Origin of the sequence: Flavobacterium plurextorum (genome assembly GCF_002217395.1) — a bacterium.
GTDB classification, from domain to species: Bacteria; Bacteroidota; Bacteroidia; order Flavobacteriales; family Flavobacteriaceae; genus Flavobacterium; species Flavobacterium plurextorum.
The window spans coordinates 1-56473 of the sequence record NZ_MUHD01000002.1; the positions used below are offsets into that span (position 1 = coordinate 1).

The window sequence follows — 56473 nt, forward strand, 5'->3', positions numbered from 1 at the left end:
TAAAAAATTATAATTTTTTATTCGATTTTGACAATAATACCAGTCGAAAATTTCACAATTTCTCATGAATTAATTAGTGTGAATTTGTGAAATTCACGGCAAAAAAAAGATACAATGCAACATTCATTAAAAAATACATTTCCTAATTTCTCCAGTGAACTTATTGCTACTATTGAAGAAAACGGAAGTCTTCAAGATTTTGAAGCTGGAACAATTTTGATGCGAACCGGGCAGTACATTAAAAACACGGTTTTGATTACTAAAGGAAAAATCAAAATTTATCGCGAAGGCGAAGACGGCGGTGAGTTTTTAATGTATTATCTTCAGCCTGGACAAGCCTGTGCTATTTCGATGATTTGTACAGCGAAAAGCGAAAAAAGTCAGATCATGGCAAAAGTAGTCGAAGATGTTTCTGTCATGATGATTCCGTTGCAAATGATGGATAAATGGATGATGGAACACAGATCTTGGTACGAATTTGTAATCGAAACTTACAGAAGCCGCTTTGAAGAAGTATTGGAAGTTGTTGATAATATCGCTTTTCGTTCTATGGATGAACGTTTAGAATTTTACTTAAAAAGACACTCTGATACCTGTGGCTGTTCTGAAGTCAATCTTTCACATCAAGAAATCGCAACAGAATTAAATACATCGAGAGAAGTTGTTTCGAGATTACTAAAAAAAATGGAACAGCGAGGTTTAGTCAAACTCAACCGAAATCAGATTGAACTTTTGAAATAAGTTTACCTCGAATTTCACGAATTTGATTTAATAAAACAATTGTCAGTTCGAGCGTCTCGAGGCTTCAAGAGAAAACTCGTAAAGCATTTCGACTTCGCTCAATGTGACAAACCTAACTTCAATCTTAAACACATAGAGACATAGTTACTTTGTCTTAATAATAGATTGAAATGAATAACACATTATTTACACATATCTATGTCTCGATCTGTTTAAATTTATATGCCCAGAAAAATCCTTTTAATCATAATAATCTGTGGTAAAAAATCACTTCTGTGATAAATGTTACTGTAGATCTCTAATTTCCGAGGCAACTTTGCATAAAAACAAATATAATGGAATACTTAGGCTATTTTGCTTCAATCATTATCGGAATTTCTCTGGGCTTAATTGGCGGCGGCGGTTCTATCTTGACTATTCCTATTTTAGTGTATTTGTTTAAAGTAAATCCAGAACAAGCAACTTCGTACTCTTTATTTATTGTTGGCTTAACCGCTTTATTTGGCAGTTACAGTCATTATAAAATGGGAAATCTAAAACTCAAATCGGCATTGTATTTTGCAATACCTTCTGTAATTTCAATACTGATTATTCGTGAAGTTATTTTTCCTAAAATTGCTTCTACCCTATTTTCTATTGCCTCTTATTCTGTTTCAAAAGATTTTCTGATTATGATTGTCTTTTCGGTTTTGATGATAACAGCGGCGATTTCGATGATTCGAAAACCTCAGCCTGAAATAAAAACTGCCGAAACCAATTATCTCCAATTAAGTTTAATTGGCTTCTTGGTCGGAATCGTCACAGGATTTCTTGGAGCCGGCGGTGGATTTTTAATCATTCCTGCACTTTTATTCTTTGCCAATTTACCAATGAAACAAGCCGTAGGGACTTCATTATTGATTATTACCATTAATTCCTCAATAGGTTTTGGAGGTGATTTATATATAGGAACTCCTATCGATTATACTTTTTTACTAGGTGTTTCGGGAATGGCACTTTTAGGAATGTTTATAGGAAGTCAGTTTTCTAAAAAAATAGATGGAACAAAATTAAAACCGCTTTTTGGCTGGTTTGTTCTCATAATGGGATTTTACATTATTACAAAAGAAGTTTTATTTTAATATGAATTTCTTACCTGCAGATACAACAGATTTGTAAAGATCTTTAAATATTTCCAATTTAGTTTACTTGTAGAGATCTTTGTCAAAGTCTTGAATTTTGACAAAGATCAAATTAAAAAATCCGTTTATTTTTCAAAATAAACGGATTTCTTTTTAGGGTACTATATTCTTGATCGTATTTATCTTTAATTTAATACGGCTGTCAAAATTAACAGATTAAATCCTGCTGTTTATTTATCTGTTCGCCACCAATGGTAATAATTATGTAATCCGTCATATTCAAATCCACAACGCGGATACAACTGATTGCCTATATCGTTTGTTTTTTCTGTTTCCAACATCAAACCACAGGCATTTGTTTCCTCACACCATTGTTTGCTTCGATCAATTAATGCGACAGACAAACCTTTACCACGAAAATCAGGATGTACAAAAAGATCACTAAGCAGCCATTGCTTTTGCAATTTTGTATAATGAAATAGTTTATAAAGCTGTACAAAGCCAACAGCTTTTCCGTTTGTGATCGCTAAAAAAATGTCAGATTCATTATTTAACAATCGTTCTTTTAAAAATGCTTTTCCTTTTTCTACATCAGATTCCTGACGGTAAAAAACACGATAAAGATTAAAAAGTTCTGCTGCTTCATTGAGATCTTCAAGACTTGCTTTTTTGATTTTGTAATCCATTATTATAAAATGTTTTAATTAAAAAAGCGAAAATATCTTAAAGATCAAACAACTTTATAGTCCAGTTTATTTAAAACATGGTCATCCAGCATTTCTGCAAAAGTATTCCTCTATAAAAATAAAAAATCCGTTTATCTCTAAGGATAAACGGATTTGTATCTTTTAATTAAAATTTAAAGTTCTCACTTTTCTTTTTTCAATAATTTTTCTAAATATTCGACTTTTTCTTTTTCAGCCTGAACTAATTCTTTTTCAGCCAAAACCAGACGCTCGTAAAGTTCAACCATCTTATCCAAAGGATTGAATGTACAAGAGTTATTCGTTATAAAACTACCTGAAACAGTTTCATTAAAAGTGTTAAAATAATTAATCACATTTTCTTCAGAAAAATTTTCAATTGCTTCTATTGTAACGCCAAGCACTTTTGCTATATCTAAAAGTCTTTCACGATCTACAGTTTCACTCGATTCAATATTCGAAATAGTCTGCTGGGTAATCCCCATTTCAAATGCTAATGCATCCTGCTTCATTCCTTTAAGCTCTCTAATTCGGCTTATGTTTCTCCCTATATGTTTTGATCTTTCTGCTACACTCATAATTCAAAGATATTTAAAATTCTTTAAAATTTTCTGTTGTGGTAAAATACAAATCCATCTTTGTAAAATACAATTTCAGAAAATTCAAAAACAAAAGTACAATTTTTCTGATAGTTAAGAATAAAAAACCTCCAGTTAAAACTGGAGGCTATTCCTATAATTAATTCGTAAAAATTAGCGCAATTACTTCGCCAGTTCGCTGTCGCTCGGGTCGCGGCTATAAAAACATCTTAATGCTCGCCATACCCAATATCATCCATTTTTCCGCTAAAAACTTTATACTGAATAATAAAGTAAATAACAACTAAAAACAGTGCTATAAAAAACCAGCTCAAACCAACATTCAATCCATATTCGTGAGCTGCAGTATTGTAAATTGTCAGCGAAGGATTTACATTATTTGTTGAAGGTAAAACATTTGGGAAAATTGAAACCGCTGTTGAAGCAAATCCGCCTAATAAAAACAAGGTTGAAAACAGAAATCCGTGACCGTCTTTTTTAAATGAGCGCACTTTAAACAATCCTAAAATTCCAACAAAAGTCAAAAGCGGAAAAAACCAAAGAATAGGATTTTCTATAAAATTATGAAACGGTTTAGGTTCTATAAAATGCCAAATTTGCAAAGAGATACAAACTAAAACCAAGAGTACAATATTCAGTTTAAAAACCACATTTTTAAGCTGCGGATTCAAAGCGGAATTTGTTTTGTAAATAATCCAGTTCGCACCATGAATTGTTAGCGCCACAACACTCACAATACCAAGAAAAAGTGTAAACCAATCTATAATTCCCAATTCACTTGCCTGCGGACTAAAAGTTGGATTCCATAAAGGCAGAAAGAAAAAATGCGCTTCTTGTGTAGAAACACCGTTTTGCACCATTCCGAGATTTACACCGCGAACAATATTTCCTAAAGCAATCCCGAAGAAAAGCGCCAAAAGTAAACTTGCAACCCCAAAAGCTTTATCCCAAATTGTTTCCCACATTGGATGATGAATCTGCCCGCGCATTTCAAGTCCGATTGCGCGAAAAATCAAAAGCCACAAAATCATGATCAAAGGCAGATAAAACCCGCTGAAAGAAGAAGCATATAAAGTAGGAAAAGCAAAAAACAAAACACCTCCCGCCGCAATCAGCCAAACTTCATTAGCATCCCAAAACGGACCAATAGCGCTTGTAATTGCTTTTTTATCCTTTTCTGTTTTAGCAAAAAATAAATGAATAATTCCTGCTCCAAAATCATAACCGTCTAAAACCAGATAAACAGCCAGAATTCCCATTAAAACTACGTACCAAAAAAATTCCATACTTATATATTTTCAGTTATGCCATCTTGATGAGGGCCTTTATTGATAATTTTTCCAATCAAAAGCAAAAACAACATGCCTAGTAAAAGGTATAAACCAATAAAACCAAGCAATGTAAACAAGGTATTTCCAGATGAAACTGTTGGCGAAGCACCAGCTGCAGTGCGCATTAAATTGTAAACAAGCCAAGGTTGTCTTCCTAATTCGGCAGTGTACCAACCCGTTGTATTAGCAATGTACGGAAATGGCATCATGAACATTAACGACCATAAAATCCATTTGGTTTCAAACAATTTTCCTCTGATTAATTGAAAAAGTGAAATCATCATTAAGCCAATAAACACTGTTCCAAGTCCTACCATAATATGATAAGCATAATATAATCCCGAAATGTTAGTTGGATGCAGATCTTCTTCAAATTGATCTAAACCTTTTATTTCCTGCTCCCAGTTTCCATAAGTCAGGAAACTTAGAATATTAGGAACAGCGATTTTGTTATCCAATTTTTTATCTTTTACATCTGGCTGTCCTATTAAAACAATTTCGGAACCTTTCTTTTCTGTGTGAAAAATTCCTTCCATTGCAGCAAAGGTTACCGGTTGGTATTTTACGACATTTTTTGCCAGTAAATCTCCTGTTGGCATTGCAACGATTATACTCGAAATCAATCCGAAGATAACTCCCGTTTTCAAGAACAATTTCCCAAAAGAAACATTCTTTTTACTTAAAATATAGAAAGCTCCAATTCCTGCAACAACAAAAGAACTTGTTACCATAGAAGCTGCCTGATTATGAAGATAGGAAGGCCAAAGCCACGGATTTAAAAACAGAGCTTGAAAATTATTAAGTACAAATTTTCCGTTTTCGAGAATTTCATAACCTACAGGATTCTGCATCCACGAATGTGTTGCAATAATTAGAAATCCGCTCGCCCATGAACCAATGCAAATTAATAATCCTGTTACAAAATGCCATTTATGTCCTAGGAGTTTTTCTCCAAATAAAAATATACCTAGAAAAGAAGATTCCAGAAAGAATGAAAACATTCCTTCCATGGCAAGCGTCTGACCAATAATTCCTCCAGTTAATTCGGAGAATTTTGCCCAGTTGGTTCCAAACTGAAACTCCATTGGAATTCCCGTTACAACACCCATTGCAAAATTGAGGGCAAAGATTTTCATCCAAAAATGGGTGGCGTGATTGTATTGTTCGTTTTTAGTTTTTAAATATTTCCATTTGAAGTACACAATGATCAAGGAAAGACCCATTGTAAGCTGCGGAAAAAGATAATGAAAAGTAATGGTGAAGGCAAATTGCATTCGGTCATAAAAGAGCATTTCTTCCATAAGTAGTAATTTGTTTATGAAGTTCCACAAATTTAACCATTACAACCCGAACAAAGCCCCTTAAAAAAAAGTTTATCTCCCGATATTCGTTAAACTTTTCAACAATTTTAAAAGTATGAATTACACTTATGCTTTGTGATGAGTGTGTCTCTATTTGTCATTTCGACAAAGAAGAAATCACACTAGAATTTCTACAACAAATAGAAATATACGTTGCGGAATCTCGCGTGTGATTTCTCCCTTCGGTCGAAATGACAATATTGCGTATAATTTTATGTGTTTAAACATAACTCAGTGGTTTCAACCACGGAACGCAACGTAAGAAATACATAATCATGACCTGTTTCCCACGGTTGAAACCGCAGGCTATATTTTATTCTTTCTTCAAAATTCCTTTTTCAACACTTTCATTGATTAAACCTTCTGCATAGTTCCATAGAGAAGTTGAACCATTTTTAATTACACTTTTTTTCTCGTAAACCTTATCATAATTCACGTCAAACTCTTTCCATGTTCCGCCGTTATTTGATGTATTCTGCAGCAAAGGTTCCAATCTGTCCATTGATCTTGCAAACTTGGCTTCATTGGTTTCTCCGGCTTCAAACTCTTCCCAAATAGAAATTAATTCTTCTGCTTGACTTTTTGGAAGCAAACCAAAAATGCGATTCGCAGCCAATCGTTCCTCATCAGTATTATCATGACTTTTTACCGTATCATAAATAAAAACATCACCAGCATCTATTTCTACAATATCATGTATCAAAACCATTTTTACCACTTTTAAAACGTCAATTGGTTCATTTGAATGTTCTGCCAAAACAATCGCCATTAAGGCTAAATGCCAGCTGTGTTCTGCATCATTTTCACATCGGTCGCTGTTGAATAGTTTTGTTTTGCGCTGAATGTATTTTACTTTATCAATTTCTTTTATAAAAGCAATTTGATCTAATAAGCCTGCTGTGTTCATATCAATAATTTTCGTCAGTTGTAAAATTACATAGATTTTTTTCCACCATATAAGTTATATCAGTTCATTTTAGCAAAACGCAGATTACGTATGCCTTAAATTTACTTATATCACTTATATGATAAAAATTCCTTTTTTAGACAAAATCAAATTTCTGTAACATTAGTCACCCATTTTAAGAAAAAACTAGGTTACCTTTGTCTTCCCTATATTTTTAGAATTTATATCATGAAAATAGAACAAATTTACACCGGATGCCTTGCTCAAGGTGCTTATTATATTACATCAAACGGCGAAGCTGCGATTATTGATCCGTTGCGAGAAATCCAGCCTTATTTGGATCGTCTTGAACGCGATCAGGTAAAATTGAAATACATTTTTGAAACGCATTTTCACGCTGATTTTGTTTCTGGACATATTGATTTAAGCAAAGAAACGAAAGCTCCTATTGTTTACGGACCAAACGCTGCCTGCGAATTTGACTGCATTTCTGCAAAAGACGGTCAGGAATTTAAAGTTGGAAAAGTAACCATAAAAGTACTACATACTCCGGGACATACTATGGAAAGTGCTACTTTTTTACTGATTGATGAAAACGGAAAAGATCACGCTATTTTTTCTGGCGACACTTTGTTTATTGGTGATGTTGGTCGTCCTGATTTAGCTCAAAAAGCAGCAGGAATGACTCAAGATCAGCTAGCGGGAATTTTATATCATTCGTTGAGAGATAAAATCATGACTCTGGCTGACGATGTAATTGTTTATCCAGCGCATGGCGCAGGAAGTGCCTGTGGAAAAAACATGAGCAAAGAAACAGTTTCGACTATTGGAAATCAAAAAGCAACCAATTATGCTTTGCGCGCCAATATGACCGAAGAAGAATTTATTAAAGAAGTTACCGATGGTTTATTGCCTCCTCCTGCTTATTTCAGCATGAATGTAGCGATGAACAAAGGCGGTTACGAAAGCTTTGAAACGGTTTTGCATAACGGAATGAAAACAATTAAGGTCGAAGAATTTGAGGCTGTTGCCGAAGAAACTGGAGCTTTGATTTTAGATACTCGCAAAAGCGGTGATTTTGCAAAAGGATTTATTCCGCAGTCTATTAATATTGGAATCAATGGTGATTTTGCACCGTGGGTTGGAACTTTAATTGGTGATGTAAAACAACCTATTATATTGATAACCGAAGTAGGTCTTGAAGAAGAAACAGTTACACGCTTGAGCCGCGTAGGTTTCGATTCGATTATCGGACATCTAGAAGGTGGTTTTGAAGCTTGGCAGAAAGCTGGTTTTGAAATTGATACCGTAAACCGAATCTCAGCAGAACAATTTTCAAAAGAATTTAACAGCAAAGAAGATAAAGTTATTGATGTTCGAAAAGAAACGGAATATCAAGCTGAACATATCGAAGATGCTTACAGCAAACCTCTCGCTTATATTAATGACTGGGTAAAAGACATTAATCCAAATGAGCATTTTTACCTGCATTGTGCGGGCGGTTACCGCAGTATGATTGCGGCTTCTATATTACAAGCACGTGGATTTAGAAATTTTTCTGAAATTGACGGCGGTTTTGGAGCAATCTCAAAAACAGAAGTTCCAAAATCAGATTTTGTTTGTCAGAGCAAGGTTTTGAAAGCATAAACATTGAACATAAAGTTTAACCATATAAGTTATATAAGCACATTTTAGTTTGGAGCGTTTTTATGTACGCTTCTTATATTTGCTTAATTTTTCTAAGTCATATAAGAAACTCCAACTTATAATTTCTTATATAACTTATAAGGTAAAAAACACTTAATATTTTAATTATATATGAGTTTACTAGAAATTTTAAAAGAACCTTGGCCTTGGTACGTTTCAGGCCCGTTGATTGGTTTAACAGTTCCTATTTTATTGATTATCGGAAATAAATCTTTCGGGATTAGTTCTTCGCTTCGTCATATTTGTGCGGCTTGTATTCCTGCAAATATTTCATTCTTTAAATACGATTGGAAAAAAGAAAGTTGGAATTTATTCTTCGTTTTCGGAATTTTTCTTGGCGGAGTTATCGCTGCTTATTTCCTTTCAAATCCAAATCCTGTTCAAATTACTCCTGAACTTTCAGAGCAGTTAGCGACTTACGGAATTACTGATCATTCTGGTTTAGTTCCAGCACAATTATTCTCTTGGGAAAGTTTATTAACGCTTCGCGGATTTATAATGATTGTTGTAGGCGGATTTTTAGTTGGCTTTGGAACACGTTACGCCGGCGGATGTACAAGCGGACACGCGATTATGGGAATTTCAAATTTACAATGGCCTTCATTAGTAGCAACAATCTGTTTTATGATTGGCGGTTTTGTAATGTCACTTTTGATTTTACCTTATATTCTTTCACTTTAAAATTTCAAAAATGAGTAATTTAGAAAATAAAAATACAGACACGGAAGGAATCAACGGAAGTCAAATAAAAGATTCAGGATTCGCAAATCTTAAATATCTTATTGTTGGAATTCTTTTTGGAATTGTATTCGTAAAAGCAGAAATTATCAGCTGGTTTCGTATTCAGGAAATGTTTCACTTGCAATCTTTCTTTATGTATGGCGTAATCGGAAGTGCAGTTGTTGTTGGTGTAATATCTGTTTTTATCATTAAAAAATTCAATATTAAAACCCTTCAAGGAGAGAAAATCGAAATTCAGCCAAAGACTTTCAGTAAAGGGCAAATCTACGGCGGTTTATTATTTGGTTTTGGATGGGCAATTACTGGAGCTTGTCCTGGGCCGCTTTTCGCTCAAATTGGTACTGGTGCAACTGTAATTTCAGTAACCTTATTAAGTGCCATTGCAGGAACTTGGTTTTATGGTTTGATTAAAGACAAACTTCCTCATTAAATAAAATTCTTTTCACATATTATAACCCGACAGATTTCTAAAACCTGTCGGGTTTATTTTTTTTCAGAACTTTGGTTCACAGCTTCTTTATAGACAAATTTTCTTATTAAGAGTATTTCTTCGTTTTTGTTTCATTAAGTTTTATTAAGTTTACTATACCAGATTTTATCTTACAAAAAACACCAATAAATCGATACTATATGAAACGTTCAGAACAATTGTCGAAACTAAAAAATACCGAACAGTGGGATGTAATTATAATTGGTGGTGGAGCAAGCGGTCTTGGAACTGCTCTTGATGCGGCAAGCAGAGGTTATAAAACAATCTTACTTGAGGCGGTCGATTTTGCCAAAGGAACTTCAAGCAGAAGCACCAAATTAGTTCACGGTGGAGTTCGCTATCTAGAACAGGGAAATATACACTTGGTTATAGAAGCTCTAAAAGAAAGAGGATTACTCGCTAAAAATGCTGGTCACTTAGTTAAAAATCAATCTTTTGTAATTCCCAATTACAATTGGTGGGGCGGACTGTTTTATACTACTGGATTAACTATTTATGATTTACTCGCTGGGCGTTTAAGCTTAGGCCGATCAAAATATATTTCGAAGAAAAAAACAATCGAAATGCTGCCAACCGTAGAAGAAAAAGGTTTAGTAAATGGTGTTATTTACCATGACGGACAATTTGATGATTCTCGTTTGGCTATAAACCTTGCTCAAACTGCAGTAGAAAAAGGAGCTTGTCTTTTAAATTATTCTAAAGTTGTAAACTTATTAAAAGATGATAAAAACCAAATTATCGGTGTTGAAGCAATAGATCATGAAACTGGTGATCATTATAAAATAAAAGGTGCAGCAATTATTAATGCAACCGGTGTTTTTACAAATGCCATTATGAAACTGAACGATACAGTTTACAAAAAGTATATTGTTCCAAGCCAAGGAATTCATCTTGTATTTGACAAATCATTTTTACCAAGCGATCACGCTTTGATGATTCCTAAAACAAGTGACGGACGAGTTTTATTTGCGGTACCTTGGCACAACAGAATTGTAGTTGGAACAACTGATACCTTAATTAGAAAACACAGTTTGGAACCTATTGCGCTTGAAAGCGAAATTGAATTTGTGTTGGAAAATGCACAGCGTTTTCTAGCTAAAAAACCAACAAGAGCCGACGTTTTATCCGTTTTTGCAGGTTTACGTCCTTTAGCTGCTCCTGAAGAAGAAGGAAAAAGTACCAAAGAAGTTTCGAGAAGCCATAAAATCATTGTTTCTGAAACGGGTTTAATAACAATTACCGGCGGCAAATGGACAACATACAGAAAAATCGCTGAAGACATTATAAATAAGGCAATCAAAAAGGGCAAATTACCTAATAAACCTTGCGTTACAGAACATCTTTCTATTCATGGAAATAAACCCACTACGACTTTAGAAAGAATGAATCATTTGTACATCTATGGTTCTGATGTTCCTGAAATACTAGAATTACAAAAAAACGAACCAGAATTAAAAGAAAAACTTCATCCAGATCATGAATTTACAATGGCAGAAGTCGTTTGGGCAATTCGCTATGAAATGGCAAGAACCGTTGATGATATTTTGGCAAGACGTGTACGCTTATTGTTCTTAGATGCCAGAGCTGCTATTGAGTCTTCAGAAAAAGTGGCAAGAGTACTGGCAAAAGAACTCGGACATGATGAAGCTTGGATACACAAAGAAATTTTAAACTTTAAAGGAATTTCGAAAGGTTTTCTTTTAAAAGAATTTCAATAGACTTTTACTAACTTAAACCCGTTGGATGGAATTACTTTTAACACATAGAAACATAGCTTTTGCAGTCAAAAATTAGGCGTTTCACTTTTTTTAAATATACATAGCCGTGCTATGCAAAAGAAACGTGTTTCTTTTTGTCTCCTTTTTTTAAACATAAAATCTATGTTTCTATGTGTTAGATTTTTTTTCAATTATAGCCAACTGGTTAACTTAAAAACATATAAACCATGCAGGAAAAATTAATTTTAGCACTGGATCAAGGAACTACTTCCTCAAGAGCTATAGTCTTTAATCATGGCGGAGAAATTGTAAGTATTTCGCAAAAAACTTTTAAGCAAATTTTTCCAAAACCAGGATGGGTAGAACATAACCCAAACGAAATTTGGTCTTCTCAAATTAGTGTAGCCGCAGAAGTAATTGCTAAAGTAGGAATCTCTGGTAGAGAAATAGCTGCAATTGGCATCACCAATCAACGAGAAACTACAATTGTTTGGGATCGTGAAACAAGTGAACCTGTTTACAATGCAATTGTTTGGCAAGATCGCAGAACTGCAAAATATTGTGACAAACTAAAAGCACAAGGACATGCCGAAATGATTCAGACAAAAACTGGATTACTTCTGGATGCCTATTTTTCTGGAACTAAAGTAAAATGGATTTTAGACAACGTTCCCGGAGCACGAAAAAAAGCGGAAGAAGGAAAACTTTGTTTTGGAACTGTAGACACTTGGCTTATATGGAAATTAACCCGAAGTAAATTATTTATGACGGATGTTTCTAATGCCAGTAGAACTTTACTATTCAATATACATACTTTAGAATGGGACGATGAGTTATTAGAACTTTTTGATATTCCAAGAGCCATGCTGCCTGAAGTAAAAGAAAGCAGTACCATTTATGGAGAGACTTCTACTACCCTATTTTCAACAAAAATTCCTATTGCCGGCGTTGCAGGAGATCAGCAAGCAGCACTTTTTGGTCAGTTGTGTACAACTTCAGGAATGATAAAGAATACTTATGGAACAGGTTGTTTTGTGTTAATGAATACGGGGATAAAGCCTATTCGTTCCACAAACCATTTATTGACTACTGTAGCCTGGAAAATTAACGGCAAGACAACCTATGCTTTAGAAGGAAGCGTTTTTGTTGGAGGTGCAGCTGTGCAATGGTTAAGAGATGGTGCAAAAATGATTAATACATCAGAAGAAATAGAAACGCTGGCAGCCAGTGTTCCTGATAACGGAGGTGTTTATTTTGTCCCAGCACTAACTGGTTTAGGAGCTCCGCATTGGGATCAATATGCTAGAGGTGCAATTTTTGGAATAACAAGAGGAACCACCAGTGCACATATTGCCCGAGCTACTTTAGAAGGAATTGCTTATCAGGTTAATGATTTGCTAAAAGCTATGGAAGCAGATTATGGAGGAAAAGGAAAAGAATTAAGAGTCGATGGCGGTGCAGCAACCAATAATTTACTAATGCAATTTCAGTCAGACATTTATGGAAAAACCGTTACAAGACCCAAAACACTCGAAACTACAGCTTTGGGTGCCGCATATTTAGCTGGACTTGCTGTAGGATACTGGTCAAGCTTAGAGGATCTAAAAGAACAATGGTCAATCGATCGCGTATTTTCTCCACAAATGCCAAAACCAGAAGTAAATAAATTGGTAAAAAACTGGAATAAGGCCATTGGACGTGCATCAGACTGGATTGAAGAATAAAATTAAAAAACAAAAATATGACTCCTTTTACAGCAGAAATTTTAGGCACGATGTTAATGATTTTATTAGGAAACGGCGTTGTTGCAAACGTTGTACTTAAAGACACTAAAGGAAATAATTCGGGCTGGATTGTTATCACCACCGCTTGGGCATTTGCTGTTTTTGTAGGCGTAACTGTTGCGGGACCAATAAGCGGCGCACATTTAAATCCGATTGTTACACTCGGTTTGGCTCTTATTGGCAAATTTGCTTGGAATTTAGTTCCTGCTTACATTCTCGCTCAAATGATTGGCGCAATGTCAGGAGCCTTTTTAGTCTGGTTATCTCATAAAGATCATTTTGCAATAACAGAAGATGAAGGAACAAAACTTGCCTGTTTCTCTACATCACCAGCAATCAAAAATAATGTATCAAACTTAATCAGTGAGATAATTGCCACTTTCGTTTTAATTTTTACAATCTTTTATATTGCAGGACCAAGTTTAAAAATTACAGCCGATTCTAATGCTGCAATTGGTTTAGGAACCATTGGAGCTCTTCCGGTAGCAATATTGGTATGGGTAATCGGTCTGTCTTTAGGAGGAACCACAGGTTATGCCATAAACCCTGCAAGAGATTTAGGTCCAAGAATTGTACACGCGCTTTTACCTATAAAAGGAAGCAGCAATTGGAGATACGCCTGGATTCCAATTGTAGGACCAATAATTGGATCTTGTTTAGCGGCTGCTTTATATTTGGCACTTAATTAAAATGTCATATAACCTATAAATCTCTCCTATCGCGGACTCGCGTGAGGGATAGGAGAAATCCTGCCGAAGCAGTGCGGATAGCCCGACAGCATTGCGATAAGAGGGCGTATATGCGTTCAGTACTTTTGCCCGCTTATCGCAATGGTGGCACGTCCTGCTAGTAAAATATGCACCTTTAATTTTAATGTATTTCGGAAAATTTTGTCAAGTTTTGAAACTTTGACAAAGCTAAGTTCACTTTAAACTATCGTTAAATATAGAAGAGACCTATTTTTAAACTAAAAATTTATTCTATTTTTATACTAATTATATAGAGTTTATAAGCTTTCTATTTTGTTTTGATTCAATTAACAAAAATTTAACATGACACTTGTATATACAACTATTAAAAGTTATACATTTGTATATACAAATTATACACTTACGACTATGACAATTGAAGAGGTTATTAAGAGTACAGTTAAGATGGATAATGCGAAAAAAGTTATTCTGAATATCATGTACACACAGAATGTGATTCAGGATCATTTCAACGATTTAATAAAACCGTATGATTTATCTGGAGAGCAATATAATGTGTTACGTATACTAAGAGGACAAAAAGGAAATCCTGCTAATATGTGTGTAATACAAGAACGCATGCTGGCAAAAACAAGTAACACAACACGATTAGTTGACAAATTACTGCTAAAGGAATTTGTTACTAGAAATGTATGTCCGAACAATAGACGAAAAATTGAAGTGTTAATTACGCAAAAAGGATTAGACGTTTTAAAAGAATTAGATCCGAAAGTAGATGAGCACGAACGCGCATTTGCCGAGAATATAAATCCTGAAGAATTAGAATTATTAAATCAATTATTAGAAAAATACAGAACCCAACAAAATTAATATTATGAGCACATTATTAGAAAATTTGAACTGGAGATATGCAACAAAAAAGTTTGATGCGACCAAAAAAATATCTGCAGCAGATTTAAATACATTAAAGGAAGCTGTTAGATTAGCTGCTTCTTCATACGGACTACAACCTTTTAAAGTTGTTCTTGTAGAAAACCCAGAAATTAGAGAAAAATTAAAAGCTGCGGCTTGGGGACAAACTCAAATCACAGATGCTTCTAATTTATTTGTTTTTGCAAATGATTTAAATGCAGGACCAGAATCTGTGGCTGCTTACATTAAAAACATCAGCGAAACAAGAGGTCTTCCAACTGAAGCTTTAGGCGGATTTGCAGATATGATGAACGGAGTTATCTCAAACTTATCACAAGAAGCTAAAAACATCTGGACTTCAAAACAAACTTATATTGCTTTAGGAACTTTATTGGCTGCTGCTGCCGAATTAAAAATCGATGCAACACCAATGGAAGGTTTTAATCCTGCACAATTCAATGAAATTTTAGGTTTCGATAAACTAGGCTTAAATGCAGCAGTTATCGCAACTGTAGGTTACAGACATGATGAGGACGAAGCTCAACATTACAAAAAAGTTAGAAAATCTCAAGAGGAATTATTTATCACTATATAATTATTATTATTAATCCAAAATCAATTTTAACAACATGAAAAATTTAAAAACAATTGCATTAGCATTATTCGTAGCAGCGGCTAGTATTTCAGTAAATGCTCAAACTAAAAAAATCGATGTGAAAGCATCTACTATCAAATGGGTAGGTAAAAAAGTAACTGGAGAGCACTCTGGAACAGTAAACTTTAAAGAAGGAGCTGTAGTTTTCAAAGGAAAAAAATTAACTGGAGGAAACTTTACAGTTGATATGACTTCATTAACTGCAACTGACTTAACTGGAGAATACCAAGGAAAATTAAACGGTCACTTGAAAGCTGATGATTTCTTTGGAACTGATAAATTTCCAACTGCAAAATTAGTTTTCAAAACTATCGGAGCTAAAGCAACTGACGTTTATACTGTAACTGCAGACTTAACTATTAAAGGAATCACTAAACCAGTAACTTTTGATATTACTGTAAAAGGAAACACTGCAACAACTGCATTTAAAGTTGACAGAACTAAATACGATATCAAATATAACTCTGGTAACTTCTTCCAAAACTTAGGAGACAAAACTATCAATGACGATTTCGAATTAGCTGTAGCTTTAAAGTTCTAATTTAAGACTTACTAATTCATATATAAGAAAAACCCTAACAGATTGATTCTGTTAGGGTTTTTTCTTTTAAACTTTTCAAAAACATAACGTTCTTAATACTACAATAACGCTTTCATAATAACTACAGCCATTTTGATTAACATTCGGCTTCTACTTTTGAGCATCTTAAAAAATCAAAAACTAGAAATCAAAATCGTAGTTATGAAAACAAAAATACATATTGTACTTTTTACGCTTCTAAACGCTTTTCTTCTTCAAGCGCAGCAGCAGCCAAAAGGAATTTTTGGCAGCACAAACTGGATGAACAATTGGACTAACTTTAAACCTGCAAATACCGAATATAATGAAGCTACCAATATTATCGCAGGAAATATTGACAAAGACACCAAGTTAGTAAAACGCAATACTTATCAATTAGTTGGCGTTGTTTATGTAACAAATAATGCAACTTTAACAATTGAACCCGGCACCGTTATTCGAGGAGATGACAAAACCTGCGGTACTCTTGTAGTAACAAATGGAGCCAAAATTATCGCCGAAGGTCTTGAAACTGATCCTATCGTTTTTACTTCAAACAAAGAAATTTCGGAAAGACGTCCAGGCGACTGGGGTGGAATTATTATTCTAGGTAAAGCACCAATAAATTCTCTTGGCGGTGTTCATATTCTTCCTTTCAATTTAGAACCTATGTTAAATCACTACGGAGGTTCTGATGCTGAGGATAACTCTGGAATTTTAAAATATGTGCGAATTGAATATTCTGGTCGTAAATTAAGTGCTTTAAAAGAGTTAAACGGACTTTCACTCGCTGGTGTTGGGCGAAAAACTACCTTAAGTAATATACAAATAAGCTTCTCAAACGATGATTCTTTTGAATGTTACGGAGGTGATTTGAACCTAAACAACCTTATTTCTTATCGAACTACTGATGATGATTTTGATTTTACGCAAGGTGCACAAATCAACATTAATAACAGTATTGCAATTCGTCATCCGTTTTCATCAGACATTTCAGGATCTAGATGTTTTGAAGTTGATTCATATGATAAAATTGAAAATACGGATATGACAAAAAAGATGACAAAGATAAACGCAAACAATATTACGTTAGTCAATCTCGAAGAAAACAACCAAGGTTTAGTAAGAGAATCTGTTTATGTGAGAGAAAATACCTTTTTCAATTTAAACAACAGTATTGTTTCAGGCTTCTCTCCTTTTGTTTTATTAGAAGGAAATATTGGAAACGGCGAAGTAAATTTGTCTAAATTAACTTTTAAAAACTTAATTATAAACAATTGCACAGGTGGTATTACAAGCGAATCTTCGGCTAGTAATTCGACAATTCAAAACTACTATACTACCGCTCAATCGAACATAGAATACACAAAATCTAAAAATACGGAGCTTTTTATGCTTCCAAATATTAAAAGTAATCCAGATTTTAGAGCAAACGTAAACAACACGCTGGCTATTGGAAATTAAGGTCTTAAACAGGATTTGCATTTTAAAATTTAACAAATTTCTAAATTTAGAAAAGTTTTTTTTGAATTTTTATGTATTCTATTCCAATTTACATTTATATCTTTGTGACATCAAAATAAGAAAATGAAAACAATAATGAACAATACTTGGTGGTGGAAGAATTTACGTCAAACGTCGTGAACGAAGCTTCCTATGGTACTGTAAAACTATAAATATAAAAGGCTTGTCATCACGACAAGCCTTTTTTTTTTGATAAAAACTTAAGCAAAAACGAAATTAAAAACTATAAAACAACATACTTTGAAACCTTTTATACTCAATACACATTATAAACAAATTCTGGCTGACACGATTACGCCGGTTAGTATTTATTTTAAAATAAGAGACAAATTCCCAAACAGTTTGTTACTAGAAAGTAGTGATTATCATGGAAATGATAACAGTTTCTCTTACATCTGCTGCAACCCAATTGCAACAATTAAAATTGAAAACGAAATCATTTCAAAAACTTTTCCTGACGGAACAACGGAACAAATTTCGATTGATGCAACAACAAATATTCCAGAAGTAATACAGGAATTTTCAAGTCAATTTAAATCAGAAAAAAATGATTTTAAATTCATCAATAACGGTCTTTTCGGATACATTTCTTATGATGCTGTTCGTTATTTTGAAAAAGTTTCAATTGCAAAAAAAGACGATGCAACTGTAATTCCAGATGTATTTTATGCTGTTTATCAAAACATAATCGCGATCAATCACTTTAAAAATGAAGCTTATATATTCTGCCACAGTGTTGATGGAAGAAATAACATTTCAGAAATTGAGCAATTGCTTCAGTCTAGAAATATTGCTTCTTACAAATTCACTAAAGAAGGCGAAGGTTTCTCAAACTTAACCGATGAAGAGTTTAAACATAATGTCGCTTTAGCTAAAAAACACTGCTTCCGCGGAGACGTTTTTCAATTGGTTTTATCGCGTCGTTTTACACAAGGTTTCAAAGGCGATGAATTCAATGTTTATAGAGCTTTAAGAAGTATTAATCCATCTCCTTATTTATTCTTTTTTGATTATGGAGATTTCAAAATATTTGGTTCTTCACCAGAAGCACAAATTATCGTAAAAAACAGAAAAGCTGAAATTCATCCAATTGCAGGAACTTTTAAAAGAACTGGAAATGACGAGCGTGATGCGCTTTTAGCCAAAGAACTTTCTGAAGATAAAAAAGAAAACAGCGAACACGTAATGTTAGTTGATTTGGCAAGAAACGATTTAAGCCGTAACGGTCATGATGTAAATGTTGAGAAGTACAGAGAAGTTCAGTTTTTCTCGCACGTAATTCACTTAGTTTCAAAAGTAACTGGACATTTGCACGACAAAGCAACTACAATGCAAGTTGTTGCAGATACTTTTCCGGCAGGAACTTTAAGCGGAGCACCAAAACACAGAGCGATGCAATTAATCGAAGATTACGAAAAAACCAACCGTAATTTTTATGGAGGTGCAATTGGCTTTATGGATTTTGAAGGTAACTTTAATCATGCCATTATGATTAGAACTTTCCTTAGCAAAAACCATCAATTGCATTGTCAGGCTGGCGCTGGAATTGTCGCTAGTTCTGACGAAGAAAGTGAAATGCAGGAAGTTTACAACAAATTAAGAGCATTAAACACAGCTTTGGAGATGGCAGAGAAAATTTAGTTTCAAATACTTTAAACTTTAAAAACAAACCTAAAAACCATAAACAAAAAACTATGAAAAAATTAATTCCATTTGCTGCTGCAGTTTTATTATTTACATCTTGTGAAACGAAAAAAGAATCAAATGCGATTCCGATAGCAGGAACCTGGCGTCTTATATCAGCTGAAACGACTGAAAAAGATTCTACGTTTTCTACTTTCAATTCAAAAACAAAAATGATTAAAATTATAAATGATACCCATTTTGCTTTTTTCAATCATGATTTAAATAATGGAAAAGACAGTACTGCTTTATTTTTTGGCGGCGGCGGAAAGTACACTTTAAAAGATAGTACTTACACTGAGAACTTGGAATTTTTTAATAATAGAGAATGGGAAAACAACAAATTTGAGTTTACTATAAAAATCAAAAATGATACACTGATTCAAAAAGGAATCGAAAAAGTAGAAAAGTTAGGAGTTGATCGAATTATAGTCGAAAAATACGTTCGAGAAAAATAAGAAAATTTAGTTTCAGGTTTTCTTTGTTTCAAGTTTCAAGTTGTTGGAACGTGAAACTTGAAACTTGAAACCTAAAACAAAAATACACAATGAAAAAAATATTAGTTATAGACAATTACGATAGTTTCACTTATAATTTAGTGCACTATTTGGAAGATTTAAACTGCGAAGTAACCGTTTACAGAAATGATGAATTCGAAATTGATGAAATCGCATCTTTTGATAAAATTTTACTTTCGCCGGGACCTGGAATTCCAGATGAAGCTGGTCTATTAAAAGCAGTAATTGAAAAATACGCACCAACAAAAAGCATTCTTGGCGTTTGCTTAGGACAACAGGCAATTGGAGAAGTTTTTGGCGGAACACTTTCAAATCTTGACAAAGTATATCATGGTGTTGCTACAAATGTAAAAACAGTAGTTTCAGATGAAATTTTATTTGAAGGCTTAGGAAATGAGTTTGAAGTTGGAAGATACCATTCATGGGTTGTTGACAGCAATCTGCCAGAAGTTCTTGAAGCTACTTCTATTGACGAAAATGGGCAAATTATGTCGTTACGTCACAAAAAATTTGACGTAAGAGGCGTTCAGTTTCACCCAGAAAGCGTGCTGACACCAAAAGGTAAAAGGATTTTAGAGAATTGGATTAATAGTTAAGACTAGTCAAAAGTTTTAAAGTCGAAAGTCATAAAGTCAAATATTAAAAACTTAGTCTTTCCTATTAAAACTAAAAAACATTAATCAATTTTAAAAATAAACGTCAAAAATAAGAAGACTTTAAGACTTTCGACTTTATGACTTTAAGACTCAAACAGAATGAAAACTATATTAAACAAATTAATCAATCACGAAGTGCTTACTAAAGAAGAAGCAAAAAACGTATTGATTAATATTTCAAGCGGTCAATACAATCCAAGTCAGATTTCGGCATTTTTGACCGTATTTATGATGCGAAGCATAACAATCGATGAACTTTCGGGTTTTCGTGAAGCTTTACTAGACTTGTGTATTCGCGTTGATTTATCAGCTTACAACACCATCGATTTATGTGGAACCGGCGGTGACGGAAAAGACACTTTTAATATCTCAACTCTAGCTTCATTTGTTTCGGCAGGAGCTGGAATTAAAGTTGCCAAACATGGAAATTATGGTGTTTCATCAATTTCAGGATCAAGCAATGTAATGGAAAAAATGGGAATTAAATTCAGCAACGATCCTTCATTTTTAGAAAAATGTATCGATAAAGCTGGTATTTGCGTTTTGCACGCTCCCCTATTTCACCCAGCAATGAAAAATGTTGGACCAATTCGTAAAGAATTAGCAGTAAAAACATTCTTCAATATGTTGGGACCAATGGTAAACCCATCATTTCCGCAAAACCAATTGGTTGGTGTTTTCAATCTAGAATTAGCTAGAATGTATGCTTATTTATATCAAAATACCAATGTAAATTTTACCATTTTGCATTCACTTGACGGCTACGATGAGATTTCTTTAACTGGTCCTACAAAAATCATAACAAGTCATATGGAAGGAATGTTGAATCCGGAAGATTTTAACGTTCGTCTTTTATCACAAACCGAAATCGAAGGTGGAAAAACGATCGAAGAATCGGCAGCAATATTCACCAATATTATTTCAGGAAAAGGAAACGAAGCCCAAAATAATGTGGTTTGTGCCAATGCTGCAATGGCAATTTCAACTGTTACAAAATGTTCTCCGCAAGAAGGATTTGAATTAGCAAAAGAAAGTCTTTTCTCTGGAAAAGGGCATCAAGCACTTAAAAAACTACAAGAGTTATCTCTTTAAAATTAAAAACTTAGTACCTCAGTACCTTAGAAACTTAGCACCTTAAAAAATGAATATTTTAGATAAAATAATTTTCGATAAACAAAGAGAAGTTGTTCTTAAAAAATCGATTATTCCAGTTTCGCAATTGGAAAGTTCAGTGTTTTTTGGAAGAGAAACAATTTCGTTAAGCCAAAAACTAAAAGCAAGTTCAACTGGAATTATTGCAGAACACAAACGTCGTTCTCCATCAAAATCAATTATAAATCAAAGTTTTACTGTCGAAGAAGTAGTTAAAGGATACGAAAATGCAGGAGCTTGTGGAATTTCTGTTTTAACAGACGGGAAATATTTTGGAGGTTCACTTGACGATTTACTTTTGGCAAGAGCGAGTGTAAATATTCCGCTTTTGCGAAAAGAATTTATTGTCGACGAATATCAGATTCTTGAAGCAAAAGCTTTTGGTGCAGATTTAATTCTTCTGATCGCAGCGGTTTTAACAAGAGAAGAAATAAAATCGCTGTCTCAGTTTGCAAAAAAACTAGGATTAGAGGTTTTATTAGAAGTTCATAATCAGGAAGAATTAGAAAAATCGATTATGCCTAGTTTAGATATGATTGGCGTAAACAACAGAAATCTAAAAACATTCGAAGTAAGCTTGGATTTCAGTAAACAACTGGCATCGCAAATTCCGGATGATTTTGTAAAAGTTTCTGAAAGCGGTATTTCGTCAATCGAAGCCATTCAAGAATTAAAGCCTTATGGATACAAAGGTTTCTTAATTGGAGAAAACTTCATGAAAACTGATAATGCTGGCAAAGCTGCAACGAATTTTATTAAACAGCTTTAAATTTTTGTTGCCACGAATTACACAAATTAACACGAATTGAATTAGTGGAAATTCGTGCAATTAGCAGCTAAAAAAAAGAAAACAAAATTAGTGTCTTAGCGCCTTCGTGGCAAAACAAATATAAAAATGAAACTCAAAATATGCGGTATGAAATACCCCGAAAACATTCTAGAAGTTGGAGCACTCCTGCCCGATTATATGGGATTTATTTTCTGGGAAAAGTCCGCGCGATATTTTAACGGAACCATTCCTGAACTCATAAAAACAGTCAAAAAAGTGGGTGTTTTTGTCAATCAAAGTCAGGAAGAAATTCTAGAAAAAACAGCAAATTACAATTTACAAGCCGTTCAGTTACATGGAAATGAATCGGTTGATTTTTTATCAGAACTAAAAAAACAACTGCCAAATAAAATCGAAATCATAAAAGTTTTTTCGGCCGATGAAAACTTCGATTTTGAAGTTATAAAACCCTTTGAAGCTGTCGCTGACTATTTTCTGTTTGACACAAAAGGCAAACTGCCGGGCGGAAACGGAACAACATTCGACTGGACTATATTAAAAAAATACAATTCGGATAAGCCATTCTTTTTGAGCGGCGGAATCGGGATTAACGAATTAAAAGCCATTGAAGAAATTTCAAAAACAAATTTACCTATTTATGCTGTCGATGTAAATAGTAAATTTGAAATCGAACCGGGGCTTAAAAACAAAAATCTATTTAGCAATTTCAAACGAAAATTTGATGTTGCCAACTTTTAAAATTGGAATAAAATGAATTTTAACGTTAACGAAAAAGGATATTACGGAGAATTTGGCGGAGCTTATATTCCAGAAATGCTATATCCAAATGTAGAGGAATTACGCCAAAACTACTTAAAAATTACCAGTGAACCAGGTTTTAAAGCTGAGTTTGATAAACTTTTAAAAGATTATGTTGGTCGTCCTAGTCCGCTTTATTTTGCGAATCGTTTATCTGAAAAATACAACACAAAAATTTACTTAAAAAGAGAAGACTTAAATCATACGGGCGCTCACAAAGTAAACAATACCATCGGACAGATATTAGTTGCCAGACGTTTGGGCAAAAAACGAATTATTGCCGAAACAGGAGCTGGTCAGCATGGTGTTGCAACTGCAACGGTTTGTGCTTTGATGGGAATGGAATGTATTGTTTACATGGGCGAAATAGATATTGCTCGTCAGGCTCCAAACGTAGCTCGTATGAAAATGTTAGGCGCAGAAGTTCGTCCAGCACTTTCGGGTTCAAGAACTTTAAAAGATGCTACAAACGAAGCTATTCGTGATTGGATTAATAATCCGGTTGACACGCATTATATTATTGGTTCGGCCATTGGACCTCATCCTTATCCAGATATGGTGACGCGTTTTCAAAGTGTAATTTCTGAGGAAATAAAATGGCAGTTAAAAGAAAAAGAAGGACGTGAAAATCCTGATTATGTAGTGGCTTGTATTGGCGGAGGAAGTAATGCAGCAGGAACATACTATCACTTTTTACATGAACCAGAAGTAGGTATTATTGCCGTTGAAGCAGCTGGAAAAGGTGTTGACAGCGGTCATAGTGCTGCCACAAGTAAGTTAGGAAAAGTAGGTGTTATTCATGGCTGTAAAACGCTCTTAATGCAAACTCCTGACGGACAAATTACAGAACCGTATTCTATTTCTGCAGGATTAGATTATCCAGGAGTTGGTCCTATGCACGCGCACTTGGCACAAACTGGACGTGGAGAATTTTTCTCTGTTACTGATGACGACGCTATGAATGCAGGTTTACAGTTAACAAAATTAGAAGGAATTATTCCGGCAATTGAAAGTGCACATGCCTTTGCAGTTCTAGATCAAAAGAAATTTAAACCTACAGATATTGTAGTAATCAGTCTTTCTGGCCGCGGCGATAAAGATTTAGATAATTATATTGATTATTTTAAATTGTAATAAAAATCGTAATTTGGAACGTTTTCCGCAGCAACGGATTAAAAGATATTTAACGCAGACAAATAACGAGAAAAATAATAATTATGGAACAGTTATTCTCTTACGGAACATTACGTTCAAAAGAAATTCAAATGCGAGTTTTTAATAAACTATTAACCGGAACTCCCGATCAGCTTCTTGGCTATAAATTAAAAAGTCTGAAAATTGAAGAAGAATTTGGAATGGCAGATTATGTTGTTGCAATAGCAAGTGAGAGCCTTGCAGATACAATTCACGGTGTAGTTTTTAATGTTACTCTTGCAGATTTAGCTAAAGTAGATTTATTTGAATCGAATGCTTACAAAAGGGTTAAAGTAACATTGAACTCTGGAATTTCTGCTTGGGTTTATACGGAAAATTAATAATTGTAAAAACAGAAAATGATTCTAGCTGCTGCGCAAACAAAACCAACGCGAGGAAATATTGAAACTAATCTACTGGATCATTATAGTCTAATTGAATTGGCAGTCCAAAATAAAGCGCAATTAATCGCTTTTCCCGAAATGTCGATTACTGGTTATGAAAGAGAAAATGCAAAAGAACTGGCTTTAAAAAAAGAAGATTCACGTTTGAATCATTTAAAAAAATTAGCTTTCGAAAATAACATTACAATTATTGCCGGTGCACCAATTGAAATTGAATCCAAATTGTTTATTGGCGAATTTGTAATTTCTCCAGACAATTCGGTTTCAATTTATACCAAACAGTTTTTACATGAGGGAGAAGATGAATTTTTTCAACCTTCTTTCGATTACAATCCAATGCTAGAAATTGAAAAACAAAAGATCTCATTTGCGATTTGTGCTGATATTGATAATCCGCTTCATCCAGAAAATGCTAAGAAAAAAGAAACTGATATTTATATAGCCAGTATTTTCTTTTCGCCAAACGGGATTCCGAATGCGTATCGCGATTTACAAAATTATGCTGAGAAACATAAAATGAATGTTTTGATGTCGAATTTCAGTGGAGAATCTTGGGGAAGTCCGTCAGCAGGTCAAAGTGCTTTTTGGAATAGTAAAGGAGAATTAGTTGGGCAAATGAATGAATCAGATTCTGGTTTATTAATCGTAGAAAAACAAAATGATAATTGGAAAAGTAAGGTTTTAAAAAATTAAAAATAATGCCACAGATTTCACTGATTCTCACAGATTAAATTATTTAAAAAATCATTGAACTCTTTTTAATCTGTGGCACAAAAAACATAACAATGAACAGAATAACTCAAAAATTACAAGAAGACAAAAAAATCCTTTCGATCTATTTTTCTGCGGGATATCCAAACTTAAATGATACCGTGCAGATCATTCAGGATCTAGAAAAAAACGGCGTTGACTTAATCGAAATTGGACTTCCATTTAGTGATCCTTTGGCAGACGGACCAACGATTCAGGCAAGTTCGACGCAAGCACTGCATAACGGAATGACGACTCAAATTCTTTTCGATCAGCTGCAAAACATCCGCGAAAGCGTAAAAATCCCGTTGATTATTATGGGATATTTTAATCCGATGTTACAATACGGAGTTGAAGCTTTTTGCAAAAAATGTGCTGAAATTGGCATTGACGGATTAATCATTCCAGATTTACCTGTTGATGTTTATGCTGATGAATACAAAGCAATTTTCGAAAAATACGGATTGCTTAACGTATTCTTGATTACACCCCAAACTTCGGAGGAACGTATTCGTTTTATTGACAGCGTTTCAAACGGATTTATCTATATGGTGAGTTCTGCAAGTGTGACAGGATCTCAAACTGGTTTTGGAAATGTTCAGGAAAGTTATTTTGAAAGAATTGCGAACATGAATCTGAAAAACTCTCAAATTGTAGGTTTTGGAATTTCGAATAAAGAAACTTTCAATCAAGCAACCAAATATGCAAAAGGTGCTATTATTGGAAGTGCTTTCATTAAACATTTAAGCGAAAATGGCAGCGGGAAAATTGCAGAATTTGTTGGAGAGATTCGATAAATTATATACAATAAACATATAGTTTGTCATTTCGACGAAGGAGAAATCTCCACTGCTAAATCGACAAAAATTAAAACTTTTGATTGCGGAGCAGCTTGCGGAGATTTCTCCTTCGTCGAAATGACAAAACAGAGCTATATAGCTGAAACGCCAAGTGTTTCAGCTTTTTTTTTGCAATAAATTACAGGACTATTTTATGTTAATATTGTGTTAAAATAAAATTAAACAAGTGTTTAATTTAAACAAGTGTTTAATTTTGCATTCGATTAGAAACAACATCATGTCACACATCGAACTAAACGATAAAAAAATTCAGATTCTAAACGTTGCCGAAAGGTTGTTTTCTGAAAAAGGATTTGAGGGGACGTCAATACGGGATATTTCGAAAGAAGCAAAAATCAACATTGCAATGATTTCGTATTATTTTGGGTCCAAAGAAAGATTACTGGAATCTTTAATTATTTACAAAACTTCGGATTTAAAATTACAACTCGAAAATTTATTACAAGAAAATCTGGAACCGATTGAAAAAGTCAATAAATTAATCGAAATTTACATTAACAGAATCAGTTGTAACAAAGGGATTTTCAGAGTTTTACATTTTGAAATTAACGCAAAAAAAAGAGAAAAAAGTTTTATTGCATTTACAGAATTAAAAAAAGGGAATCTAAAATCTGTTGAGAGTATTATTACTCAAGGTCAGGAAAAAGGTGTTTTTAGAAAAGATGTAATCATTCCGCTTATTACGCCAACTATCATAGGAACGTATTTTCACTTTCATATGAATAAACCTTTCTTCGTAGAGTTACTGAACTTAAATACAGAAGCATTGTACAATGATTACATTAAAACCAGTCTCACAAAGCACATTCAACAAACTATAAAAGCGCTACTTGTTTATGAAAATTAGTCAATTAATGCTCTTTGGAGTATTCTTTATCGGAATATCTTCAATAGAAGCACAAGAGAAAACAAGTTTAACCTTAGACGAAGCCGTAAAAATGGCTTGGGAAAAAAGCAACGAAGTTACGCTTGCCAATACTAAGGTAAACACTAAAAAACACGAGCTTACAGCCGTAAAAAACAATCAATATCCTGATTTAAAAGTTTCTGGTCAATATCAGCGTCTTACAAAAGCATCTATTGATATGCCTAATCAGGATAAAAGTGCTTCTTTAGCATCTCCTGATCGTGCAATGCTTGGAATGGCGAACTTGAGTTTACCTATTTTTGCAGGATTCAAAATTCAAAGCAGTATCGATGCTTACGATAACTTATACGAAGCAGAAACTGCCAATGCAGCAAAAACTAAAGAAGATGTTGCATTAAGAGTAATCACTTATTACACGGCATTATACAAAGCTCAAAAAACACTTGATGTTTTAAATGAGAATCAAAAAAGTGCTAAACAGCGTGTTACTGACTTTATAGAATTAGAGAAAAACGGAATTATTCCGAGAAACGATTTGTTGAAAGCACAGTTGTTGGTTTCAAAAACGCAATTATCTATTGATGAAGCTACAAACAACTTAAACAACATCAATTTTTATCTGACAACTTTATTGAAATTAGCTCCAGAAACAAAACTTCAGGTTAATGAGGATGATTTCTTTAATTTAAAAACAAACAATGCACCAACATCTGATGCGATTGCTTTGGAAAGCAGAAAAGATCTTGAAGCTGTTCGTTTGCAGCAAAAAGCTTCAGAGGCAAACATTAAAGTAGCAAAAGCTGGATATTATCCTTCTATTTCTTTACTTGGAGGTTACACTGCTTTTGATCTTAAAGATATTATAACGGTAAAATACGCTATGAACTTTGGTTTAGGTTTATCGTATGATTTATCGGGAATCTTAAAAAACAGCGCACACGTTAAAGAAGCCGAAAGCAGAGCTCTAGAAGTAAAAAACACTGAAGCAATTATGACTGATCGTATAAAGGTAGAAGTTCAAAAATCTATCGAAGATTATGATTTAGCGATCAATCAAAGTGTTGTTTACAATGAAGCATTGCAACAGGCTGCTGAAAACTATAGACTTGTAAAAGATAAGTTCGACAATGGTTTAGCAGATACCAATGATTTGGTTGAAGCCGATGTTGAGCAATTAAGTGCCAAAATTAACACCGCTGTTTCTAAAGCAGCAATTATTCAAAAATATTACGAGTTACTTTCAGTATCAGGACAATTATCACAATCATTCAATCTTTCTAAAATATAATCGACAGCTCTCATGGAAAAGAAAAAGACAAATAAAAAATTCATCATCATACTAACCGTTTTGGTTTTGGCGGGAGGAACATACGGAATATCTAAATACCTACACGCTCAAGGACACGAAGAAACGGATGATGCTCAAATTGAGAAAAGAATGAATCCGATTATTCCTAGAGTTTCAGGATATATCAGTAAAGTATATGTGAAAGATAATGATTATGTAAAAAAAGGAGATACTTTATTTACTATCGATAAGAGAGACTATCAATTAAAAATTGATGAAGCAAATGCTGCTTTGTTAGGAGCGGAAGGACAATACGAAGCTGCAAAAGCAGATATTGGAAGTGCATATGCAAGTATTTCTGTTTCTGATGCAAATATGAAATCTGCAAGCGGTTCTATCGAAAGCGCAAAAATTAGATTGAGACAACTTACAAACGATTATAACCGTTATAATAATTTGTATAAAACACATACTATTACAAAACAACAATATGAGCAAGCTTTAACTGCAAAGGAAGAAGCTGAAAATCAAGTACGTGTTTTACAACAACAACAAAGAGCAAGTTCTTACCAAAAATCGGTAATTGAGTCTAAATCAAAAGCTTCTGATAAACAAACAGAAGTTGCTGCAGCAAACATCAAAAAAGCAAAAACAATGCTTGATGTTGCTCACTTAAACCTTTCTTATACTGTAGTTACTGCAGCGATTGACGGTCAGGTTTCAAAAGTTGATATTCAGCCGGGACAATTGGTACAACCGGGACAATCTTTGTTTTACATCATCAATAATAACGAAGCTTGGGTTGTAGCAAACTTTAAAGAAACACAATTAAACAAAATGATTGTAGGTCAAAAAGTAAGTTTAAAAGTTGATGCTTACCCTAACTATGAGTTTAAAGGTACAGTAACTTCTTTCTCTCCAGCAACAGGATCTCGTTTTTCATTATTACCTCCTGATAATGCAACAGGAAACTTCGTAAAAACAATTCAGAGATTACCAGTAAAAATTAGTTTAGATGAATCAAACGATCCTGAAAAAGTAAAACTTTTAAGACCAGGAATGAATGTTGATGTAGACGTACATTTAAAATAAAACATGGCAGGAGCAGTACAAGCAGACGACGATTTAGTAGAATACGGTTATAGACGTGTTATCATTACGATTACGGCAGTACTTTGTGCACTGCTGGAAATTGTTGATACGACGATTGTAAACGTAGCGCTGACAGACATGCGCGGAAGTCTTGGTGCTACCTTGACTGATGTGGCATGGGTAATTACAGCATACGCAATTGCGAATGTTATTGTAATACCGATGACGAGCTGGCTATCACAGCAATTTGGAAGACGTAATTATTTTGTGGCTTCTATCATTATATTTACGGTCTGTTCTTTTTTGTGTGGTAATGCCACAAATATTTGGGAACTTGTAGCCTTCCGATTCGTACAAGGTATGGGTGGAGGAGCATTACTAGTAACAGCCCAAACAATTATTACTGAAAGTTACCCAGTTGCAAAACGTGGAATGGCACAAGCTATTTACGGAATGGGTGTAATTGTTGGACCTACTCTTGGACCGCCTTTGGGAGGTTATTTAGTAGATAATTATTCTTGGCCTTATATTTTCTATATCAATATTCCGTTAGGGATTATCGCTACTATTTTGGCTTTAACTTTTGTGAGAAGTCCTAAGTATGGCGAAAAACTGAAAGCTAATCAGGTTGACTGGTGGGGAATTATTTTGTTGAGTGCCTTTATTGGTTCTTTACAATTCGTACTAGAACACGGACAGCAAGACGATTGGTTTAACGATCCACTTATTGTAACTTTAAGTGTTGTTACGGTTCTTGGATTAATATTATTTATTTGGAGAGAGCTAACCTATAAATATCCAATCGTAAACTTAAGTGTTTTAAAAGATGGAAATTTAAGAATTGGAACTGTAATGTGTTTTATTCTTGGTTTCGGTTTATACGGATCAACATTGATTATCCCAATTTACACGCAATCAATTTTAGGATGGACAGCTACTGATGCAGGATTATTATTAATTCCAGGATCTATTACCACAGCTCTTATGATGCCATTTGTAGGTAATATGATTCAGAAAGGTGTTCCTCAAGGGTATATGGTTGGAGTAGGATTCTTTATTTTCTTCTTGTTTACCTTTATGATGTACAGCCGTATGACTCCAGACACAGGTGTTGAACATATGTACTGGCCTTTAATTTTAAGAGGAATTGGTTTAGGATTACTTTTTGTTCCTATTACAACACTTTCGCTTTCGACTTTAAAAGGAAAACATATTGGTGAAGGAGCCGCATTTACTGGAATGATGCGTCAATTGGGCGGATCTTTTGGTATTGCGATTATTACCACTTTTATCACACGTTTTAGTCAAACACACAGAGTAGATCTAATAAACAACTTAGATCCTGCAAAATATGATGTGCAGCAACGTATTACAGGAATGCAGCACGCTTTTATGGCAAAAGGATACAGCGCAGATGTTGCTTTAAAGAAAGCGTATCAAGCGATAGAATATTCCGTAATGAAGCAAAGTACCGTAATGGCTTACATGGATATTTTCTTATATCTCGGAATCATGTTTTTATGTTGCATACCGATTATTCTCTTTATCAAAAAAGGGAAGAACAAAATTAGTGCAGCCGACGCAATGCATTAATAATAATAATTTTATAATACGCAGAAACGCCGAATTCATCATTTAGAATTCGGCGTTTATTTTTTTAATTTAACCGCAAAGTGCGCAAAGGTTTTATTTATAAGAAGCCATAAAAACGCAAAGCTCGCAAAGCTTTGTAATAAAAACTTTGCGAACCTTGCGTAAATCATTGCGTTCTTTGCGGTTAAAAACCTAAGAACCTTAGTATCTTAGAACCTCAGCTCCTTAAAAAGTTATCTTGTAAAAACCAAGTGATTTCCTTTTGAAAGATTAGCATCAAACTGATATCCTTCATAATTAAATCCTTTTAAGTCGTCGATAGTTTCTGCATTGGTATCAATTATATAACGTACCATCATGCCTCTCGCCTTTTTTGCAAAGAAACTGATCATTTTTAATTTCCCATCTTTGTAATCTTTAAAGTCTGGCGTAATTACTGGAACTTTCAAAGCTTTTACATCAACTGCCGAAAAATATTCATTACTTGCTAAATTCACGAACAATTCGTCTTTTTTCAATTCTTTATTTAAAGCTTTTGTAACCACAGGTTTCCAAAACTCATGAAGGTTTTTATATTCACCAACCGGCATTTTTGTTCCCATTTCTAAACGATACGCCTGCATTAAATCAAGAGGTTTTAAAAGTCCGTAAAGTCCAGATAAAATTCTAAGTTTATCTTGAAGTACCTCTAATTTTTCTAATGGTATTGTATAAGCGTCTAAACCAGTGTAAACATCTCCATCAAAAGTAAAAACCGCAGGACGTGCATTCTCTGGTGTAAAAGGCGTTTTCCATTCTTGATTTCGTTTCCAGTTTAAATCGGCAAGTTTACTTGAAATTGACATCAACTCCGATAATTCAGCTGGCTTTTTTTGTTTTACAACTTTATGAACCACTCGCGCTTCCTTTAAAAATGATGGTTCTGTATATTGAGAAGTTGGTAATTCTTTTTCAAAATTTAAAGACTTCGCTGGCGATATAACTATTTTCATTTGTGCTTTTTTGTATGATTCAAAAATACAAATTGCATTTCTAAAAATTGATTATCCTAATTGATTTGTTCGATGAAGATATAATTACTCTATATGTAAAGTTCCAGAGGAACGAAATATTTATAGAATTAATATCCGTTTAAAGAAATAAAGCTCCAGCGGAGCGGCAGATTCTTTATAAAAACAAATGTCGCTCCTCTGGAGCTTTAAATGAAACCTATAAATAAATCCTATAAATATTTTGCTCCGCTGGAGCATTCTCAATTCAAAAACCTTCAACTAATGTAATTTGCGGCAACCCTTTTTCTCAATTCATAAAAATCAACATCAAAAACTATTAATTTCTTCAAAAAAGTGAGCCATAGATTGTAATAGGCATTTTCTATGTTGTAAATTTGCATGCGTTTCACTTCTTAGAAGTATGAAATGTATTTTTATTTAAAAATTAGTGAATTCGTGGCTATACAAACAAATTATAAAACTGCTTTACAAAATAAAATTTTCGATATCATCTCGAAAGCTTCTCAGGAACTAAATGTTGACAGCTATGTTATTGGCGGTTTTGTTAGAGATTTACTTTTAAATCGAGGTTCTAAAAAAGATATTGATGTTGTAGCGGTTGGCAGCGGAATCGAATTGGCTTTAAAAGTTTCTGAATTACTTCCAAACAAACCAAAAGTTCAGGTTTTTAAAACTTATGGAACTGCAATGTTACGTTTTGAAGACACTGATATTGAATTTGTTGGCGCCCGAAAAGAATCTTATAATTTCGACAGCCGAAATCCAATTGTAGAAAACGGAACACTTCAGGATGATCAAAACCGTCGTGATTTTACGATCAATGCATTGGCTTTATCTTTAAACGAAAACAACTTTGGAGATCTTTTAGATCCTTTTGACGGTTTGAAAGATTTAGAAAATAAAACGATAAAAACTCCGCTGGATCCAGATATTACTTATTCTGATGATCCGCTTCGAATGCTTCGTGCGATTCGTTTTGCAACACAATTGAATTTTGAAATTGAAGAAAATTCATTGAATGCAATTACTAAAAATGCTGATCGTATTAAAATTATTTCAGGTGAGAGAATTGTTGACGAATTAAATAAAATTCTTTCAACAGATAAACCTTCAACCGGATTTTTACTTTTATATAAAACAGGACTTTTAGATTTAATTTTACCTGAATTAACAGCGTTGAATCAGGTCGAAGAAATTGAAGGTCATACTCATAAAAACAACTTTTATCATACACTTGAAGTGGTTGATAATATTTGTCCAAATACAGATGATGTCTGGCTGCGCTGGTCGGCATTATTACATGATATTGGAAAAGCACCAACCAAACGCTTCAGCAAAAAGCAAGGCTGGACTTTTCATGGACATGAATTTTTGGGCGGAAAAATGGCGAAGAAAATCTTCGAACGCCTGCACATGCCTTTGAACCATAAAATGAAATTTGTTCAAAAAATGGTTATTATGAGTTCTCGTCCAATTGTTTTGGCGCAGGATATTGTTACCGACAGCGCAGTTCGTCGTTTGGTTTTTGACGCTGGTGAAGATGTTGAAAATTTAATGACTTTGTGCGAGGCTGATATTACAACCAAAAATCCATCGAAATTCAAGAAATACCATAAAAACTTTGAAATCGTTCGCAAGAAAATTGTAGAAGTTGAAGAGCGCGATCACGTTCGTAATTTTCAGCCGCCAATTTCTGGTGAAGAAATTATGGCAATTTTCAATTTACAACCATCACGTGAAATTGGAGTTTTGAAAGAAGCGGTGAAAGAAGCAATTCTAGAAGGCGACATTCCGAATGAATATCAGGCGGCTTATGATTTTGTAATTAAAAGAGCCGAAAAAATGGGCTTAAAAAAAATATAAGAATAAGTATTTAATAAAATGAAAAAAGAGAATAAATCAGTAATCATTTGGTTGCTTTCAGGCTGTGTTTTATTATTTTTAATGGTAGTCGTTGGCGGAATTACCCGTTTGACAAATTCAGGTTTATCAATGACCGATTGGCATTTGGTAACCGATACTTTCCCACCTTTAACAGATGCAAAATGGAATGAGGCTTTTGAGCAGTACAAGAAGTTTCCTGAGTATCAAAAAATCAATATTCATAACGATTTTCAACTTTCAGATTATAAATTTATTTATTTCTGGGAATGGTTTCACCGTTTCATCGGGCGCATTATTGGTTTGGTATTTTTTGTTCCTTTTGTTTATTTCTTAATCAAAAAGAAATTAGATACTGCAACGATCAAAAAGTGTATCGTACTTTTGGCAATGGGCGGTTTTCAAGGTTTCCTTGGATGGTTTATGGTTCGAAGCGGTTTAATTGACAATCCAGATGTAAGTCATTTTAGACTTTCGCTGCATTTAACTTTTGCTTTTATAACTTTTGCTTATACACTTTGGGTAGCGTTGGATTTGATTTATCCTGAAAGAAATATCAACAAAATATTACCATTACGCACTATTGCACGTTATGCTTTGGCCGCTTTATTAATACAAATTATTTATGGCGGGTTTGTTGCTGGATTAAATGCAGGATTAATTCACAATCACTGGCCTTTAATGAGCGATGGAGAATTTATGCACGAATCAGTTCTTATCGAACAATCAAGTTTAATAAAAAATTTAATTGAAGGTAAAAGCGGTGTTCAATTTGTTCACAGAACTTTTGCTTATGTAGTAGTTGCAATTATACTTTTTCTTTATTTTAGAAGTAAAAAATACACGCTTACCAATACACAGTCAAACGGAATCAAAACTTTGGTAGTATTTGTATTTATACAGTTTCTTCTAGGGGTTTTCACTTTATTATACAGTGTGCCTTTGGCTTTAGGATTAATTCATCAGATTATGGCATTTTTCCTTTTAAGCGCAATGACTTTTACATTGCATCGATTGAGTAAATAAATTCGAAATATATTTACACAAAAAAAGCTGTCTCAAAAGGACAGCTTTTTTGCTGTATAGATTATTGACAAATTTATTCTTCGATAAACCCCAGCGGGGTAAAATATTTATAGAGATACAATTCGATAAATAATAAAGCTCCGGAGGTGCGACATAAATTATAAACATTCATTCTTTGCTATAAATATTTAGCTTCTCTGAAGCTTACAAAAAAAGCTGTCCTTTTAAGACAACCTTTTTTTTGCGACATAGATTTTAATTAAATGAATTAAAATCATCTGAATTTCTATATTTTGATTTAGATTTTACCCAAGCCAAGTTTTGAAATCTTGTACTTTTTCTCGGCTTACTATTACCTGATCTTCTTTGTAAGTTGGTAAGATAACTTTTAAACGAGAATTTGTATAGACCTGAATTTCTCTAATTGCCTGAAGCGGTACAATAAATTTTCTGCTTACGCGAAAGAAATCCTTTTTATCTAATTCCTGTTCCAGGATTTCTAAAGTCGAATCGATTAAATAGTTTCTATTATCAAAAGTATGTATGTATGTTCCTTTGTTTTCACTAAAAAAACATTCGATTTCTTCGGTTGTTATTACTTTTAAATGTTGTCCTATTTTAACGGTAAATCTCTTTTTGAAACTTTTCTCAAAAGGATTCGACAACATTTGACGTATCTGCTCAAAGTCTAACTGAAGATTCTGATTTCCTGAATCTGTTTTAGGAATTCGTGCTTTATACTTTACAACTGCAGCTTCTAGATCGTCTTCATCAATTGGTTTTAAAAGATAATCAATACTATTCAGTTTAAACGCTTTCAAAGCATACTCATCGTAAGCTGTGGTAAAAATTATGGCGCTTTGAATATTTATTTTTTCAAAAATCTCAAACGATAAACCATCTGATAGCTGAATATCTAGAAAAATTAAATCTGGATGTTCATTATTTGTAAACCAATGAAGTGATTCCTCTACAGAATGCAGCATTGTTTTTACAGTTATATCTAATTTTTCAAGTTTTCGCTGTAATAAACGTGCAGCTGGTTTTTCGTCTTCTATAATTAATGTGGTCATTTAATGCGGTACAAAGTTTAAAATATACAAGTTAAAATTACTCCCATTTTTTCTTATTCTGAGCTTCTTTTTCCATATATTTTTGGATTTTTCTATCTTCCCAATCTTTATTAAAGAAAATATCTGGGCCAAAAACGGTAAAGGCATGAATGGCTAAAGCAATTCCCCAATAAAATGCGGTTGAATAAACTTCCCAATCTCCAAAGCCTCGTATTTCAATACGATTGCCTATGAAACCATTATTTAAATTTGAAATAATGATAATGATATTCACTATAATGTAAACCTTAAGATGCGAGTAAAATCCTTTTATTCTTCTTACTTTTCTGTACGCAGCATTAAAGCTTTCATCAGTACTAAATTCATCTCCATATTCTTCATACATACGTCTTCTAAATCGTCCCATTTTATTTTGATTTAAAAATTATTGCCATTTATTTTTATTCCATTTTTCTTTTTCCATAAACTCTTTGATTTTCTTTTCTTCCCAGTCTTTTCCTAAAACCGGAAATACGTCAAAAACCCTTAATCCATGAAAAACTACTCCAATTCCCCACCACAACAAAGGCCAAAAAAACCATAAATATTCTGGTGATGTGTATAAATTAACGAAAATCAAAATCGCATTTACAAATACATAAGATGCCAAATTTCCATAAAAACCTTTAATATCTCCGACTTTCTTTTTCGCCAAAAAATATTTATCCTCTTCACTGTATTTCATTTCCATGATTACTCCCATTTTTGTTTTTTTTCTCTTTTTTCTAAAATACTTTTCATTTTACGTTTCTCCCATTTATCTCCAAAAATTTTAGCTGAGACAAATAAATCGATGGCTGAACCAAAGAAAACGGTTGACCAAAGAATCATTACAATTCCATTTAAAAATTTAGCAGGAAACACATTCAAAGGCAGTTTATAATACTCTTTCAAAATAAAGAGCACTAACGCAATAAAGTAAAAGAATGAATGAATATAGAATGATTTAAGCTTTACAACCTTTTTACTAGCCAACTGCTGTAATTCATATTCTTCTTGATCACTATTATAATTTGCTTTCATCTTTAGTTTGAAGTTTTTTGATTTTTCTCTTTCTCTAAAATCTCTTGAATTTTTCGTTCTTCCCATTCTTTATTAAAAAACGGTGAGTATCCAAAAACTTTCAATCCATGAAAAACAACTCCTATTCCCCAGCCTCCAATACACCAAATAAACCATAAGTATTCTGGCGAAGTTATAAGATTGATAACAACTAAAACTACGGTTACGAAAATAAAAACGGTCAAATGTTCGTAAAACCCTCTAATTTCTTTTACTTTTTTCTGAGCTTGATAATACCGTTCCGTTTCTGTATAATTTGGTTTCATGATTACTTCCAGGTTTGCTTACTTTTTTCTTTCTCTAAAATCTCTCGAATTTTTCTTTCTTCCCAATCTGAACTGTAACCATACACTTTAAAAGCATGCATTACAACTCCAAATCCCCAGCCCAAAGCTGAAAACCAAAACCACTGAAATCCTGGAGAGTATCTTAAATTAATAAAAGCTAATATTGGAACAACACAGCAATATGAAATTACATTTCCATAAAACCCTTTTAATTCTTCTACTCTTTTTTTAGCTCTAAAATAAGCTTTCGTTTCATCGTTATAATCTGCATTTGTTTCCATAACGTTAATTTGTTTTGTTAAGATTGGAATCTTAACTGTGAAATTTTTCTCATCTTGTTCGATCATCACATTTCTGTTAGTTACAATTGCATATCGACTTACAATATTCTGTAATCCAACTCCTTGTCTATCTTGAAGAACTTCCTTTTTCTGAAGATCGTTTTGAATGGCTAAATAATCTCCATCAATAAAAATTCGAATGTGAAGCGGTTTTTGCTCACTTACCACATTATGTTTTACCGTATTTTCGAGTAAAAGTTGTAATGAAAGCGGAACTACTTTTGCGTCTGGATTTATATTTTCAACTGGCAATTCGTAGAATAAACTATTTTCAAAACGCATTTTCAGCAGATTCATATAGGTTTTTGCAAACGACAATTCATCTTCTACAGAAACCAATTCTTTATCTTTCTGCTCCAAAACGTAGCGGTAAATTTTTGATAACGAAGTAGTAAAACGCTGTGCATTATCTGGATTTTCTTCGATCAAAGAACTTAAAACATTTAAGCTGTTAAAAAGAAAATGAGGATCGATCTGATTTTTCAAACTCTCGAATTGTGCATTTGCTGTTCCTGCTATAATTTTTTGCTGCGTTATTTCAATTTTAGAAGCTTGTTTCCATTTTACCATAAAACTTCTGGCTTGCATGAAAGTAGAAACTCCTAACGAAAGAATGATATAAAAAAGATGCACCCAAAGCATTCTTCCTCCTAAAAACACGTCTAAAGTTACGTTTTGCAAAACAACAAAAATGAAATAGTTTATCCCTAAAACTACAGGAACCGTGTACAAAACAGTTACCAAGATCCCGTAGTAAACTCTTAAATTTGTCTGCTCCAGCCAGTCCCATTTTTTATCTAAAAGAACATTAATATAGCCATTTCCAAAACCTAATCCGAAAGAATAAAGGCAGCTTATAAAAAAAGTAACAAGAACATTTTTAACATTTAAATCCTCTCCTAAAAAAGCTGAAAATATAAGGGCAAAAACCATGGCTATTTTAAAGCAAACGATTGTTCCGCTTTTTATATCAGAAAATGTGTTTCTATGGTCTTTCATTATAATCCGCTTAATTTATTACTATTTTTATTTACAAGTTTTTTGAACTTCTAATGCTCTTTCTAAACCCCATTTTGGAGAGAAAGGCGTTTCAGGTTTAAAAGTACCAAAAAGTTCGATAGATCTGTTAACTTGTTCGCAAAGTGGTTTTGTCTCAACCCCTGTCCATTTTGCTCCTCCCAACTGATAATCAGCTTCGCCAAAAACAGCTCTCGGATTATTTGGATCTAATGCTTTTGCAGTTGCATAAGCTTCCATCACTTTAGCCGAATATTTCATTCCGTTTGTCATTGGATCTGAAGCTACATAAGCTGTGTAAATTAAAGCCTGCATAACATATAACTCTGAATTATTTAAATCTTTAATCATTTCAGCATCAATAGCATCTTGCGCTTTTGTCAATAACAAATCAATTTTAGTTTTATCTTTTTCTTTAAAAGCCGATGTAGTGTTGATTAAAGCTACATAATAATTTGGCAGATAACTTGTTTTTTCCGCCGCCGCAATTCTTTCAAACAATGCCGAAGCATCAGCATTTTTTCCTTCTTTCCAAAGCCCAAAAGCTTTTGTCATTCCTTGTTCAAACTGTGTTTGTGCAGATAATAAACTGCAGATAAATAATGTGATAATGGTAATAATTTTGGTCATGATTTCTTTTTTTTAAGGTTGTTGTTTTTAGGTTCTGAGTTGCTAAGGTTCTAAGATTTTTCTTTGTGTATTAGAATCTTAACTTCTCCATTTTAATTGATGATTAAAACTTTTTTTTAGGTTCAAAACTGTTAAGTTACAGAGGTTAATTTTATTACTACTATTCATAAAACTCTGAACCTTTGTTACTTTGATTCTTTGTCCCTATTAATTTATACTTCAAAAGTATGTTGGATTTTACTGTTTTAAAATTAAATGATACTGAGTTGTTGATTTTTGCTGCTGAATTGTTTTTTTCTTAAGATTCAAAGGTTCATAGTTGCAAAGAGGCAAAGTTTTTTCTTTTTATACTCAGAGGAACAACGTTTTTTTTTACATTTTAAAACCTCTGCAACTCTGAACCTTTGCAGCTCTGAACCTCAAATTAAAGGTTCTTCAACTGATTCTCATTTTTATTCTGGCTGATAGTCCAAAAGAAACCAATAAAGAAAAATCGATCTGCGGTTGGCACTACGGCTTGTCTTTGATACACTCCGTTTGGATCTGGTAATTTTGCATAATCATATCCAAAAACATTCTGTGTTCCCAAAATATTCGAAACGGAGAAATAAAGGATTTTTTGTGTTGTTAATATATATGCCCAGTTGAAACTCAAACTATTGTATGACTTTGTTTTTCCGCTCATAAATTGTGTCTGATTCGGATCATTGTAAGGACGTCCTGAACTATAGTTATTTGTAAAACCTATTTGTGATTTCCAATCCGTAATAAAATATTTTGTTACTACAGATAAAGTATGATTTGCAATAAAACTTGGCGTAGCCATTGTTGGATAATTCTTGTATTGTCGTTCAGAATCGATATAAGAATACGAAATCCAATATTCTAAGTTTTTGTACAAATTACTGTCTCTCCAATATAATTCTAAACCTTTTGCATAACCTGAACCGTTATTATTAAAGACTGAATTGTATTTAATATCTCTTGTGTCATACTGAACTAAATTCCTGTAATCTTTATAATAAAGGTCTGCTCTAAAAATCTGTCCCGGTTTTGTAAACTGATAATTCAAAATATAATGACTTGCTTTTTCGCTTTCAAACTGATGGTATTTTGAATATTTAATATAATCTACAACTGGTGTTTGAGAAAAATCTCCGTAAGCAAATGAAAGCTGGCTGGTTTTTGAAAACTTATAGGCTATTGAAGCTCTTGGCGCAATATTATTTTCATTTAATAAACTATTGTTCGAATATCTTAAACCAACTTTCATTGCCAATCTTTTAGAAAATAAAATATCTCCTTCTGTATAAGCCGCAAAAATGTTAGAATCATATCCGTTTGTAACATTGATAGAAATATTGTCATTAAAATTTTCATCGAATTTTGTAATGAAATAATCCGCTCCAAAAGACAATTTAAAATAATTCGAAACTTTTTTGCCAAACTTCAATTTCAATTGCGCTGCATTTTCATCAGCATCAATATCATTTATATCATATTTTGTTTTGTTTTTACTGTATCCGTAACTAATTCCTGAAGTTAACTGCCATCCAGTTCCAAAAGTTCCTTTATAAGAAGAATTCAAATAAAAATTATTGTTATTCAAATCTGTTCTGATAGGTTTTTCGAAGTTGATATTTTTCTGATTTAAATCGAATTTCTCCGAATCAAAAGCGGCGTAAAGTTTAAAGATTCCGTTTGTAAAATTATATCTGTAAACCGTTTCACCTCCCAGAGATTGATACGGATTATTCCAATCTACATTTTGAGGAATCACTGCCTGATATGGCGCTAAGTTTATGTAAGCCATATTTACACTCAACGAGCTTTTTTTCATTTTTTGAGTATGTCCTAAACTCAAACCTACAGTCATTAAACCAATATCTGTTTTATTATGATCTGCTTCGTCCTGCGTATTTAAAAGTAAAACACTCGATAATGCTTCGCCATATTCTGCAGAATAACCTCCAGTCGAAAAAGAGATTCCGCTAAACAACATTGGAGAGAAACGGCTTCGAGTTGGTAAATTATTTGTTGTCGCTCCGTAAGGCTGCGCAACTCTAATTCCATCTACAAAAGTCTGAGTTTCGTTTGCTTCTCCACCACGAACAAACAAACGCCCGTCTTCACCAACAGATTGTGTTCCTGGTAAAGTTTGTAATGCTGCCACAATATTTCCATTCGAACCTGCTGTCGTAAGAATATCTAAAGGTTTTAAAACTGAAACTCTTGCTTTATCTCCAGATTCTAAAGTTCCTGCTGTGATTACAACAGCATCAAGTGTATTTATATTTTCTCTTAGTTTAACTGTTTGATCTTTATAATTTGTTACATCAATTTCTTTCTTGTAGGTTTCAAAAAGCAAAAAACTCACTACAAGAAATTGATTTCCAGTCGCACTTGTTTCAAAAGAAAACTCACCTGTTGCAGAGCTTGTTGCTCCGTCATATGTTCCGTCTAAGTAAATATTAGCACCTTGAACAGGTCTTCCTTTTTGGTCCAGCACTTTTCCCGAAATCGTATTTTGAGCAAAAATAAATGCGGTAAAAAATAAAAAGGTAATTGTAAAAAATAACTTGGTTTTCATAACATTGGTTTTTGTTACAGCAAATGTATTTTAACATTCAGCGTTAAAAAATATATAATAACCGAACTGTAGAAATTTATGTCTGAGTTGTAATTTACTTTATTTGTATATTAGCTTTGAATTGCAAAACTATCAATTATGTCAGAAAGCAAGAGAATTTCAAATCTATATCAATCCATTTATAATGGAAATCCATGGCTGGAAGTTACTTTGGCACATACTTTAGAAAATGTAAGTGCTGAACAAGCTTACAAGAAACCAAATCCTAATTTAAACACGATTTGGGAAATTGTAAATCACCTGATACAGTGGAGAAGAAACATTTTAAAACGTGTTCAGGGAGAAACAATCCTAACGCCGGATCATAATTATTTTGTTCCCGTTTTAGATCCGTCCGAAGCCGCTTGGGAGCAATCACTTCAAAATTTGGCTAAATCACAAGAATCATGGAATTCGTTTTTTGAGGATTGTGACGATGCTGATCTGGCAAAAATATATGCTGCAAACAATCACACGTTCTACGAACATATACACGGTATAATTCAGCATGATGTTTATCATTTAGGGCAGATTGTTATTTTGAAAAAACTTCTTTAAAAATAGTGTTATGAAAAACTCTCTCTTTTTATTCGTTTTTTTACTGCTAAATGCAATTGGATTTGCGCAGGAAACTGAAGTTAAATTTGATGAAAATTTAGCCAAATCTTTGAATGCAGATGAATATGGAATGAAAAAATATGTTTTCTGTTTATTGAAATCTGGAACAAACAAAACGGCCTCAAAAGAAGAAACCAAAAAACTTTTTGAAGGTCATATGGCAAATATCAACAAACTAGCCAAAGAAGGAAAACTGGTTGCTGCCGGTCCTTTTATGAAAAACGATCGAAATTATCGCGGCATTTATATTTTTAATGTAGAAACTGTTGACGAAGCAAAAGCTCTTGTTGCGACAGATCCAGCCATAAAAGCCAATTTGCTTGAAGCCGAATTAACACCGTGGTATTCGAGTGCGGCTTTGCAGGAAACGGTAAAAATACATGAGAAAATTGCCAAGACAAAAATGTAATCTCTTTATATGAAAACAGAAAAAGAAAAAATGATTGCGGGAGAATATTACTTACCAGGAGATCCTGTTTTAGTAAAAGACCGCCGAAAAGCAAAAATATTATTGCATACATTAAATGTAAAAGAATACCGCTTGACTAAAAAAGCAAAAGAAATTTTAAAAGAATTAATTCCTAATTCTGGAAGTAATTTTTATATCGAACCTCCTTTTCATTGCGATTATGGGTACAATATAACTTGCGGTGACAATGTTTATTTTAATGTTAATTGTGTTGTTCTTGATAGTTGTCCAGTAAATATTGGATCAAATGTTTTTTTTGCACCAAATGTTCAAATCTACACCGCAACTCATCCGCTTGATGCTGAATTGAGAAAATCTTTAGAAAACGCAGAACCAATTTCAATTGGCGACGATTGCTGGATTGGCGGAAATTCCGTTATTTGTCCCGGCGTAACAATTGGCAAAGGTTGTGTTATTGGTGCAGGATCCGTTGTTACAAAAGATATTCCTGATAATTCTCTTGCCGTTGGAAATCCTGCCAAAGTAATTCGAAAATTAAATCAAGAACCTCAACAAAAAAACTAATGCTTACCTTAAATAAAATCCATCATATTGCCATTTTATGCTCGGATTATCAAAAATCTAAAATTTTTTATACTGAGATTTTAGGACTCTCTATTATTAGAGAAATCTATCGTGAAGAACGCCAATCGTACAAACTTGATTTGGCATTAAATGGCATTTATGTAGTAGAGTTATTCTCTTTTCCAAATCCGCCGCAGCGTCCTTCAAGACCAGAGGCAGTTGGTTTACGACACTTGGCATTTGAAGTAATTAATTTAGAAGAAACTATTGCTTTCTTAACTTCAAAAAACATAGAAGCTGAACCTATCAGAATAGATGAAACGACCGAAAAACGTTTTACATTTATTGCTGATCCCGATTTATTACCAATTGAGTTTTATGAGAGATAGAAACTAAGTTTCAAAGGTGCAGAGGCTCAAAGGTACAAAGGTTTTTCTCCTTTTTTTATTTTATAGAACAGCTTGAAATAAGAATCTTTGAACCTTTGCTGCTTTGAATCTTTGCCCCTAAACAACCGATATATAAAGAAAAACACACTGAAAGAATTTTCTTATTTATATATATTTTAACACACTATATTGAAGATTTTCTATTAAAAACCGATTTTGATGCTTAATTTTGTAATCCGCATAAAAAACCTGCGACTTACTTCTGATGAACAAAACGGCGAAAATCAAAAAAAATCATCAATTTATCAAATTCCGAAAATTAGTTATTGTATCTGTTTTAATTGGCTTTTTATCTGCCTTTTTAGGAATTTCACTTAAAAAAATCACTGAATATTACGAAGAAATCTTCTTTCACGAAGTATCGGTTCATCCAATATTCTACATTATTTTTCCAGTTTTCGGATTGTCTGTAATTTATTTCCTGAGACAATATCTCTTTAAGAAAAAAGAAAATAAAGGAATTAAAGAGGTTTTTGAAAGTACAAAAACCAAAAAAAATCTTCCTTCTTATAAAATTCCATCACATTTTATAAACGGTTTAATCACTGTTATTTTTGGCGGATCAACAGGAATAGAAGTTTCTACAGTTGTAGCTACTGCAACTATTGGATCTGTTGCTCATGAAAAAGAAAATGTCTTCCGTCAATATAAAACAGAATTAATTTGTGCGGGTGTTGCTGCTGGAGTTACAGCTCTTTTCAGCAGTCCAATTGCAGGAATCCTGTTTGCTTTCGAAGTTATTTCAAGAAAAGTAACTCGTGCATTTATTATTTCCAATGTAATTGCTGTTTCAATTGCATTCGGTTTACTTTCGATTTTAAAAGAAGAACCTCTATTTGCCGTGTCAATTACAACTTGGCATCTAAAAGCAATTCCGTATTTTATTCTTTTAGGAATTTTAGCTGGAATGAATTCTGTGTATTTAACACGATGTGTATTGTTCTTCAAATCTCAATTTGGAAAAATAGATACTCATTATTATAAAATCCTTATTGGCTCTGTAGTTTTAAGCATCTCATTATTTGTTTTTCCACAATTATATGGAGAAGGTTATCATGCTATAAAAGCTATTTTTGGAAACTCGGCCGAAATCCCATTAACCATAACATTAGCTTTAACATTTATTGGTATTTTAATTCTTAAACCAATCGTTACCTCAATTACATTGGCTTCTGGCGGAGACGGCGGCGTTTTTGCACCAAGTCTTTTTATTGGTGCCTTTTTAGGATTATTACTCGCATCTGTTTTAAATACCTTTTTCAATCTGCATGTAATTCCAGTAAACTTTATGATTATTGGTATGGCAGCAGTATTAAGCGCAAGTATTCATGCGCCCTTTACGGCAATATTTTTAGTATGCGGTTTAACAAACGATTATACATTGTTTTTACCAATTCTTGTTGTGTGTTTAATTTCTAAATACACTGCAAAAATGATTTATCCTCATACTGTTTATACTTATGCTCCAAGTTTAACAAAATAGCAATTCAGAAACCAACTCACAAATCTCACAGATTTAAATACTAATCTTTAACCCTTTCTTAGTAAAATATACAAACATTAAATAATTATGCCCACTCCTAGAATTAAAAGAAGCTATCGCAAAACTCGTTATATTCTTTATAAAGAAACTTTAATTGACTACAAAGAACATTTTTGGTCATTTCTCGGATCATTTGTTGGCATTGGTATTTTAGCTTATGTACAATCTATACATTTTACAGGAAATGACGCTGTTTATTTAATTGGTTCTTTTGGAGCCTCAAGCGTTTTGGTTTACGGAATTATTCAAAGTCCATTTTCACAGCCAAGAAATTTAGTTGGCGGACACGTAATTTCGGCTTTCATAGGCGTTACAGTTCATAAACTAGCACCAGATATTATCTGGATCGCTGCACCTTTGGCAGTTTCACTTGCGATAATTTTTATGCAGATTACAAAAACTCTGCACCCGCCAGGAGGCGCAACAGCTTTGATTGCTATTATTGGCTCAGATAAAATTAAAGCTTTAGGATATTTTTATGTTGTTTCGCCGGTTCTTGTGGGAACTCTTATTTTACTTTTGACTGCTCTGCTTTTTAACAATATGACATCAAGCAGAAGTTATCCTAGTCATAGTACCTACCACAAACATTATCATAAAATCAAAAAGAGATTAACTGGTAAGTCATAAATGCTCTTGTGAACTTTTCATAACCTTGCAGCTGCTATTTTCGGAATCATTGAAAACTAAAAGATTCTGAAAATTCAACAAATTCATAAAACACACTAAATCACAGGAAAACAATAGTTTAAAATCTTTTCAACAAATCGTAATTCACAATTCGTATTTTGTTTTTTATATTTTACCTTTGACCTCTCAATAAAAACAAAGATTATGGTTTATAAATTTAGAGTAATTCTAGACGCCGAAGAAGATATTTTTAGAGACATTGCTATTCTTGAAGAAGATACTCTTGAAGATTTACACAATGCAATCTTCAACGCTTTTGGTTTTGACGGAATGGAAGTAGCTTCGTTCTACACCTGCGATGAAACTTGGAATCAAGAAGATGAAATTCCGCTTTTTGATACTGGTGATGTTCCTGGTGAGCAAAGAACTATGAACGATTATCCATTATCTTCTATCTTAGATAAAGAAAATACCAAAATCATTTATGTTTACGATTTCATTCATATGTGGACTTTCTTAGTTGAATTGGCTGCTATTGAAGAGCAATCTGTTGGAGCTGTTTATCCAGAAACTTTATTCTCTCACGGAGAAATGCCTGATGATTCTGGCGAGAAAAATTTTGAAGCTGATATGCATGACGATATCTACGGCGAATTTGAAGATGATTTAGACGAAGACGATCTAGATATGTTTGAAGGCGATGACAGCTTTGAAGATTTTGGATTTGAGGAGAATTGGAATTAGATTTTTGAGGTTCTAAGGTTCTAAGATGCTAAGTTTCTAAGGTTTTTAATTTGAAAGTTTTTTCTTATTTTTAATTTTTCAAATTAAAAAAAAATTAAACATGAGTAATTTTAGAAACCTACTTATCTGGCAGAAATCAATGGCCTTGACAACCAAAATTTATTCTTCAACAAACAGTTTTCCAAAAGAAGAAATCTTCGGATTAACTTTACAAATTAGACGTAGCTCGGTTTCTATCCCTAGTAATATTGCAGAAGGATTTGGCAGAGAAAGCGATAAAGATTTTTTACGCTTTTTAAACATTTCTATTGGGTCTTTATTCGAAATGCAGACTCAATTAGAGATTGCAAAAAACATTTATTACTTAAAAGAAAACGATTTTAATAACTTATATGAGGACAGTCGCGAAGTAGAAAGAATGTTAGTTTCTTTTATTAAAAAAATAAAAAGCAGAAACTAAACCTTAGTACCTTAGCATCTTAGAACCTCAGCACCTAAAAAAAAATGATCAACTTATTCAACACCCACATCGAGACGCTTTCGATTCACCGCGTAGGGAACAAAAGCCGTAACGAAGCTATTTTTTTATCAGAACAACCATTTAATTTAAATGACGAAATTGTGCCTTTGATAAAAGAGTATTTCTTTAAACCTTTTAGAGAAAAGGAAGAAAACTATTATCAGTTTGCGCATGAAGTGGATTTGGATTATAATGACATGTTTAAATATGCGACTGAAATTTTTACAAATCCAGCTAATGTTCAGGAGATTTCAAAAAAAATTACGACGCATTTATTTGAGCAGTCTAACCATCCGCATATTAAAAACGGAGAAGTTTATGTTACGTACTTAACAAACTTAAGTATCGACAATAATGTAGTTGATGCGATCGGAATTTTTAAAAGTGAGTTACAGGCTGACTTTTTACAATTTGAAGAAAAAGACAGCAATCTTGAAATGATTTTACAACAAGGTATCAACTTGAGTAAACTAGACAAAGGATGTTTGATTTTTAATTATAAAAAAGAAGAAGGATATAAAATTCTAACTGTAGACAGCAACCGTTATGATGCACGTTATTGGTTAGAGCACTTTTTATCTGTTGATGCTTTTGAAGATGAAAACTTCATCACTAAAAAGTACTTGAAATTCTGTCAAAACTTTGCAAAAGATGTTGTTTTACCTGCAGAAGACAAAAAAGAAGAAGTTATGTTCATGAACAGATCTGTGAATTATTTCGCTAAAAACGATCAGTTTGAAGAACAAAATTTCTTGAATGAAGTACTTGATAATCCAGACTTAATTCCTGAATTCAAAAACTATAAAGTTGATAAAGGAGAAAAATACAGCATTGAAGATGTAACCTCATTCCCAATTGCAAACGCAGCAGTTTCTGACGCTAGAAAATCGATCAAAAACGTTATTAATCTAGATACACATATCCAGATTAAAATGGATTTCATCAATCCTGAAAGTGCAGAGAAATTTGTTGAAAAAGGCTGGGATGAAGAAAAACAAATGTATTACTACTTAGTTTACTTCAATAAAGAAGAAAAAAGCTAAGAGTTATTCATTTTCTATTACTTACTTAAAACGAAAAACGGCAGTTGCAATTTGTAACTGCCGTTTTTTATTGGCCGTTTTACGCTATAAAAGATATTCTTTTCAAAACATCAATTAAACTTGATAGTGCTATAAACGAAAGAAATCGCAAAATGCGAAAGATTCTTAATTTATGCTTAATTTTGTATTTTAAAACCAAAACAGATGGATCGTCTTTTACACAACGAAAGTCCTTTCGAAACGATAATCTCATTTCATAAGCTGATTGAATCTTTTGAAGAAATTGCTTTATCCGATGTTGATTATCGATCTAATTATGCCAAAGCCATTTTAAAAGAGGTTGAAGCATATCCGGAATTTAGAACCGGAATTCACGACTACTCTATTATTAAAAATAACGAAGGTTTAATCAAAAATCTAGTTGCTGATTTATTTCCAACTGCGCTTACGCATAACGAGATAAAAGCAATAACAATTCCTTTTCAAAACGTTTCATTCAATTATACAGAACGTTTCAAGAAAATTTTGAGCAATGCCGGCGATGAATTTTATATGGAAATTCGTGATTTTGATGAACATCAATTTTACATCAACAATTGCTGCTTGATTTTAAGCGATTATTACAAACAAAATCTCGATTTCAACAGACCATTTTTTTATGATATTCCAGATGAAAATGGCATAGAAAAGCATTATAGAATTTTGTATAATGCCGATTTTATGGAAATTACTCCATCAGAAAAAGCAGTACATTTAACGCAGGATGATATCGATCTTCTTATTGATAATTATAATGATATCGATTTATGGAAATCAAAATTTCCTAAAGGAAGCTGGACTCTTAAAGGATTTGGTATTGTTTCTTTGTTTGATGCAACAACCGAAAGCGCTATTTCGAACTTAAAAAGTAATTTATTAAAACCCGAAACAACAAGAGTTGCTTCGACAGAAATAATTGAAAACATTTTTAAATCGATCTTTAAAATTTCAAATCTAAAAGTTGGTTTTATAATCTATAATCCAGAAGAAGAAAAATTTATAAGACCAATAAAATTTGACAATCAGCTTACCAGTTTTTTATTAAAATCGGATCAGGAAGTCGATTGTAAAAATGCTTTTTTTGGATGTTCTTTTGAAAATTTATTAGACAAAAAAGAACCGCTTGTTATTTCTAATGTTAAAAAATTCATTGAAGCTTCTTCAAACAAAAAACTTGGTGAACATTTATTAAAACAAGGAATTCAAAGCTGTGTTTTTGCTCCGGTTATAAAAGATGGTAATTTATTGGGTGTAGTCGAATTGGTTTCTGAAAATGCAAGAGAACTTAACAGCGTTAACGCAACAAAACTAGAATTAGTTTTACCGTATTTAACAGATACAATCGATCGCTATAATACCGATATGCAGCATCAGGTTGAAGCTATTATTCAACGTGAGTACACTACAATTCACCCAAGCGTTTATTGGAAATTCAAGAAAGAATCTCAAAATTACTTTCAAAATATAAATCATACGAAAGATTATATTTTTAAAGAAATTGTATTTAAAAATGTATTTCCGTTATACGGACAAATTGATATAAAAAGTTCATCTGAACATCGAAATGAAACTGTAAAAATAGATCTTCAAAATCAGCTTACAGCACTTTTAGAAATCTTTGACAATCAAAAGCCGAACTCTAATTTGGTTCTTTTGGAACAAAGAAAATTCGAGTTAGAATCGTTGCGAGACGAATTAGAATTTCCTTTGAAAGCAGATACAGAACAGCATATTCAACGCTATATCGAAGAAGAAATTCATCCGATATTAAAAAACACAAAAGACAATGCTAAGAATGTAAAATTGGAGGAATTGTATTTTGCAACTCTCGATGAAAAAACAGGAATGTTTTATCAGGAAAGAAAGAAGTTTGACAACGCGATGTCGATTATCAACAAAAGATTAGCTTCTGTTCTAGATAAAAAACAAATCGAGGCACAGCAAATTTATCCACATTATTACGAGCGTTTTAAAACGGACGGAGTAGAACATAATTTATATATTGGAGCTTCAATTGCACCAACAAAACCATTTGATATAATGTATCTGCATAATTTGCGTTTGTGGCAGCTGCAAACGTTATGCGAAATGGAATTGGCACATCATCAGCTAAAAGAATCACTGCCATACGAATTAGATGTTACTTCTCTGATTTTAGTATTTAGTTCTCCGCTTTCTATACGTTTTAGAATGGATGAAAAACGTTTTGATGTTGACGGAACTTATAATGCCAGATATGAAGTTGTTAAAAAACGAATTGACAAATCGAATATTAAAGGAACTAACGAACGTATTACCGAAAAGGAAAAAATAACTATTGTGTATTCGCAAAACAGCGAAGAAGCCGAATATTTAAAATATATTAAATACTTACAGCACACTAAAGTTCTTGAACCTGCCATAGAACAATTTGAGGTCGAAGATCTTCAAGGTGTTTCGGGCTTAAGGGCGATTCGAGTAAAAGTGATTAATAACACGGAGAATCCAGCGGTAAAAAAAATAACCTATCAGGATTTATTAGACGAGCTCAACTAAATTAGTTGAGCTTTTTCTTTTACTATATATTGAACGCAGATCAAGCGGATTCGCTATCGCGAAAACGCAGATGAACAAAGATTGAAAAGTTTTTTTTAAATTTTTTCCAAAATTCGCTTTTGTCAGCGTTTTCGCGATAGCGAATCCGTAAAATCAGCGTCTAAGCAATATCTACTAAAATTAAATAGACTTAAATGCGATTACAAACGCAATTACCGTAATAATTATTCCTACCATGAAAAAATTATAGGCAATACGCAGTAAATTGTACTTTCGCTGTAAAACCAATCCTAGGTAATATAAATCTTTGATCATTGTTGAATACAAATAATCTCGATCTTTCATCATTTCATTCATTGCCCAATCGTAATCTTCAAGAGGCATTTTATAGAAATTTCCAAAGAACATTAAATTCACTTTTTTCTCTTCAACATCAGCACGTGTAAAAAAACCAGAAGTTACTTTTGGCCGCGTAGAAAGTATTGCAAAAATAATGGTAACTACACTCGAAATCAGCATAATGAAAGTTGGCAGTACCAAATGCGCATTTTTTGGACTGTCTAATTTTGGAATAATAGACGAAAGTGCAATCGAAATAATAATAGCATTAACAGATAACAGAATATTAGCTTTACTATCGGCAATACCGCTTAAACGTGTGTGATTTCCAAGAGTAACGCGAAATAAAGTATCAATACCACGATCTGGTTTTTCGAGTTTTTCTTTCTTTTTATTCTCCTCCTCTATTGCTTCGGCAGCTTTTAATTCTTGTTTATCAATTTTTTTTCGAACAAGCAGTAAATTTTTCTCTTTCAGCGGCTGCCATTTTCGCAGTGCATAATCTGTGTAAAAGCGATGTTTATTCAATAAAAAATTCAAATTCTCTTTTGCCCATTCCGCATTAGAGAATGATATTTTTCCAGTATTTTTAAGTTCTAAACGCAGCAATTCGCAAGTGGTTACATATTCTGTCCCCATAAGATGAGCATAATCTGCATCTTTAATGATTTTTTCTAAATGCGTTTTAGGAACATATTCTTTCTGTGTTGCCAAAATCAAACTGGCAACAGCTGCAATAAATTCTTCTGACTGTCCTTTTTCTTTCAAAAAAGCAGTCGCAATTTTCACACTCTCTTTCTCATGATTATCATAACCATGTACATAACCTGTATCGTGAAACCAAGCCGCAATTATAAGAGCTTCTTTATCGCCGTCACTTACTTCCTCTTTCTTACATAGTTCTTTAACCGCAGTAACTACCGTTAATGTATGGTTAAAATTATGGTAAGAATATAAATTAGAAAGTTTATCTTTGAGTAAATTACTGACGAAATCTTCGGATTGATCTATTAGATTCATAAAGAATATTTTTATACCACTAAATTATGAAATTGTTTTTGGAAAATCATTTCATTGCTAAGATTAAAAACTATTTATTAGCAATTGCAACTCTTATATTAATTAGCTCTTGTGCCACGCATAAACCTCAATACGGAAAAAATGTAAGCGCTAATGAAACAGAAAACGCAACTGATACCATAAAAATTGCCCAAACATTTTATCTTGTCGGAGATGCAGGAAATGCCGACGAAGAACAAGCACAGCAAACTTTGGAGCTTTTACATCAAAGGTTAAAAAAAGCCGGTAAAAAGTCAACTTTGCTTTTTTTAGGAGACAATATATACCCAAAAGGTTTTCCAAGCGATAAAAATCCTGACGATAAAGCACTTGCCGAAACTAAACTTACTAATCAATTAAAACTGACTAAAGGTTTTAAAGGCAAAACAATTTTTATTCCCGGCAATCATGATTGGTACAGCGGCATAAAAGGTCTTGAACGACAAGCTGAGTTTGTAACTAATTATTTAAATGACAAAAAAGCTTTTTTACCAAGAAAATCATGTCCAATTGAAGGCGTGAAAATTGACAGTACAACAACTTTAGTAACAATTGACAGCGAATGGTTTCTTGAAAACTGGGATGATCACCCGACTATCAACGACAATTGCTCTATAAAAACAAGAGAAGATTTTTTTGATGAGATGGAAAGCATTTTAAATAAAAATCAAGAAAAAACAGTTGTCTTGGCAATTCATCATCCTTTGTTGAGCAATGGAACGCATGGCGGACAATTCTCTATGGAAAAACAATTATTTCCTCTTGAGAATAAAATTCCGCTTCCAATTATTGGATCTTTTATCAATTTACTTCGAAAAACATCTGGAATAAGTCCGCAGGACATTCAAAATAAGCAATATACTATTTACGCCAAAAGAATTAAAACGCTGTTACAGAAACAGAAAAATGTAATTGTTGTTTCTGGACACGATCACAATCTGCAATACATCAGCAAAGAAAATATTCAGCAGATTATCAGCGGAGCCGAATCAAAATCTGAAGCTGCTAGAGCTGTAAATCCTTACGATTTCTCGTATGGCGGAAATGGCTATGCAACTTTAACTTTGTTTAAAAGCGGCGATGCTAAAGTTTCTTTTTATGGAAATGAAAACAATAAAGAAAAACTACTTTTTGAACGCGAAATAATCAAGGCTAAAGAAATTAATTGGGCGGCAGATATCCCGAATAACTTCCCTCCAAAAATAACAACTTCTATCTATCCGCCGAAAATGACTGAAAAAAGTATCTTTCATAAATTCTTGTTCGGACAGCATTACAGAAAATATTACAGCATGCCAATTGAAGTAAAAATGGCTACTGTTGATACTTTAATGGGAGGATTAAAACCTATTCGAGAAGGCGGCGGGCACCAATCGGTTTCCCTTAGAATGTCAGATCCAAAAGGCCGCGAATATGTAATGCGCGCCATGAAAAAAAGTGCTACAGCATTTTTACAGTCAGTTGCTTTTAAAGATCAATATGTTGTAAACGATTTTGCCGATACTTATGCAGAGAATTTCTTATTAGATTTTTACACTACATCACATCCATATACAAGTTTTGCAGTTGGAAATTTATCCGACAAAATAGGATTATCGCACACCAATCCTGTTTTATACTATATCCCCAGACAAAATGGCTTAAAAGAATTTAATGCGAGTTTTGGAGACGGATTATATATGGTGGAAGAAAGACCTGCTGACAATCATATTGACGCTAAAAACTTCGGAAATCCGAGTGATATAATAAGCACAGGTGACATGATGGCAAATCTTCATAAAGATGAGAAATATGGTGTTGATGAAAAAGAATATATAAAAGCTCGTTTGTTTGATATGCTGATTGGCGACTGGGACAGACACAGTGACCAATGGCGTTGGGGCGAACATAAAAAAGACGGAAAAATTATTTACAAACCAATTCCGAGAGATCGTGATCAGGCATTTGTAAAATATGATGGAACTCTACTTTCTCTTTTAATGAATATTCCCGCATTGCGTCATATGCGTACTTTTAAAAGTTCTATCGACAATGTAAAATGGCTTAACAGAGAACCTTATCCATTAGATTTGGCATTTTTAAAAACGTCTGAAGAAAAAGACTGGATTGCGCAGGCAAAATTTATTCAAGAAAATCTATCTGACAGCGATATTGATAATGCTTTTAAAAGTCTGCCAAAAGAGGTTCAGGATGAAACGATTGACGAAATTAAGCAAAAGCTAAAAAGCAGAAAGAAAGAGCTTCAAAAATATGCAATACGCTATTCTGATGTTTTAAGTAAAACAATTATGATTGCGGGAACTGATAAAAAAGACAAATTTGTTTTGAATCATATTGCTAAAAACAAAATTGAACTTCAGGTTATCAGAATGAAAAAAGATGGCGACGAATTACAATACACAAAAACGATAAGTGACACTAAAACGAAAAATTTATGGATTTATGGTTTAGACGACAACGATGTTTTTGAAGTAAAAGGCGATCATAAATCAAACATTAAAATTCGTTTAATTGGCGGTCAAAATAATGATGTTTATAACATTGAAAATGGACGAAAGGTTATTGTTTACGATTTTAAATCAAAAGAAAACACATATAACTTGGACTCAAAAACTAAAACTCAGTTAACTGACGATTATGATGTTAACTTATACAATTACGAAAAACCAAAATACAATGTAGTTTCTGGTCTGCCAAATATTGGATATAATCCTGATGATGGTGTAAAATTAGGCTTTAATATAAATTACACGGTAAACAATTTCAAACAGAATCCTTATACTCAAAAGCATGTATTAAATGGTTTTTACTACTTTGCTACAGGCGGTTTGGAATTTAATTATGCGGCACATTTTCCTGGATTACTGGGTAAATGGGTTATTGATGTTGAATCACAGTATACTACTCCAAATTTTGCCATGAACTATTTTGGATATGGAAATGAAAGTCAGAACAATGATGAGGAATTTGGAATGGATTATAACAGGGTTCGTATTCGAAAATTTAATGTATCGGGCGCTATTAGACATGTTGGACGATACGGAAGTGAATTTAGCTTTCAACCTATTTTTCAAAAAATGACAGTTGAAGAAACCGAAAATAGATATATTGATATTCCAAATATCGTAAATCCGATGGTATTTGACAGCCAGACATTTGGCGGTGTAAAAGTAAAATATCAATTTAAAAATTCTGATTTTGCTGCAAAACCAACTTTAGGAATGGCGTTTATGATTGCCGCCACTTGGACGACAAATTTGAGCGACACGAAACAAAATTTCCCAACACTGGAAAGTATTTTAGGCTTTACTCATAAAATCGATCATAACGGAAAACTGGTTTTGGCGACATACTTAAAAGGAAAAGCAATCCTTAATAACAATTACGAATTTTATCAAGGCGCTGCTTTAGGAGGCGACACCGATTTAAGAGGATATAGAAACGATCGTTTTTTAGGGAATTCATATTTCTCTCAAAGCTCTGATCTTCGATTAAGTCTTGGTAAAATCGAACGTACGGTTGCTCCTTTGACTTACGGAATTTTAGGTGGTTTTGACTACGGAAGAATCTGGCTTGATGGAGAAAATTCAAGAAAATGGCATCAGGATTATGGCGGTGGTCTTTGGCTGAATGCAATCAATGTTTTAACAGCAAGAATCTCTTATTTTAAATCTCCTGACGAAGTAGGAAGAGTTATTTTTGGGGCTGCATATAGTTTTTAAAAAAGGCTCAAAGGTTCAGAGTGGCAAAGG

General features: G+C 33.2%; 54 protein-coding genes. 39 read left to right on the forward strand and 15 right to left on the reverse strand.

What is annotated here, in order from left to right; genetic code table 11:
• Positions 1–114: 114 nt before the first annotated feature.
• Both B0A81_RS00360 and B0A81_RS00365 read left to right on the forward strand, forming a co-directional pair.
• Entirely contained in the window at positions 115–741 is a 627-nt protein-coding gene (locus B0A81_RS00360; RefSeq protein WP_089056161.1) for a Crp/Fnr family transcriptional regulator, read from the forward strand.
• Between the two features lie 335 nt (positions 742–1076).
• Positions 1077–1862: a sulfite exporter TauE/SafE family protein gene (locus tag B0A81_RS00365; protein WP_089056162.1), complete on the forward strand. Its 786-nt coding sequence runs from the start codon at positions 1077–1079 to the stop codon at positions 1860–1862.
• Positions 1863–2092: 230 nt separating this feature from the next.
• Here B0A81_RS00365 and B0A81_RS00370 read toward each other — a convergent pair whose 3' ends face one another.
• The 5 genes from B0A81_RS00370 to B0A81_RS00390 all read right to left on the reverse strand — a co-directional run bounded on the left by B0A81_RS00370 (position 2093) and on the right by B0A81_RS00390 (position 6764).
• A complete protein-coding gene (locus B0A81_RS00370; RefSeq protein ID WP_089056163.1) occupies positions 2093–2548 on the reverse strand; it encodes a GNAT family N-acetyltransferase in 456 nt (151 codons plus the stop codon).
• 182 nt (positions 2549–2730) lie between these two features.
• Positions 2731–3144, reverse strand: a complete 414-nt coding sequence (locus B0A81_RS00375) for a helix-turn-helix domain-containing protein (protein WP_089056164.1) — start codon at positions 3142–3144, stop codon at positions 2731–2733.
• Between the two features lie 230 nt (positions 3145–3374).
• A complete protein-coding gene (gene cydB / locus B0A81_RS00380; protein WP_089056165.1) occupies positions 3375–4451 on the reverse strand; it encodes a cytochrome d ubiquinol oxidase subunit II in 1077 nt (358 codons plus the stop codon).
• A 2-nt stretch (positions 4452–4453) separates the two neighbouring features.
• Positions 4454–5797: a cytochrome ubiquinol oxidase subunit I gene (locus B0A81_RS00385; protein ID WP_089056166.1), complete on the reverse strand. Its 1344-nt coding sequence runs from the start codon at positions 5795–5797 to the stop codon at positions 4454–4456.
• Positions 5798–6170: 373 nt separating this feature from the next.
• A complete protein-coding gene (locus tag B0A81_RS00390) occupies positions 6171–6764 on the reverse strand; it encodes an HD domain-containing protein (RefSeq protein ID WP_089056167.1) in 594 nt (197 codons plus the stop codon).
• Positions 6765–6992: 228 nt separating this feature from the next.
• Between B0A81_RS00390 and B0A81_RS00395 the strand changes: the two genes are divergently transcribed.
• From B0A81_RS00395 to B0A81_RS00510, 24 genes are all read left to right on the forward strand, one after another.
• Complete coding sequence (locus B0A81_RS00395; RefSeq protein WP_089056168.1) at positions 6993–8411, forward strand: MBL fold metallo-hydrolase; 1419 nt, start codon at positions 6993–6995, stop codon at positions 8409–8411.
• A 171-nt stretch (positions 8412–8582) separates the two neighbouring features.
• Positions 8583–9152: a YeeE/YedE family protein gene (locus B0A81_RS00400; protein ID WP_089056169.1), complete on the forward strand. Its 570-nt coding sequence runs from the start codon at positions 8583–8585 to the stop codon at positions 9150–9152.
• Positions 9153–9162: 10 nt separating this feature from the next.
• A complete protein-coding gene (locus B0A81_RS00405; RefSeq protein ID WP_089056170.1) occupies positions 9163–9642 on the forward strand; it encodes a DUF6691 family protein in 480 nt (159 codons plus the stop codon).
• Between the two features lie 200 nt (positions 9643–9842).
• The gene (locus tag B0A81_RS00410) at positions 9843–11420 is read left to right on the forward strand and encodes a glycerol-3-phosphate dehydrogenase/oxidase (RefSeq protein WP_089056171.1); all 1578 of its coding nucleotides are present in this window, start codon (positions 9843–9845) and stop codon (positions 11418–11420) included.
• A 227-nt stretch (positions 11421–11647) separates the two neighbouring features.
• Positions 11648–13144, forward strand: a complete 1497-nt coding sequence (gene glpK, locus B0A81_RS00415) for a glycerol kinase GlpK (RefSeq protein ID WP_089056172.1) — start codon at positions 11648–11650, stop codon at positions 13142–13144.
• Positions 13145–13161: 17 nt separating this feature from the next.
• Positions 13162–13893: an MIP/aquaporin family protein gene (locus tag B0A81_RS00420; RefSeq protein WP_089056173.1), complete on the forward strand. Its 732-nt coding sequence runs from the start codon at positions 13162–13164 to the stop codon at positions 13891–13893.
• Between the two features lie 429 nt (positions 13894–14322).
• Positions 14323–14784: a MarR family winged helix-turn-helix transcriptional regulator gene (locus tag B0A81_RS00425; RefSeq protein WP_089056174.1), complete on the forward strand. Its 462-nt coding sequence runs from the start codon at positions 14323–14325 to the stop codon at positions 14782–14784.
• A gap of 4 nt (positions 14785–14788) precedes the next feature.
• The gene (locus B0A81_RS00430; RefSeq protein WP_089056175.1) at positions 14789–15421 is read left to right on the forward strand and encodes an NAD(P)H-dependent oxidoreductase; all 633 of its coding nucleotides are present in this window, start codon (positions 14789–14791) and stop codon (positions 15419–15421) included.
• A gap of 34 nt (positions 15422–15455) precedes the next feature.
• Entirely contained in the window at positions 15456–16022 is a 567-nt protein-coding gene (locus tag B0A81_RS00435) for a YceI family protein (protein WP_089056176.1), read from the forward strand.
• Between the two features lie 201 nt (positions 16023–16223).
• A complete protein-coding gene (locus B0A81_RS00440) occupies positions 16224–17504 on the forward strand; it encodes a hypothetical protein (protein ID WP_089056289.1) in 1281 nt (426 codons plus the stop codon).
• A gap of 300 nt (positions 17505–17804) precedes the next feature.
• On the forward strand, positions 17805–19205 hold the full coding sequence (locus B0A81_RS00445) for an anthranilate synthase component I family protein (RefSeq protein WP_089053001.1): 1401 nt from the start codon (positions 17805–17807) through the stop codon (positions 19203–19205).
• 53 nt (positions 19206–19258) lie between these two features.
• Positions 19259–19705, forward strand: coding sequence for a hypothetical protein (locus tag B0A81_RS00450; protein ID WP_089056177.1), 447 nt, complete (start codon positions 19259–19261; stop codon positions 19703–19705).
• A gap of 89 nt (positions 19706–19794) precedes the next feature.
• On the forward strand, positions 19795–20361 hold the full coding sequence (locus tag B0A81_RS00455) for an anthranilate synthase component II (RefSeq protein ID WP_089052999.1): 567 nt from the start codon (positions 19795–19797) through the stop codon (positions 20359–20361).
• 159 nt (positions 20362–20520) lie between these two features.
• Positions 20521–21513, forward strand: coding sequence for an anthranilate phosphoribosyltransferase (trpD, locus tag B0A81_RS00460; protein WP_089056178.1), 993 nt, complete (start codon positions 20521–20523; stop codon positions 21511–21513).
• A gap of 49 nt (positions 21514–21562) precedes the next feature.
• Entirely contained in the window at positions 21563–22342 is a 780-nt protein-coding gene (trpC, locus tag B0A81_RS00465) for an indole-3-glycerol phosphate synthase TrpC (protein WP_089056179.1), read from the forward strand.
• Between the two features lie 126 nt (positions 22343–22468).
• Positions 22469–23101: a phosphoribosylanthranilate isomerase gene (locus tag B0A81_RS00470; protein ID WP_089056180.1), complete on the forward strand. Its 633-nt coding sequence runs from the start codon at positions 22469–22471 to the stop codon at positions 23099–23101.
• Positions 23102–23113: 12 nt separating this feature from the next.
• Entirely contained in the window at positions 23114–24295 is a 1182-nt protein-coding gene (gene trpB / locus B0A81_RS00475) for a tryptophan synthase subunit beta (RefSeq protein WP_089056181.1), read from the forward strand.
• An 83-nt stretch (positions 24296–24378) separates the two neighbouring features.
• Entirely contained in the window at positions 24379–24696 is a 318-nt protein-coding gene (locus B0A81_RS00480) for a gamma-glutamylcyclotransferase family protein (RefSeq protein ID WP_089056182.1), read from the forward strand.
• Between the two features lie 18 nt (positions 24697–24714).
• Entirely contained in the window at positions 24715–25452 is a 738-nt protein-coding gene (locus B0A81_RS00485; RefSeq protein WP_089056183.1) for a carbon-nitrogen hydrolase family protein, read from the forward strand.
• 92 nt (positions 25453–25544) lie between these two features.
• A complete protein-coding gene (gene trpA / locus B0A81_RS00490) occupies positions 25545–26306 on the forward strand; it encodes a tryptophan synthase subunit alpha (protein ID WP_089056184.1) in 762 nt (253 codons plus the stop codon).
• 280 nt (positions 26307–26586) lie between these two features.
• A complete protein-coding gene (locus B0A81_RS00495) occupies positions 26587–27216 on the forward strand; it encodes a TetR/AcrR family transcriptional regulator (protein ID WP_089052992.1) in 630 nt (209 codons plus the stop codon).
• Positions 27206–28525: a TolC family protein gene (locus B0A81_RS00500; RefSeq protein WP_089056185.1), complete on the forward strand. Its 1320-nt coding sequence runs from the start codon at positions 27206–27208 to the stop codon at positions 28523–28525. Before B0A81_RS00495 ends, B0A81_RS00500 begins: the two co-directional genes overlap by 11 nt.
• Positions 28526–28537: 12 nt before the next feature.
• The gene (locus B0A81_RS00505) at positions 28538–29617 is read left to right on the forward strand and encodes an HlyD family secretion protein (protein WP_089056186.1); all 1080 of its coding nucleotides are present in this window, start codon (positions 28538–28540) and stop codon (positions 29615–29617) included.
• 3 nt (positions 29618–29620) lie between these two features.
• Positions 29621–31210, forward strand: coding sequence for an MDR family MFS transporter (locus tag B0A81_RS00510; protein WP_089056187.1), 1590 nt, complete (start codon positions 29621–29623; stop codon positions 31208–31210).
• 233 nt (positions 31211–31443) lie between these two features.
• Here the strand turns inward: B0A81_RS00510 and yaaA are convergent, their stop codons facing one another.
• Positions 31444–32202, reverse strand: a complete 759-nt coding sequence (gene yaaA, locus B0A81_RS00515) for a peroxide stress protein YaaA (protein ID WP_089056188.1) — start codon at positions 32200–32202, stop codon at positions 31444–31446.
• A 426-nt stretch (positions 32203–32628) separates the two neighbouring features.
• Between yaaA and B0A81_RS00520 the strand changes: the two genes are divergently transcribed.
• On the forward strand, positions 32629–34086 hold the full coding sequence (locus tag B0A81_RS00520; RefSeq protein WP_089056189.1) for a CCA tRNA nucleotidyltransferase: 1458 nt from the start codon (positions 32629–32631) through the stop codon (positions 34084–34086).
• Between the two features lie 18 nt (positions 34087–34104).
• Positions 34105–35130 (forward strand): COX15/CtaA family protein, encoded by a 1026-nt coding sequence (locus tag B0A81_RS00525; protein ID WP_089056190.1) that lies wholly within the window; start codon positions 34105–34107, stop codon positions 35128–35130.
• 305 nt (positions 35131–35435) lie between these two features.
• On the opposite strand, the gene B0A81_RS00530 is transcribed toward B0A81_RS00525, so the two are convergent.
• The 8 genes from B0A81_RS00530 to B0A81_RS00565 form a co-directional block, all read right to left on the reverse strand.
• Positions 35436–36203 carry a LytR/AlgR family response regulator transcription factor gene (locus B0A81_RS00530; protein WP_089056191.1) on the reverse strand — a complete coding sequence of 256 codons (768 nt, stop codon included), beginning with the start codon at positions 36201–36203 and terminating at the stop codon, positions 35436–35438.
• A gap of 37 nt (positions 36204–36240) precedes the next feature.
• The gene (locus B0A81_RS00535) at positions 36241–36609 is read right to left on the reverse strand and encodes a 2TM domain-containing protein (protein WP_089056192.1); all 369 of its coding nucleotides are present in this window, start codon (positions 36607–36609) and stop codon (positions 36241–36243) included.
• Positions 36610–36627: 18 nt separating this feature from the next.
• Positions 36628–36933: a 2TM domain-containing protein gene (locus B0A81_RS00540; protein WP_244281191.1), complete on the reverse strand. Its 306-nt coding sequence runs from the start codon at positions 36931–36933 to the stop codon at positions 36628–36630.
• Positions 36934–36935: 2 nt separating this feature from the next.
• Positions 36936–37265 (reverse strand): 2TM domain-containing protein, encoded by a 330-nt coding sequence (locus B0A81_RS00545; protein ID WP_089056194.1) that lies wholly within the window; start codon positions 37263–37265, stop codon positions 36936–36938.
• A gap of 2 nt (positions 37266–37267) precedes the next feature.
• Positions 37268–37570 (reverse strand): 2TM domain-containing protein, encoded by a 303-nt coding sequence (locus tag B0A81_RS00550; RefSeq protein WP_089056195.1) that lies wholly within the window; start codon positions 37568–37570, stop codon positions 37268–37270.
• A gap of 2 nt (positions 37571–37572) precedes the next feature.
• Complete coding sequence (locus B0A81_RS00555) at positions 37573–38931, reverse strand: histidine kinase (protein ID WP_089056196.1); 1359 nt, start codon at positions 38929–38931, stop codon at positions 37573–37575.
• A gap of 27 nt (positions 38932–38958) precedes the next feature.
• Complete coding sequence (locus tag B0A81_RS00560; RefSeq protein WP_089056197.1) at positions 38959–39579, reverse strand: hypothetical protein; 621 nt, start codon at positions 39577–39579, stop codon at positions 38959–38961.
• A gap of 424 nt (positions 39580–40003) precedes the next feature.
• Positions 40004–42169, reverse strand: a complete 2166-nt coding sequence (locus tag B0A81_RS00565; protein ID WP_089056198.1) for a TonB-dependent receptor — start codon at positions 42167–42169, stop codon at positions 40004–40006.
• 138 nt (positions 42170–42307) lie between these two features.
• On the opposite strand from B0A81_RS00565, the gene B0A81_RS00570 reads away from it, so the two are divergent.
• From B0A81_RS00570 to B0A81_RS00615, 10 genes are all read left to right on the forward strand, one after another.
• On the forward strand, positions 42308–42766 hold the full coding sequence (locus B0A81_RS00570) for a DinB family protein (protein WP_089056199.1): 459 nt from the start codon (positions 42308–42310) through the stop codon (positions 42764–42766).
• 10 nt (positions 42767–42776) lie between these two features.
• Positions 42777–43235, forward strand: coding sequence for a YciI family protein (locus B0A81_RS00575; protein ID WP_089056200.1), 459 nt, complete (start codon positions 42777–42779; stop codon positions 43233–43235).
• Positions 43236–43244: 9 nt separating this feature from the next.
• Positions 43245–43820, forward strand: a complete 576-nt coding sequence (locus tag B0A81_RS00580; protein ID WP_089056201.1) for a sugar O-acetyltransferase — start codon at positions 43245–43247, stop codon at positions 43818–43820.
• Complete coding sequence (gloA2, locus tag B0A81_RS00585; protein ID WP_089056202.1) at positions 43820–44209, forward strand: SMU1112c/YaeR family gloxylase I-like metalloprotein; 390 nt, start codon at positions 43820–43822, stop codon at positions 44207–44209. Before B0A81_RS00580 ends, gloA2 begins: the two co-directional genes overlap by 1 nt.
• Positions 44210–44474: 265 nt before the next feature.
• Positions 44475–45752, forward strand: a complete 1278-nt coding sequence (locus B0A81_RS00590) for a chloride channel protein (RefSeq protein WP_089056203.1) — start codon at positions 44475–44477, stop codon at positions 45750–45752.
• A gap of 87 nt (positions 45753–45839) precedes the next feature.
• Complete coding sequence (locus B0A81_RS00595) at positions 45840–46442, forward strand: HPP family protein (RefSeq protein ID WP_089056204.1); 603 nt, start codon at positions 45840–45842, stop codon at positions 46440–46442.
• A 204-nt stretch (positions 46443–46646) separates the two neighbouring features.
• Entirely contained in the window at positions 46647–47186 is a 540-nt protein-coding gene (locus B0A81_RS00600) for an IS1096 element passenger TnpR family protein (RefSeq protein ID WP_089056205.1), read from the forward strand.
• Positions 47187–47286: 100 nt separating this feature from the next.
• Positions 47287–47646 carry a four helix bundle protein gene (locus B0A81_RS00605; protein WP_089056206.1) on the forward strand — a complete coding sequence of 120 codons (360 nt, stop codon included), beginning with the start codon at positions 47287–47289 and terminating at the stop codon, positions 47644–47646.
• Positions 47647–47690: 44 nt separating this feature from the next.
• On the forward strand, positions 47691–48749 hold the full coding sequence (locus B0A81_RS00610; RefSeq protein WP_089056207.1) for a nucleoid-associated protein: 1059 nt from the start codon (positions 47691–47693) through the stop codon (positions 48747–48749).
• A gap of 204 nt (positions 48750–48953) precedes the next feature.
• Entirely contained in the window at positions 48954–51323 is a 2370-nt protein-coding gene (locus B0A81_RS00615) for a GAF domain-containing protein (protein WP_089056208.1), read from the forward strand.
• 180 nt (positions 51324–51503) lie between these two features.
• Here the strand turns inward: B0A81_RS00615 and B0A81_RS00620 are convergent, their stop codons facing one another.
• Positions 51504–52682, reverse strand: coding sequence for a Pycsar system effector family protein (locus B0A81_RS00620; RefSeq protein ID WP_089056209.1), 1179 nt, complete (start codon positions 52680–52682; stop codon positions 51504–51506).
• A 26-nt stretch (positions 52683–52708) separates the two neighbouring features.
• On the opposite strand from B0A81_RS00620, the gene B0A81_RS00625 reads away from it, so the two are divergent.
• A complete protein-coding gene (locus tag B0A81_RS00625) occupies positions 52709–56443 on the forward strand; it encodes a metallophosphoesterase (protein WP_089056210.1) in 3735 nt (1244 codons plus the stop codon).
• The last annotated feature ends 30 nt before the right edge of the window (positions 56444–56473 follow it).

Coding starts and splice junctions, on each gene's coding strand:
- B0A81_RS00360 (WP_089056161.1), top strand. CDS start 115: ATGCAACATTCATTAAAAAATACATTTCCTAATTTCTCCAGTGAACTT.
- B0A81_RS00440 (WP_089056289.1), top strand. CDS start 16,224: ATGAAAACAAAAATACATATTGTACTTTTTACGCTTCTAAACGCTTTT.
- trpB (WP_089056181.1), top strand. CDS start 23,114: ATGAATTTTAACGTTAACGAAAAAGGATATTACGGAGAATTTGGCGGA.
- B0A81_RS00390 (WP_089056167.1), bottom strand. CDS start 6,764: ATGAACACAGCAGGCTTATTAGATCAAATTGCTTTTATAAAAGAAATT.
- B0A81_RS00620 (WP_089056209.1), bottom strand. CDS start 52,682: ATGAATCTAATAGATCAATCCGAAGATTTCGTCAGTAATTTACTCAAA.
- B0A81_RS00560 (WP_089056197.1), bottom strand. CDS start 39,579: ATGACCAAAATTATTACCATTATCACATTATTTATCTGCAGTTTATTA.
- B0A81_RS00605 (WP_089056206.1), top strand. CDS start 47,287: ATGAGTAATTTTAGAAACCTACTTATCTGGCAGAAATCAATGGCCTTG.
- B0A81_RS00410 (WP_089056171.1), top strand. CDS start 9,843: ATGAAACGTTCAGAACAATTGTCGAAACTAAAAAATACCGAACAGTGG.
- B0A81_RS00575 (WP_089056200.1), top strand. CDS start 42,777: ATGAAAAACTCTCTCTTTTTATTCGTTTTTTTACTGCTAAATGCAATT.
- glpK (WP_089056172.1), top strand. CDS start 11,648: ATGCAGGAAAAATTAATTTTAGCACTGGATCAAGGAACTACTTCCTCA.
- B0A81_RS00580 (WP_089056201.1), top strand. CDS start 43,245: ATGAAAACAGAAAAAGAAAAAATGATTGCGGGAGAATATTACTTACCA.
- B0A81_RS00570 (WP_089056199.1), top strand. CDS start 42,308: ATGTCAGAAAGCAAGAGAATTTCAAATCTATATCAATCCATTTATAAT.
- B0A81_RS00405 (WP_089056170.1), top strand. CDS start 9,163: ATGAGTAATTTAGAAAATAAAAATACAGACACGGAAGGAATCAACGGA.
- B0A81_RS00485 (WP_089056183.1), top strand. CDS start 24,715: ATGATTCTAGCTGCTGCGCAAACAAAACCAACGCGAGGAAATATTGAA.
- B0A81_RS00555 (WP_089056196.1), bottom strand. CDS start 38,931: ATGAAAGACCATAGAAACACATTTTCTGATATAAAAAGCGGAACAATC.
- B0A81_RS00600 (WP_089056205.1), top strand. CDS start 46,647: ATGGTTTATAAATTTAGAGTAATTCTAGACGCCGAAGAAGATATTTTT.
- yaaA (WP_089056188.1), bottom strand. CDS start 32,202: ATGAAAATAGTTATATCGCCAGCGAAGTCTTTAAATTTTGAAAAAGAA.
- B0A81_RS00535 (WP_089056192.1), bottom strand. CDS start 36,609: ATGGGACGATTTAGAAGACGTATGTATGAAGAATATGGAGATGAATTT.
- B0A81_RS00375 (WP_089056164.1), bottom strand. CDS start 3,144: ATGAGTGTAGCAGAAAGATCAAAACATATAGGGAGAAACATAAGCCGA.
- B0A81_RS00420 (WP_089056173.1), top strand. CDS start 13,162: ATGACTCCTTTTACAGCAGAAATTTTAGGCACGATGTTAATGATTTTA.
- trpD (WP_089056178.1), top strand. CDS start 20,521: ATGAAAACTATATTAAACAAATTAATCAATCACGAAGTGCTTACTAAA.
- B0A81_RS00565 (WP_089056198.1), bottom strand. CDS start 42,169: ATGAAAACCAAGTTATTTTTTACAATTACCTTTTTATTTTTTACCGCA.
- B0A81_RS00450 (WP_089056177.1), top strand. CDS start 19,259: ATGAAAAAATTAATTCCATTTGCTGCTGCAGTTTTATTATTTACATCT.
- B0A81_RS00400 (WP_089056169.1), top strand. CDS start 8,583: ATGAGTTTACTAGAAATTTTAAAAGAACCTTGGCCTTGGTACGTTTCA.
- cydB (WP_089056165.1), bottom strand. CDS start 4,451: ATGGAATTTTTTTGGTACGTAGTTTTAATGGGAATTCTGGCTGTTTAT.
- B0A81_RS00395 (WP_089056168.1), top strand. CDS start 6,993: ATGAAAATAGAACAAATTTACACCGGATGCCTTGCTCAAGGTGCTTAT.
- B0A81_RS00625 (WP_089056210.1), top strand. CDS start 52,709: ATGAAATTGTTTTTGGAAAATCATTTCATTGCTAAGATTAAAAACTAT.
- B0A81_RS00590 (WP_089056203.1), top strand. CDS start 44,475: ATGAACAAAACGGCGAAAATCAAAAAAAATCATCAATTTATCAAATTC.
- B0A81_RS00540 (WP_244281191.1), bottom strand. CDS start 36,933: ATGGAAATGAAATACAGTGAAGAGGATAAATATTTTTTGGCGAAAAAG.
- B0A81_RS00480 (WP_089056182.1), top strand. CDS start 24,379: ATGGAACAGTTATTCTCTTACGGAACATTACGTTCAAAAGAAATTCAA.
- B0A81_RS00545 (WP_089056194.1), bottom strand. CDS start 37,265: ATGAAAGCAAATTATAATAGTGATCAAGAAGAATATGAATTACAGCAG.
- B0A81_RS00500 (WP_089056185.1), top strand. CDS start 27,206: ATGAAAATTAGTCAATTAATGCTCTTTGGAGTATTCTTTATCGGAATA.
- B0A81_RS00430 (WP_089056175.1), top strand. CDS start 14,789: ATGAGCACATTATTAGAAAATTTGAACTGGAGATATGCAACAAAAAAG.
- B0A81_RS00425 (WP_089056174.1), top strand. CDS start 14,323: ATGACAATTGAAGAGGTTATTAAGAGTACAGTTAAGATGGATAATGCG.
- trpA (WP_089056184.1), top strand. CDS start 25,545: ATGAACAGAATAACTCAAAAATTACAAGAAGACAAAAAAATCCTTTCG.
- B0A81_RS00610 (WP_089056207.1), top strand. CDS start 47,691: ATGATCAACTTATTCAACACCCACATCGAGACGCTTTCGATTCACCGC.
- B0A81_RS00495 (WP_089052992.1), top strand. CDS start 26,587: ATGTCACACATCGAACTAAACGATAAAAAAATTCAGATTCTAAACGTT.
- B0A81_RS00455 (WP_089052999.1), top strand. CDS start 19,795: ATGAAAAAAATATTAGTTATAGACAATTACGATAGTTTCACTTATAAT.
- B0A81_RS00550 (WP_089056195.1), bottom strand. CDS start 37,570: ATGAAACCAAATTATACAGAAACGGAACGGTATTATCAAGCTCAGAAA.
- B0A81_RS00365 (WP_089056162.1), top strand. CDS start 1,077: ATGGAATACTTAGGCTATTTTGCTTCAATCATTATCGGAATTTCTCTG.
- B0A81_RS00385 (WP_089056166.1), bottom strand. CDS start 5,797: ATGGAAGAAATGCTCTTTTATGACCGAATGCAATTTGCCTTCACCATT.
- B0A81_RS00370 (WP_089056163.1), bottom strand. CDS start 2,548: ATGGATTACAAAATCAAAAAAGCAAGTCTTGAAGATCTCAATGAAGCA.
- B0A81_RS00595 (WP_089056204.1), top strand. CDS start 45,840: ATGCCCACTCCTAGAATTAAAAGAAGCTATCGCAAAACTCGTTATATT.
- B0A81_RS00470 (WP_089056180.1), top strand. CDS start 22,469: ATGAAACTCAAAATATGCGGTATGAAATACCCCGAAAACATTCTAGAA.
- gloA2 (WP_089056202.1), top strand. CDS start 43,820: ATGCTTACCTTAAATAAAATCCATCATATTGCCATTTTATGCTCGGAT.
- B0A81_RS00525 (WP_089056190.1), top strand. CDS start 34,105: ATGAAAAAAGAGAATAAATCAGTAATCATTTGGTTGCTTTCAGGCTGT.
- B0A81_RS00615 (WP_089056208.1), top strand. CDS start 48,954: ATGGATCGTCTTTTACACAACGAAAGTCCTTTCGAAACGATAATCTCA.
- B0A81_RS00530 (WP_089056191.1), bottom strand. CDS start 36,203: ATGACCACATTAATTATAGAAGACGAAAAACCAGCTGCACGTTTATTA.
- trpC (WP_089056179.1), top strand. CDS start 21,563: ATGAATATTTTAGATAAAATAATTTTCGATAAACAAAGAGAAGTTGTT.
- B0A81_RS00510 (WP_089056187.1), top strand. CDS start 29,621: ATGGCAGGAGCAGTACAAGCAGACGACGATTTAGTAGAATACGGTTAT.
- B0A81_RS00435 (WP_089056176.1), top strand. CDS start 15,456: ATGAAAAATTTAAAAACAATTGCATTAGCATTATTCGTAGCAGCGGCT.
- B0A81_RS00520 (WP_089056189.1), top strand. CDS start 32,629: ATGTATTTTTATTTAAAAATTAGTGAATTCGTGGCTATACAAACAAAT.
- B0A81_RS00505 (WP_089056186.1), top strand. CDS start 28,538: ATGGAAAAGAAAAAGACAAATAAAAAATTCATCATCATACTAACCGTT.